A 56,630-nucleotide genomic window follows, 5' to 3' on the forward strand; every position below is an offset into this window, starting at 1 on the left:
CAGGGTGGTTGCGCAGGAGGCTTCCAACAGGGTCAGGAGGATGAGCGCGGTGGTGACGAGAGGCTTCATGGGTCCTCGGGGGACAGGGTGGAGACCATTGAACGGAGGGCTGACGCTGGCGTCGGCCCTGCTTGCGATTCGACGACGCGCGGCGCGATAACCGCAGGATGACGAACCCTTCCGCGGAAGCAGACTGGCGCGGGGTGACTGGCGGGTGCCAGTGCGGCGCCGTGCGCTACCGGCTCGACGCGAAGCCCCACGTCACCGTCTGCCATTGTCGCATGTGTCAGAAGGCGGTCGGCGGGCCCTTCGCCGTGCTCGCGGCGGTGGCCGGTTCCGCGGTGACCTGGACCCGTGGCACGCCGTCTCGCTTTCGCAGCTCCGACAGTGGCGAGCGCTGGTTCTGCTCCGACTGCGGAACCCCGCTCGCCTTCGCGGACCTGGAGGATGGCGGCCTTGAGCTGATGGTGGGGAGCCTGGATGCGCCCGCCCAGGCGGTGCCCGTCGAGGCGACCGGCATGGAGGCTCGGCTCTCCTGGGTCGCTCAGGTGCCCGCCCTCCCGAGCCGGAGCACCGAGGCCACCGTGGCCTCCGCCGGCCGACGCCCACCGACGTCGTATCAGCACCCGGATCACGACACGTCGGAGGGCTGGTCGGCCGGAGCCTCGTCCGCGAAGGGCTGAGCCGCGGCCACAGGGCGTCCTTCGCATGCCGGCCCCGGAGTGGCTGTCACCGGTGTCTGCCTTCAAAGGCAGCCAGCCGGGAAGCTCCGTCCAGGCGCCTGGGGATCCCCTCAACCCCTGGAGCCCCGCGACGCGGGCCGCAGCGCCGCCACCGCCAGCGCCGCCACGGTGTCCGCGTAGGCCTTCGTGAGGGGCGCGGTGCGCAGCAGCCAGCGGTGGAAGAGGGGACCCACGAGCAGCTCCACGGCGACGTCCAGGTCCACGCCCTTCGCGACCTGTCCGGCCCGCTGGCCTGCGCGCAGGCGCTCTTGAATCGCCGTCAGGTGGGGCCGCAGCACGGCCTCCACGAACTGCTGGGCCAGCACGGGGTCCGCCTGGGACTCGGCGGTGAGCGCGCGCGAGGGCAGCTCGAAGCGCGGATCCGTGAGCTCCTGCACCGTGGCCCGCAGCACCCCCTTCAGGTCCGCCTCCAGGTCTCCGGTGTCCGGCAGCGCCGCCGGCTCGCTTCCGCCGCTGAGCGCCACGAAGGCGTCCAGCACCACCGCCCCCTTGGACGGCCACCAACGGTAGATGGTCTGCTTGCCCACCCCGGCCCGCGCCGCGATGGCCTCGATGGTCAGCCGCGCGTACCCCACCTCGCCCACCAGCTCCACGGCGGCGGTGAGGATGGCCTGGCGTGAGCGCTCACTGCGGCGCGACGGCTCCGGTGTCTTTGTCTCTCCCATCCGGCACCACCCTAGCAGTCCACAAGACGGAACGTCTCGTCTTGACAGCAACCTCCGGCGCGCGTAGGTCTTGGTGAAACGAGACGTTCCGTCTCGTTTCGTCGCCCAGGAGCGTGCACATGTCCCGTCGTGCCCACATCGCCATGGTCAGCATCCCCGCCCACGGCCACGTGAACCCGAGCCTGGAGCTCATCCGGGAGCTGGTCTCCCGGGGCCACCGGGTGACGTACGCCAACGACGCGTCCTTCGCGGAGGTCGTCTCCAGCACGGGCGCGGAGCTGGTGCCCTACCGCTCCACCCTCCCGCGCCCCGGGGAGCCCTGGCCCGAGGACACGGCGGCGCAGCTGGACGTGTTCCTGGACGACGCCATCTCTATGCTTCCGCAGCTGCGCGCGGCCTACGAGCACGACCGGCCGGACCTCTTCCTGTACGACATCGGCTGTTCGACGGCGCGCATCCTCGCGGAGAACTGGGGCCTGCCCTGCGTCCAGCTCTCGCCCGCCTCCGTGGCCTGGGAGGGCTACGAGCAGGACATGGCGCCGCTGATGGAGTGGCTGCGCACCGACCCCGGCGCCGTGGCGCACCACCGGCGCTACACCGAATGGCTCGCCAGCTGCGGCGTGGCCCAGCCCGACTCCCTGGGCTTCGTCGGCCGGCCCCCGCGCGGCCTGGTGCTCATCCCGCGCGCATTGCAGCCCCACGAGGACCGGGTGGACCGCCAGCGCTTCACCTTCGTGGGGCCCTGCTTCGGGGACCGCTCCGGCCAGGGCTCATGGCAGCGTCCCCCGGGCGCGCAAAAGGTGGTGCTGGTGTCGCTCGGCTCGGCCTTCACCCAGCAGCCGGCGTTCTACCGGGCCTGTCTTGCCGCCTTCGGTGGGCTCCCCGGCTGGCACGTCGTGCTCCAGATTGGCAAGAACATGCGGCCCGACGAACTGGGAGCGATTCCGGCCAACGTGGAGGTGCACCCCTGGGTGCCGCAGCTGGCGGTGCTGGAGCAGGCGGATGCCTTCGTCACCCACGCGGGCATGGGCGGCTCCCAGGAGGGCCTGGCCTGCGGCGTGCCGATGATCGCCGTGCCCCAGGCCTCGGATCAGTTCGCCAACGCCGACCAGCTCGTCGCGCTCGGCGTGGCCCGACGCCTGGACACCGAGCAGGCCACGCCGGAGGCCCTGCGCTCGGCGCTGCTCCAGCTCACGGAGGATCCCCAGGTCGCCACCCGGCTCGCGGCCCTCCGGAAGCAATCGCGCGAGGAGGGGAGCGCCGCTCGCGCCGCCGACGTGCTGGAGGCCGAGTTCCTTTCAGAGACACGCGCCGCCGCGCGCTGAGCCGGCGCGTCGTGGACGGTGGACTGCCCTCGGGGGCCGGCGGACATCCCAGGATGGGAAGTTCGTCACCCCGCGCCATCGCCGTCCTTCCAGCCCCTCTCGCATTTTCCATGTCTGGGATGTGTCTGCCTTTGGCCCCGCGCATGCAATTGCGCCGCCCGGACATTCGTCCGGGAAGGTGAGCATGGACTTGAAGGGCTGGAGGAGGGGACTGGGCTTGTTGCCCGCCCTGGGATTGATGGTGGCGTGTGGTGGCGGGGATGGACTGGACGCTCCCGCGTTGCGGTCCACGAAGGCGGCGGCGGTGACGGAGCAATGCCAGCCCAGGACCGTCTACACGGAGGATCACCTCCCAGCGACCTACGACACTTACGTTGAACAGGCCTCGCCGGACGCGAGCCATGGCACGTCGGTGATGCTGGTCTCGGATGGCTCTCCCCGGCAGGAGACCTATCTGGACTTCCGCTTCAGCGGCTTCGACGGCTTCATCCAGGCGCGGCTGCGGCTGTTCGCCACGGATGGCTCCACCAACGGGCCCGCCCTCTACAAGACCCAATCCGGCTGGACGGACACGCTGACGTGGAACACGCGTCCGGCGCCCGTGGGGACGGCGCTGGGCAACGTGGGGGAGGTCGCCTCGGGGAGCTGGGTGGAGTACGACGTGTCGTCCGTCGTCAAGGGCAGCGGCGCCCACGCCTTCGTCCTGGTTCCCGAGGGCGGCAACGGCATGGACTTCGTCTCCAACGAGGACCCCCGCCGGGAGCTGCGGCCGGTGCTCGTGCTGACCCATGCCCAGACCGTCTGCACCTACCAGGGCAGCGGCGGCGGGCTCACCCAGGCAGTGCTCCGGGGCGGCGGGGGCGATGAGGTGGTGCAGGCGCTGGCCACGACCAGCAATGGCGGCCACGTCGTCGCGGGGGTCTATACGGGCGCGGGCTCCCTGGGCGGGGCCACGTTCCCCAGCCAGGGCGGGCTGATGCTTGGCCGGTTCCACCCGGATGGCACGCATGAGTGGTCTCGCGCGTTCCCGCAGGCCTCCGCGACGCTGACCGTCACCAGCGTGACGCTCACGCCGCTGGGCAACGTGCTGGTGGTGGGTGGCTACGCGGGGACACCGGACTTCGGTCAGGGGCCGCTGCCCACCAGCCCCTATCACGGCACCTTCATCGCCAAGTTCTCTCCCGTGGGGCAGCTCACCTGGGCGAAGGGCTTCACCGCCGGCCTCGTGACGGGGGATGGGTATGATCCCCTGCCCATCCGCGCCAACGCCGTGGCCACGGATGCCAATGGCAGCCTCATCTTCACCGGGTACTTCTTCGGCCGCGCCAACCTGGGCGGCGGGGAGCTGTACGCGGGCCCCGGAGGCGGCGCCTTCGATGATGCGGTGCCCGGCATGTTCATCGCGAAGTACTCCTGGGAGGGCGTGCACCTGTGGTCCAGGGCCTACGAGGGCGGCCTCTGGGGAGCCCAGGGGGAGGGGCTGGCCACGGACAGCGCGGGCAACGTGTTGCTCGCGGGGTATGCGAGCAGGAACGCCGACGGCAGCCCGGTGCTGGGCGCGACGCACCGGGAGAACCCCCTCGTCGCGAAGTTCTCCCCGGCGGGGACGCTGCTCTGGAGCCGGGCGCTGAACGGCGCCCAGGGCAGGATGGTGGGGGTGGCGGCCCTGCCCGGGGACGCGGTGGCCTTCGCCGGCAACTTCACCCGGCGCTTCACCTTCGCGGGGCAGACGCTGGAGAGCACCCAGGCGGATGAATGGGACGGCGGCAACGCGGACGTGATGCTGGGCGCGCTGGAGGCGTCAGGCACGGACCGCTGGGCGCGCAAGCACGGTGCCGACGCGGCCGAGTCCGTGTCCAAGGTGGCCGTGGACGCGCAAGGCCGCTTCAAGCTGGCGGGCATCTCCGGCGGTGCGGTGGACCTGGGCGGCGGCCTCATCGGTCCGACGCGCGGGAACGACCCCCAGTCGTTCGTGGCGAGCTACGGGCCGGATGGCGCCCACCAGTGGTCCCGGATCGTGGGCACGAACCACTCCGACCCCCTGGTCGCCGTCACCCCGGACGGCACCACGCTCTTCGGGGGCACGCTCAGGGGCATCACGCACGTGGGGCCGACGCCGTTCGGCCCCTCGCGGGGCGCGGACCTGCTCCTGTTGAAGCTGGCGCCCTGAGCGTCCGGGGGACCCCGTGAGGCCGGAGCCCCGCTCCAGCCTCACGGGCCGCCGCCAGCGGGCTTCGGGGGTTCCTTCCGCGTGGGCGCGGACTGCTAGGGTGGAGCGCCATGAACGCAACAGCCGCTTCGAAGTCGGGTGGGTCCAGGGTCCTCTTCATGCTCGGCGTCACGGTGGTGGCGATGGGGGGCGGCATCTTCGCGGCGGTGAAGCTGCTGGGCCGTGACGCGGGCAAGACCGACGTCGGTGACCTGGAGGCGCTCGCGTCGGTGCAGGCCCAGCTGCGCACGGTCAATGCGTGTCGCATCGAATACAATCAGTGGAGCAGGTCCAGTCAACGGGAGGCGTACCGGCGCAACGTCTTCATCACGCACTGCGATGCGGTGGGCCGCACTTCCTGGAACGCGAAGGTGGTGCTCCCCGAAGAGTGGTCGCATGACGCGCTCGCGTTCAAGGCGGAGCGCTCGTCGCTGAAGGACGACTGGTCCATCCTGGTGCACCCGGAGGCGGTGCCCTTCCCGGTCCTGGTCGCGGGGCTGAAGGAACTCGCGCCCATCCTCGTGCGGGATGCCCCCGCGGCCCTGGCGAAGAGCCAGGCCGAGGATGCGGCAGCCGCCGCGAGGTATGAGGAGCGCCAGCGCCAGCAGGAGGAGCAGCGGCGGCAGAACCAGGAAGGCTACCCCTCGCGGTGACGCGCCGGTCCCCGCCGGTGCCTGGGGAACGGGTCCGACTGTCGCACAGGTAGAGCAACCCACCCGGCCTCGCCCCTCCAGCGGAAGGGTCGAGGCCGAGGCTTTCTACGCGGTCGTGAACGTCGTGCGGCGGCGCGGCGTCACGGACACTGCGAGATGCAGTACGCGCGGTACGACGAGCAGTAGAACGGGTCGCCGCCGCCGTAGTAGCACTGGTAGTACTTCGCGTCGCAGGCGTCGGTGCAGGGGCCGGGCGTCGCCGTCGCGACGATGCGCTCCACCTCTCCCGGGCTCATCTCCTCCGGCGCCTCGACCCCGCCACAGCCGACCAGAAATCCAACCGCCATCAGCCCGGCAATGATTGTCGCTCGCATGGGGTGCTCCTGTTCTTGAAGGGTTGTGCTGCCTTGCCAGGATAGCGCTGTCATTGGCGGCGGGCCAAGGCCCTGTCCCGAGCACCCCAGGCGGTCCTCGTGGACCCGCCACCTCCAGGGGGCGTTCCATGTCAGACCCTCCACGTACTGTTCTTCTTGTCGCCGCCAAGAACGAACGAGGGGGAGCGCTCCATGAGCACGTCTGTGATTGATAACCGCGTCGAGGTCGTCTTCAGCTTTGACACCACCGGCAGCATGTATCCGTGCCTCGCGCAGGTCCGCAAGAAGCTGGGGGGCGCCGTGGCCCGGCTCACCAAGGAGATCCCGGGCATCCGCATCGGCATCATCGCGCACGGGGACTACTGTGACGCGCGCTCCACGTACGTGACGAAGGCGTTGGACCTCACCGACGACGCGAAGGCCATCACGCGCTTCGTGGAGAAGGTGGAGCAGACGGGGGGCGGAGACGCCCCGGAGTGCTATGAGCTGGTGTTGCACGAAGCGCGAAGCCTGTCGTGGACGGAGGGCTACAGGAAGGTGTTCGTCCTGATTGGGGATGACGTCCCGCACTCGCCCCACGACAACCCCCAGAAGCTGGACTGGCGCAAGGAGGTGGACGCCCTGGGGAAGATGGGCGTGCCTGTCTATGGCGTGCAGGCCCTGAACCGCCGTCACGCGACGCCGTTCTACAAGACGCTGGCGGAGAAGTCGGGCGGCTTCCACCTGAGCCTGGATCAGTTCGCGCACGTCACCGACATGGTGCTGGCCGTCTGCTACAAGCAGTCCTCGGACGCGCAGCTCCAAGCGTACGAAGCGGAGGTGTCCCGCGAAGGCCGCATGAGCCGTGGCCTGAACTCCATGTTCAACACGATGCTCAAGCGGGCCGCGTCCACCCTGTTCGGTGAGACGGACCTGCGGGCGGTGCCGCCGGGGCGCTTCCAGGTGCTGGAGGTGGAGGGGGACAGCGCCATCAAGGAGTTCGTGACGGAGAACGGCCTGGGCTTCAAGACGGGGCGCGGCTTCTACGAGTTCACCAAGACGGAGACCATCCAGGGCCGCAAGGAAGTGGTGCTGATGGACCGCAAGACGGGCGACTTCTACAGCGGCGAGCGGGCCCGGGAGATGCTTGGCCTGCCGCCGGGCGAGACGGTGCGCATCCGGCCCTCCAGCCTGGAGAAGTACGTCGTCTTCGTCCAGAGCACGTCCGCCAACCGGAAGCTCAAGGGCGGCACGAAGTTCCTCTACGAGGTGGAGGACTGGGACGGGGCGCGCGGCAGCGCCGCGGCCTGACGCGCGGGCCGCCGGGAGGCGCGGACGTCCCAGGGCGGAGGGGCCGGGTCGGGGTTAATCTTCGCCCATGACCTCCAGCCCATCCCACCGCTCGTCCGTCGTCGTGGCGGAGCTGGGGCCCACCAACACCGGGAAGACCCACCGCGCCATCGAGCGCATGCTCGAACACGACTCGGGCATCATGGGGCTGCCGCTGCGCCTGCTTGCCCGGGAGGTCTACGACCGGGTGACCGCCCGGGTGGGTGAGGGGCGGGTGGCCTTGATGACGGGGGAGGAGAAGCGGGTGCCCCCGCGCCCCGACTATTGGATCTGCACGGTCGAGGCGATGCCGACCGACCGGCCCGTCGACTTCCTCGCCGTGGATGAGATCCAACTCGCCGCCCACCGCGAGCGCGGACACGTCTTCACCGACCGGCTGCTCCACGCACGCGGGCTGAAGGAGACCTGGTTCCTGGGCGCGGAGACGATGCGCCCGATGGTGCAGTCGCTCATCCCACAGGCGTCACTGAAGCGCGCCACCCGCCTGTCCCAGCTGCGCTACGCCGGGCATCGCTCCCTGAAGAGCCTGCCGCCGCGCTCCGCCGTGGTCGCGTTCTCCGCGGACCGCGTGTACGAGCTCGCGGAGGCCCTGCGCCGCCTGCGGGGCGGGGTCGCGGTGGTGCTGGGCGCGCTCTCCCCCAGGACGCGCAACGCCCAGGTGGCCATGTATCAGGCCGGCGAGGTCCAATACCTGGTGGCCACGGATGCCATTGGGATGGGGTTGAACCTGGACCTCAACCACGTGGCCTTCGCCGCGCTCTCCAAGTTCGACGGCTCCGAGCCCCGGGACCTCTTCCCGGACGAGCTGGCGCAGATCGCCGGCCGGGCAGGGCGCCACCTGAACGACGGGAGCTTCGCGACGCTGAACACGCTGCCGGAGCTGTCGCCCCGGGTGGTGTCAGCCATTGAGACCCACCGGTTCCCGGCGATCCAGAGCCTCATCTGGCGCAATGCCTCACTGGATTTCACGAGCCCGGAGTCCCTGCTGGATTCCCTGTCACAGGCGCCGCGTCACCACGCCTTCGTCCGGGTGGAGCGCGCGGACGACTTCGACGCGCTCCGGCACCTCTCCAGCCTCCCGGCCATCCAGGACGTCGCCACCGACCGTGGCATGGTGGAGCTGCTGTGGCAGGTCTGCCAGGTGCCGGACTTCCGCAAGGGACTCTTCGGGCTGCATGTCTCGCTGCTGCGCGACACCTTCCTCCAGTTGTCCGCGGGCGATGGGAGGCTGGATGCGGGCTGGCTTGCCCGCCAGGTGTCACCGCTGGATGACGTGTCGGGAGACATCCACACGCTGATGGACCGGCTGGCCGCCATCCGCATCTGGACGTACATCAGTCATCGCCCGGGCTGGCTGGACGACGCGGAGGCCTGGCAGGAGCGCACCCGCCGCATCGAGGACGCGTTGGGGGATGCCCTGCACGAGCGGCTGGTGGAGCGCTTCGTGCAGCGCGCGGCGCGTCGCAGTCCCCGCCGCTTCGTGAGGAACCCCGCGCGGCCCCTGGCCGGTTCGGACAGCCCCTTCGCCAAGCTGGGGCTGCTGCTGGGCGAGGTGCCGGGCACGGACGGAACCGCGATGACGGAGGAGCAGTTCGTCCAGCGCGTGGTGGACGCGACCCATGACGCCTTCCAGGTGGACGCGGTGGGGACCATCGCCTTCGAAGGGGAGCCGCTGGCCCGGCTGGTGCGCGGGAAGGACCGGCGCTCCCCGCAGCTGGCCCTCACGGAGTCGGAGGTCTGGACGGGCGGCGCGCGGCGGCAGCTGGAGCGCCGGCTGATGGCCCTGGCGCGCGACCTCGTGACCGAGGCGATGGGAGGCTTTCCCTCGGAGTCCTTCGCTGGCGCGGGGCGCTCCGGGGCGGCGCGGGGACTCGCCTACCGTCTGGCCGAAGGGCTGGGGGTCATCTCCCAGGCGGAAGCGCACGAGCAGTGGCGGCTCCTGGACGAAGAGACCCGGGAGCGCTTCCGGGCGCTGGGCGTCCGCGAGGGACAGCGCTTCTTCTACGTCGCCAACGCGCTCGCGCCGCATGCGCTGGAGCGGCGCTGCATGCTGACCGCGCTGTTCCACCAGCGGCCGGCGCCCCCGGGCGCTCCACGAGAGCCGGTGCTGGAGGTCGCGGCGCTGGGGGGCCTGTCGGCGCGAGTCCTCGGGTATGAGGTGCTCGGCGGCGTGGCGTTGCGGATCGACATCGTTGAGCGGCTGGGCGAAGCGCTGCGCCACCCGCAGGGGGCCCGGCAGGTGCAGCCGCTGATGCAGGAGCTGCGCTTGGAGGGTGGGGTCCACCGGCGGGTCCTGCGTGAACTCGGTGGCCTCGCGGGGGGCACTCCGGCGAAGCGGCGGCGCCGCAGGCGGGGCGGCAAACCACCCGCGACGGCTCAGGAGAAGGGGGGCGCCCGGGGGCCTCCCGCTGGCGCCCAGCCACCTCCCCGGAGGAGCGGGACCGGGGAGGGGAGCGGCTGACGCACGCCCTCATCCACGAAGGGGGCCGGGACCTCCACGCGGGCTCCATCTCCGGGCGGGTGGTCCACGCGCAAGGCCGGGCCCTGCCAGCGCGACCGCGAGGCGCGCTGGCACGGCGGGTGACGCCGGAGACCTGGGCCCGGCTCAGGGGCAGCCGGAGCTGACCTGGAGCGCGTCGTACGCCATCCACCCGTTGCGGCGGGTGCCCGTCGCGGCGATGACGTAGCCGTAGATGAACTTCATGGTGCCCGACTGCTGGCGGTAGCGGCCCGCGCTGTCCTGGACCCAGAGCGGGATGTCGATGGACGGGGCGCCGGAGTTCGTCGGCACGTCCAGGCGCTGGAACTTCGTGCCCGCGGGGAAGTGGTCCACCGCCACGCCGCCCAGCCCGAAGCCCGGCACGTTGAAGGTGAAGTTCGCCGAACGCAGGCCATTGGCTCGCACCAGCGGCAGGTAGTCGCCCGCGCGCTCGTGGACCGCGTCGGAGTCGTAGACCACCTTCTTGAACTCCAGCGTCGTGTCGTGCGAGTTGCGCACGGCGTAGCACGCCATCTTCGCCAGGCCCGAGCTCAGCGCGGAGACGTGCCCGACCTTGTCCTCGAAGGACGTGCGGCCCTTGATGGCGGACATGGGCAGCCAGCCCGCGCTGGAGTTCGACGTCGACACCGCGAAGGCGTGCAGCTCCCCGGCGAAGGTGCGCGTCTGCCCGTGGTTGAACGTGGCGCTCGTCCGGGTGGAGGTGCCCACCACCGTGCCGTTGCCGTCGCGGACAGGACCGCCCGTGTTGAGCGCCCAGGAGTCGTCGTCGTCCGGGTCGTTGGTGAGGACGCGGTTGCCGCCGGAGGGCCGCAGCTTGCAGTTGTACGGGCTCTCCTCGCACACCGTCCCGTTCACCCCGGAGAAGGCCGCCTGCTGCGTGGAGCCCACCGCGTCGTCGTCCACCGACGCCTCACCGCCACACGCCACGGAGACCAGGGCCAACACACCGAGAGCTGGATTTTTCATGTTCATGTTAAAAATGGAAATCCAATTTTACCTGTTTTGTCAACGAGGTGGGTCCAGCGACCGTTCAGGGCTGGGAGGTTCGCGCACCGTGTTGGCTGGCGCCGTGGCGCCGCGGGCCGCTGGGCTCCGGTGAAGACGCAGCCGCGTCCCATGCGGACGCAACCCCACGCTCCTCCTTGGGGGGGAAGCCCGGTCCTCCGGGGACGCAGGCTGATCCGGAGGGCTGGTCTCCGGGTTGCAATGAAGCCGGGCCATGTCCGCCCAGGTCGCCACCGCCTTTGTTTCATCCACCTCCAGTGCGCTCTCCATCGCTCCGCCGGACGCCCTCACGCAGGGCGTGCTCGACACCAACGCCGCCGTGCCGCAGGTCGACGCGGCGGTGGCCGCGCTGCTCGCGCTGAGCGTGCCCACCAGCACGCAGGTCCCCAGCCTCTCCGCCGACGCGGAGAAGGCGCGCGCGGACGCGGCGCTCTGGACCACCACCTACCGTCCCCAGGTGCTGTCGACGCTCGCGGGCGTGGCCCGGTTCGGGCAGACGTTCGACGCGGCCTACGCGCAGCTCGCCCCCCTCTCCGTGCGGCTGGCCGCCGGTGACGCCACCGCCATCGCGCCCTTCCAGCAGGTGCTCGCCCAGCTCCAGGCGGACACCCAGGCCACCGCGACGGCGACCGCCAGCGTCCACACCCAACTGGTGACGTATGAGACGTTGATCGACGCGGACATCTCCCAGCTCAACGCGGACCAGAACGTCCTCATCCAGCTCCAGGCCCAGGACACGCAGGCCGCCCAGGCCGCGAGCCAGGCCGCGGACAAGGTGGAGGAGCAGATCCATGAGGACCAGCAGCAGATCGCGCTCGCGTACCTCCAGGGCCACTACTACGTCGCGGCGCTGGAGCAGACGATCAACATGCTCACGGGCAAGGACCGCGAGCTGCGCGAACAGCAATCCCAGCTCAATGCCCAGGCCAACGCCGCCGCGGCGGACGCGCGCGAGGCGGGCGGCACCAGCGCCCAGGTCTCCGAATACCAGACGTTCCTCACGGCGCTGGCGGGTGGCATCGGCACGCTCGACAACGGCTGGAACGTCCTGGACTCGAACTTCACCGTGCTGCTGCAGGGCGAAGACATCACCACGTATGGCCTCTTCACGCCGTCGCTGCTCGCGGCCGTGAAGGCGGATTGGGACAACCTTGCCCGGCAGGCCTCCCTCCTGCTGGGCATTGGATGAAAGGAACATCATGACCACCACAGCGACCGCCACGAACGCAGCGCAGACCAGCGACACGGACTCCGACACGCCAGACATTGGCGGCAGCGGGCTGTCCACCGGCATGACGGACACGCAGACCGCCGCGGCCGTCATGCAGATGTACACGAACGTCGTGCTCCAGACGCCCATCATGAACCTGCCGGCGGAGGTGGACACCCTGTCGGGCTCCACCGTCGTGGAGCAGCTCCCGGTGGACCAGGCCAACGCGCAGGCCCACGCGCGCTACTACCTGCAGACGCTCAACCCCCAGATGGTGGCGCTGCTGGCCACCATCATCGGGTACGGCAACCAGTGGAACGCGATGTACCGCCAGCTGCTCCACCTGGCCAATCACATCGATGAGGGAGACAACCAGCAGCAGTTCATTGACGGTATCAACCTGCTCATCCAGAAGTGCGGCGTGGGCAAGGACCAGGCGACCGCCACGTCCTCCGCGCTGTTGGCCTTCGCCACCGACTCGCTGGACGCGGACGTGGCGGCCTTCAACCAGGACTTCGTCAACGTCAACCTCGCGTACGGCGCGGACAGCACGGAGATCACCGCGCTCAATCAGCGCATCGCCGCCGACCAGAAGGCCATGGACACGGCGTGCTGGGTGATCGCGGGCTCGGCCGTCGCCCTGGGCGTGGGCAGCATCGCGGTCCTCGTGGGCATCTTCGCGGAGATCCCCTCCGGGGGAACGTCCACCGCCGTCGTGGTGGGCGGCTTCGCGCTGGCGGCGGGTGGCGCCGTCGTGGGCTCCCTGGCCCTGGTGGACTGGAACAACGCCAAGGACGACATGGTCAAGGCGACCAACGAGCTGGCCCGGGACCAGACGCTCCTGACGACCATGAACACGGCCATGCTCAACATCCAGAGCCTGAGCTCCGCGTGTGCCCAGGCCGCGAGCGCGGTGCAGGGGCTGGCGAACCAGTGGACCTCGCTGGCGGCCGACCTCCAGGCGACCATCGACCAGTTGGAGGTCGCGGAGAACGCCTCCTCGTGGATCGCCTCCCAGTTGATGGCCGCCAACGCGGATTGGGAGACCACGCTCGCGCTGGCGGTCTCCATCCAGCAGAACGGCACGTTGCCCGTGCAGCAGGAGAACTACGATGCGTGAGCCGTCCCCGGAGGTGTTTTCCCCCGTGCCCCTGACCACCGCGCTCGCTGGACTGGGCGCGGCGGGAACGACGCTCCAGATGTACGCGCAGGCCCTGGTGCAGCAGCCGGTGGTGAGCATGGCGTCGGTGCCGAGCCTCGCCACGGACCTGGGCCGCTCGCATGAGGTGGCCCGGGCCTGCCTGGGCACGGTGATGCCCCAGGCGCTGAAGCTCGACGCGGCGAGCCTCGGGTTCATCAACCAGTTGATGGCCATGTATCCCCGGCTGCAGCATCTGGCCCAGGTCGTGGACCAGGGGGGCTCCGCCGGAACCCAGGCGGCCCTCGAGCTCTCCCAGGGGCTGGACCTGCTCGCGCAGTTCCTCGCGCGGCAGAAGGACACCGTGGCCGTGTTCGTGGCGGAGGCGCACCGGCTCTCCACCGTGACGACCGGGGTGTCGGAGGCGCTGGCGGCGGACGCCGTCGCGGCGGCGGGGGATGAGGAGATCGCCAGCCTGGAGGCGCAGATCGCCCAGACGCTGGCGGCCATCGACCAGGATTGTCAGACCATCGCGAAGGGGCTGTCCGGCACGGACAAGGCGTTGGTCCAACTGGCCGTCAAGATGTTCAACTGCGAGGACTCCCCCCTGGCCGCGGCGAAGGCCTTCGTGGGCATCATCGTCAACACGGCGAACACCAGCGGTGACATCCTCGCGGCGCAGCGCGACGTGGAGCGGCAGATCCAGACGCTGACCACGCTCTACTCGGAGCTGAATCCGCTGCTCGCGGAGGCCGCGGTGGCGCAGACGGCGTCGCAGGAAGCGGCGCTGATGGCCCAGAGCACCACCCGCATGCAGCAGGCGGCGAACGACATGGGGCTCGCCTGGGCGGCGTTGATCCAGGGCTACGGCGCCCTCTCCCAGGCGCTCCAGCAGGGCAGCCCCCTGCCGCCGCTCGCGCCCGCGCTGGAGGAGAACAAGGCGGGCTGGCAGTTCCTGCTCGACGAGTGCACGGCCTGGCAGCAGGTGGGGCTGTTCCCCGTGGTGCTGCTCCAGCCGGCGGCGGACGTCGCGGCCTGAGGTCCGATGGCCCACCTCCTGCCCCGCGACGCCGGGGCAGGGGGCGGGGCCGGGGGACGAAGCGGTAGAGGGCGCTCCCGATGTCGGACGTCCGGTAGACGGTGCCCGAGCGCCCACGGCGACGCTCGCGGGCAGGTAGAATGCCGGCTCGCGAACACGCCAGGATTGAAGGAGGGCCGCGTGGCAGCAGCCGTCGAGGGCATCGACCCGAAGTCCCAGGCGCTGGTGCTCGAAGCCCCCGTGCCGGACGTGATGGATGCCCTGGGGGCGCTCCCGGGGATCCAGAAGTTCCGTCGCTTCCTGCCCCGCGTGAAGGCCCTACTGGTCACCCTGGCGAGGCTGGGGGGCGTCCTGCTGTGCCTGTGGATGATGGACGTCACCGACGGAGCCCTGTCCGTCGTGGCGGGAGTCCTGGCGTTCGTGATGGGGCTCTTCCTGGGGTTTCGCAACCTGCTCCCCAGTCGCTTCCACGCGGAAGGCCATCCGGGTGATGCGCTGAGCCGTCGGCCAGAGCTGGTCCTCCGGGTGCTCCAGCGCCTCAGGGCGGACCTCGCGCCCGGCACACCCGTGCGGCTGCGGTTGCGCCCCGACCCCCGTCCCGAGGGGCCGGGGTCGAGCTACTTCGACATGAAGCTCACCCGGTGGAGGGCGGTGCCGGACATCCTGGACCCGTGGCTCCTGCTGGAGACGCGGCTGGCGGATGGTGCGCACCTGCGGCTGAGCGCGGTGGAGCGCCGCAGGGGCAAGGTCAGCGACCGTGGCCCTGATGGAGCCCGGCGTCGCAAGCGGGTCAAGGAGTACGACACCCTGTTTCTGGACGCCCGGCTGCGCGTGAAGGCGAAGCGGCACCCCGACCTCGCGACGCTGTCACAGGACCGGGCCCAGAAGGCCGTGCGCCTTCCGCGCGGCGCGAAGCTCCAGCGGCTGCGCGTCAGCGGGGAGCGCCTCCACCTCCGGATCCGGCTGGAGGAGTCCTGGCTTCCCCATGTCCCGAAGGACGCGACGGGCGAGGTGGCCGCTGCCCCTGACGCGTCCCTCGCGGTGACGACGATGCTGCTGAGCCTCTACCAGATGCTCCACCTCGCCCGGACGCCCGCGGCCCCCAGGGCGCCGTCGCGCAAGAAGCTGCGGCGCCGCGCAGCGAAGGCACGGCGCCGCGGCGCCAGTTGACCCCAGGCGGACGGCTCGCGGTGGTTCGTGCCGCTCCTCTCGCCGTTGGCCCGCGTGCCATGGGCGTCGTCGGACGCGTGCACCAGCCCGTGGAACAGGGCCACGAGCACCGCCGTCTGGCGCGTCGTCCCTCCGCCCGAATGTCACATCCGTGTGACAAGAGTCGGGCCGTCCTGTGACACGGCGGAGGGCCCTGTAACGGTGTGGCAACAACCCGGGTGGGTGTGTTGTCGGACTCGAACCCGTCCGGTAACGGAAGCGCAACTCCGGGACTGGGAGCGCCTCCGCTCCCCCCGATCGGCCCGACGCCTTCATGACCGTCACCCATCGCTACCGCACCGTCCTCCAGGCCCTGCTCTCCGGCACGTCGCTGCTGCTGGCCCCCGTCGTCCACGCGCAGTCGGAGGCCGCGCCCGCGGCGCCCGTGTCCGAACCGGCGCAGGAAACCCCGCCCACGGCCGAGCCCGTCATCGAGCCCACCGCTGAGCCCACCAAGGCGCCCGTGCCCCCCGCCGCGGTCCCGGCGGCGCCGCCTCCCCCGGAGGTGAAGAAGGACAAGCCCTGGTACGAGCGCATCAGCCTGCGGGGCTACACGCAGGTCCGCTACAACCGCCTGCCCAGCTTCCGGGTGAACGACGCGCTCATCAACGACCAGGGGGACCGCTTCCTGGGCAAGGACAACGGCTTCGGCATCCGTCGCGCGCGGCTCATCTTCTTCGGCGACGTGCACGAGCATGTGTCCATCTACCTGCAGCCGGACTTCGCCTCCGTCATCGGCGACCAGTACCACGTCGCCATCATGCGGGACTGGTACGCGGACATCGCCGTGGACTCGAAGAAGGAGTTCCGCTTCCGCGTGGGCCAGTCGAAGGTGCCCTTCGGCTTCGAGAACCTCCAGTCCAGCCAGAACCGCCTCGCGTTGGATCGCAACGACGCCGTCAACAGCGCGCTGAAGGACGAGCGCGACCTGGGCGTGTTCTTCTACTGGGCGCCCGCGGAGATCCGCGCGCGCTTCAAATACCTGGTGGACAGCGGGCTCAAGGGCTCCGGCGACTACGGCGTGGTGGGCCTGGGCGTCTACAACGGCCAGACGGCCAACCGGGCCGAGCGCAACAACACCCCGCACGCCGTCGCGCGCGTCACCTATCCCTTCCTCTTCGGCAAGCAGTTCGTGGAGATGGGCGTGGGCGGCTACTACGGCCGCTTCAATCTCAGCGCCTCGCCGCGCGACGACGCGGCCTACGCGCTCGCGCGGGGCGGTGACATGGTGGATGCCCGCGCCATCGTCAGCCTGATGGTGTACCCGCAGCCCCTGGGCTTCATGGCCGAGTACAACGTGGGCCGTGGGCCGTCGCTCGGGACGGGGCCGGACGAGGGGCTGCTCATCGACAGCCGCGGCCTGCACGGCGGCTATGCGCAGCTCATGTACAAGCTGGATGGCGTGCTCGGCGTGTCGCTCATCCCCTACCTGCGGGGCACGCTGTACCAGGGCGGCAAGAAGTTCGAGACCAACGCCCCCCGCTACGACGTGCGCGAGCTGGAGCTGGGCGTGGAGTGGCAGATCTTCAAGGCGCTGGAGCTGACGGGCGCGTACCTCATCGCGGACCGCAACTCCTCACGCCATCCCTACACGCAGCAGCAGGGACACGTGACGCGCGTCCAACTCCAGTTCAACTACTGAGCCGGGAAGGGGCCCCGCCGCGCGCCAGGAACATGACGCGTGTGTCGCGCGCGGGGGCCAGGGATGGCGCGCCCGGACCCCTCCCGCCCTCTGGGAGGAACGTGGCACCTGCCTTGCTATGCTGGCTTCCCGCGCAAGTCGGGTATGACATCACCGTCGCAGGCATCCGGTTCGCGCGCTCGACCCCAGCACTCCCGGCGTGAACGCCCGGGAGTCGTCACCCTGGAGCTTCGGAACCATGCGCCGAACGAGTCCGTCCCCCCTTCCGGAAGCCTCCGCTTCGTCCTCGCCCCAGGGCTCCCGCGCCCGCTTCTGGGCGGCGCGCCTGGTGCTGCTCGTGGCCTGCGCCAGCGTGGTGGCCACGTCGCAGCCCACCTCCGATGACGTCTTCTCCAACGAGCACGTGGGGGAGACCCTGCGCATCACGACCGAAGCGCCCCGGGTGACCCGGCGCCTCGTCGTCCGGGCCACGGCCACCAAGCCCCCGTCCAAGCAGGCCGAGGGCGATCTGGTGGTCCGGGCCAAGGCGCGGTGGACCCCCGCCGACCCGAGCCAGACGGTGAACCCCTGGCTGAAGGTCGTCCTGACGCAGGGGACGAACAGCACCTCCGGTCCGAGCGCGTCCGCCGTCCTGGAGCCAGGGGGAACCGCGAGCGTGGAGGGGAGCACCATGCTGTTCTCGAGCTGCAACCTGCAATCCGACTGTGTGTGGACCGTGGACGTGACCTTTGAAGTGCAGGCCAACGCCGCCCCTGGCACGGTCGAACTGGACTGGACGGCGCAGGCCGGGGTCCGGGTGGTGGACACGGACGATGTGCCCAAGGGCTTCTCCGTGAGCGTCTCCGAGCCATGAGCCCCCACCTCCGCCAGGCATTCCAACGCCTCCTGCTGTTGGGGGGGCTCGTGCTGATGACTTCGGCCTGTGGGGGCCTGGACACGTTGGTGGAGATGCAGCCGCCCGACGAGTCCCTGGAGCTGAGCGCGAGCGAGCCCGTGGCCGTCCGCCGCGTCCGCATGGTGGCCGCCGGCAAGCCGGGCACGGGCGCGAAGGTGGCCTCGCGCGACCTGACGTTCGTGTTCTCCCGCTCCTGGGGGCGTCCCCCGGCGGACGGCTCGGAGGTCGTCTACCCGTGGTATCGCCTCAGGGTCGTGGATGAGCGCGATGGGCACGTCGAGGATGAAGACGTGATTGCGTTTGGCGCGGGGAGCTCCGAAGGCAACGTCTACCTGACCCCCCGCCCGGGGCGGGAAGACCCGGCGGACCGGCTCGACGTCACGTACCGGCTGGAGTTCGAGCGACAGGGGCCGCCGTCCGGCGGCACCGTCCGGGTCTCCTGGGAGACCCTCAGCAGCGTGATGACCGACGGCGACGTGGATGACGTCGAGATCACGGTGACGCAGTCCGTGCCGTGAACCCAGGGCCTGATGACTCCAGCCATCAGGCCCCTGACTCCAGACATCAGGGCCAGGCCCCGGGAAGGGCCTGGTCCTGGCGCAACCCCCTGGAATCAGGAGGTCCGTTGGACGGCGGGGGGCGCGAAAGGTTGGGCACGAGGGGTGCAGTAGGGGTGATTCGTCGCTGCACTCCACTCTCGAGGCCCTCCCATGAAGCTCCGCGCCCCTTCGTTCTCCAAGCCCTCCTCCTCTTCCTCCTCCTCGCCCCTCTCCCGCCCCCGCAGCAACAGCCTTCCTGCCCGGCCTGAGAACGCGACGCCGAAGGCGCCGGTGTCGCCCTCGGAGCTGAAGACGGGCAAGGACAACCTCAAGCCGACGGACTACGGCGTGGTGGATCCGAAGCTCCAGGGCATCCGGACCCGCCGTGACAGCGGCCAGTCCGGCGCGGACTTCGCGGACTTCACGCAGGACGTGCGCAACTCCACGAACCGGCTGACCAGCAAGCCCGTGGGCAACCAGATGCTGACGGAGCTCAACGGCCGCACCCAGGCCGTGAACCCGGGCGCCACGGGCACGCTGCAGAAGCCGCTGACGGTGGTGGACATCTCCTCCGGCCGCAACTCCGCGATGCCCATGGCGCACGCGCCCCGGAACGACGGCACCCTCTCCTCCGTCCGCCCGGCGTACCGCTTCGACGGTCAGCCCGGCGCGGGCACGGCCAGCAACATCAAGTACAACGAGAAGGACTCCGGCCAGCGCTTCAACAGCCTGGGCCACGAGTCGGTCCACGCCTGGCGCGCGGCCAACGGCGTCCAGGTGAGCCCCCTGGCGGCCAGCAAGCACAGCGACGCGGACGTCTTCAAGCAGCACCCGGCGTTCTCGAACAACATGAAGGACACGGTCGACAACCGCCTCCGTCTCACGGAGGAGTTCGAGACCGTGGGCCTGCGCCCCACGCCGCACACGAAGAACAACTGGGCCCCGTCGGAGAACGCCATCCGCGCCGAGCACGGCCTGCCGTCCCGCCAGGACTACTCGGGCCTGAAGCCCGACGGAAAGAACAGCAACGACGAGGCGTTCAAGAACTTCGACGAGGGCACGGACACCCGGAACTTCTTCCAGCGGCTCTCCGGCACGCCGTCCCCCTTCGGGAAGATCGTCGGCGACCTGGAGAAGTAGCAGCCCCCAGCGGAGTGGTGTTCATGGGCGGCCGCTACGGTCTGGAGGGCTCCAGCGTCGCGGTCGTCGTGCTGGGCCTGGCGACCGTGGCCCTGACGCGCTGGAAGGGGCTCCCACTGCCGGAGACCGCGTCCCCCGGTGCTCCGGCGCTCGGCGTCGCGGGCCTGCCTTCAGGCGGTGCGGCGGTGGGGTGAGCGCCCCCAGCGCCGCCAGCCCCCGGGGGCCCTGCGCGCCGTCCATCGCCAGCCGCCCCAGCACGTCGAGCTGCAGCAGCTCATGGAAGCGGAGCCCGCAGGCCTCGCACCCGGTCAGGTGCGAGAGGAAGCCTTCGTGCGCTTCGGGGGCCAGGTGGCCGTCCACGAAGGCGGTGAGGCTCACGCACTCGGCGATCATCCGCGCCCCCTCTCACGACGGTCCTCGGCCAGGCCGCGCAGCTTCGCCCGCAGGCGGTGGCGCGCATGGAACAGCCAGGTCCCCACCGTCCCCACCGGAGCGCCCAGCCGCTGGCCAATCTCCGCGTGCCGCAGTCCCTGGGCGTGCAGCTCGAAGGTGCGGCGCAGGTTGGGGGTGAGCGAGCAGACGGCGTCCCGCAGCTCCGCCTCCGTGACGCACTCCCATAGCTCCGGGTCCGGCGCTTCGGGGTCCTCGAAGAGCTTGTGCACGTTGCCCAGGTTCACGGCCTGCGCGGTCTCCGTCCCGCGACGGCGGCAGCGGTCCAGGAAGCGGTTGTGGAGGACCCGCACCAGCCAGGCGCGCCTCGCCGGCTCCGCCCAGTCCTGGAGCTTGTCCCACTTCAGCAGGGCCCGGAGCAGCACGTCCTGCACCAGGTCATCGCTGTCGCTGGCGCCCCGGCCACAGATGTTCCGGGCGACCGCCAGCAGGATGGGTTGGTGCCGGGTGGCGAAGGCGGCGTACTCCCGTTCGGAACAATCAAAGGCTTCTTGAACCATGGGGTCCTCTCCTCGGTTGAAAAGAAAACGTCCCAGGTCTGATTTCTTTAACTTGTCCGCCCTGCCCCGCAGGGCAGGTTGGGAGAAGGAGGTGTGGGCGCGCGCCAGTCTTTGTGCGCGAAGACAGACGCTGATTGTCGTTGGAGGTCCCAGGGAGGTGCGGGCGGCGGGCGTGGTCCTGGGTGGATTCGTGCCCATCTTCAGGCCGAACGCCCGAGGTCCCTCCCCATGCGCGCCCCCCTGACTGCCGCCCTCCTGCTGCCCCTGTTGCTCGCGCCCGGTCCTCATGTCGTGGCCCAGGCTGCCCCCTCGCAGGCGCCGCACGCCATGTCGACGCCGGGCTTGAGCCTGGGCTCGCTCGCGAAGGGCGCCGTCCTCTTTGACGACCTGGGCACGCATGAATACAAGGTGACGGCCACCCCGGAGGCCCAGGCGTTCTTCAACCAGGGGCTGCGTCTGGCCTATGGCTTCAACCACGACGAGGCCGCCCGCTCGTTCGCCCGGGCCACGCAGTTGGACCCTTCCTGTGCGATGTGTTTCTGGGGCGTGGCCCTGGTGCTGGGGCCCAACTACAACGTGCCCATGCTGCCGGACCGGGCCGCGGTCGCGTGGGAGGGCGTGCGGCGCGCGCAGGCGCTCGCTCCCGGCGCCACCCCGGTGGAGCGGGCCCTCATCGACGCGCTGTCCCATCGCTACGGGGGACCGGAGCCCCGGCCGCCTCCCGCGATGAAGCCTTTCAACGAAGCCTATGCCAATGCCATGCGCGACGTGGCCCGGCGCTTCCCGGGGGACATGGACGTCCAGGTGCTCTTCGCTGAGTCGTTGATGAACCTGAACCCCTGGAAGCTGTGGACGCTCGACGGCGAGCCGGCGCCGGGGACGGAGGAGATCGTCTCCCGGCTGGAGTGGGTGCTCGCGCGGGCGCCGCGACATCCAGGCGCCAATCACTACTACATCCACGCGGTGGAGGCCTCCAACCAGCCAGCGCGGGCGCTGCCGTCGGCCCGCCGGCTGCCGGGGCTGATGCCAGGGGCGGGGCACGTCGCGCACATGCCGGCGCACATCTACCAGCGCGTGGGGATGTACGCGGAGGCGTCGGAGAGCAACCGCCGCGCCGTCCAGGTGGACGAGGCCTACCTGCGTCGGGTGGAGCCCCTGGGCTACTACCCCATGTACCTGGCCCACAACTGGGGCTTCCTCTCCTTCTCCGCCTCCATGGAGGGGCGCGCCGAGGAGTCACTGCGGGCGGCGCGTGAATCCGCGCGCGTGCTGGGCCCGGAGATGCTGGAGCAGATGCCCGGCATGGACTTCTTCGTCGCGGAGCCCCTGCTCGCCATGGTCCGCTTCGGGCGCTACGACGCGCTGCTCGAGGAGCCCCGGCCGGAGGCGAAGTACCCGGTGCTCACGGGGCTGTGGCTGCACGCGCACGGGATGGCGCTCGCGGCGCATGGCAGATTCGAGGAGGCCCGCGCGGACCACGCGGAGCTGCTGAAGCTGCGCGCCTCCGTGCCCGCCGACCTCACCGCCAGCAACAACTCCGCGAAGGACGTGCTGGACGTGGCCGCCCAAGTGCTGGGTGCCTCCATCGCGGAGCGCCAGGGCTGCGCGGACGCGCTGACGCGCTGGGAGGCGGCGGTCCAGGCCGCGGATCGGCTGGCCTACTCCGAGCCCGCGGATTGGTTCTACCCCGTGCGCCACTTCCAGGGCGCGGCGCTCCTGGACGCGAAACAGTGGGAGGAGGCGGAGGCGGTCTACCGCGAGGACCTGCGCCGCAACCCCGACAACGGGTGGGCGCTGTACGGCCTCGCCCGGGCGCTGGAGGGACAGGGCCGCGAGCGCGAGGCCTCCGCCACGCGTCAACGGTTCGAGAAGGCGTGGGCCCGCGCCGACCTGCGTCTCAGCCGCACGGCGCTGTGACGGAAGCGGGCGCGGGCGGGAAGCTCAGAAGACGCAGACGCGGTTGACGCAGATGCCCGGCGAGCCCTTGCAGTGGCAGTCCGAGTCCGCGCCGCAGCGCGAGGCCGGGCACCACGGCCCGCCGCCACCGCCACCGCCAGAATGGGTGTAGCTGCAAGCATTGCGGGTGCACGCCACGGAGGACGCGGTGGGACACGCGTCCCAGCACTCCTGGACGGAGGAACACCGCACGCTCATGCAGACCAGCCCCGCGAGCTCCGCTTCGGTGGATGGCTCCTGACTGACCTGGGCTTCGGAGGTGTCGACGCTGGCGCACACCGGGGCCGCCATCACGGCGGGCGGCTCCGCGAACGCGGTGGCCGTCGTGAGCGTGAGGAGGAGGGCGAGGCCCCAGGGCAGGTTCCGGCGGGATGTCATGGCGGTGTTCCTCTCGGTCCCCGGCCAGGCCGCACGGCGGTGTACGGCGGTTGCCGGGAGGTCAAGGCTATCACGGCTCACCTGCCTGCCTCCGGCACCGGGTGAAGGCCCGGCCTGCCTGGCCGCACCTCCTGTCTCACGGGCGACGCTGGGGTGAATCAGAAGCGCGCCTGGAGCAGCAGGTTGAAGCCCAGCGCTCCCGGCGGCACGAAGACGGGCTGGGCCACGCCGGTGTCGTCGTCCTCGAAGGTGGTCCGGTTGGGATCCCTCACGTACGACACCTCCGCCAGGACGCCCGCGATGGCGCCCAGGTCCCAGCGGGCGGTGGCCTTCAGCGTCAGCACCGGGCGCCGCTCCTCGCCCTCCGGGAGGATGGAGATCTGGCTGGGCGCGTGAAGCACCACGATCCGGCCGGCCACGCCCACGAAGTCCGCCGGCAGGGTGACGCGCGCGAGCAGCCCCGGCGTCAGTCCCAGGGCCTGGAAGTGGTAGTCGCCGCTCAGCGTGCCGGACACCTCCGCGCGCGCAGCCGCGTCCCGGCTGAAGGCCACGTAGGGCGGAAACCCGGGCGCGTCCACCTGGAGGAAGGTCGCCGTGCGCAGCCAGGCCAGCGCGTGGAGCCGGAAGAAGCCCTGCTTCAGCCGCGCGTCCAGGGCCGCCGCCTGGCCCAGCTCCGAGCGCAGCCGGGTGAAGTCATCCGCGTCCTGGAGGCGCTGCGACACGAGGCTGCCCTCCAGCGACACCGACGCGGCGAAGTCCCCCGGGTAGGTGTCAGGCTGGAAGAACCGCTCGAAGAAGGTCGGGTCGCCCGCGTAGAGCGACAGGTCCACGTTGTTCCCGACGGGCGCCCCGCGGCGCCACGACGCCCCCAGGGAGGCCCCGTACACCGGGACGGACTCTCCGATGCCCTGGTTCGCGAGGTTCGGCACCACGCCCCGGTCCAGGTGGGTGGCCTTCAATGCCAGCCCCAGCCCGGGCGTCACTTCCAGGGAGCCGCCCGCGAGCAGGGCGTAGCGCCGCTCGTCGTTCAGCTCCAGGTCGTGGAGGACGGAGGCGGACTTCGCGGCCGCGAAGACGCTCCATTGCCGCCGCGAAAGGCTCAGCTCCAGCGCGGGCTCGCTCCCCGTGCGGCGGGGGAACGACTGCCGCTCCCAGGTCACGGGATAGGAGAAGCCCATGTACAGGCGCGTGGCGCTCAGGGGGAAGACGCTGAGCGCCAGCCCTTCGGAGGCGTCCCAGGTGGAGGGCCGGTAGCGCAGACGGAAGGCGCTGCCGTTGTCCCGGAAGGTGACGGCCTGGCCGTTGCTCCCCGTGGAGAGGAACAGGGACAGCGCCGCTTCTGCGCGCAGGCCGGAGGCCAGCTCGGGCGTGCGCACGTCCAGCGCCGCGTGGAAGGTGGTGAGGGAGCTTCCGGTGTCCACGTCCTCGTCCGCCGCGAGGAAGGACAGACGTGCCTGGACGGGCGTCTCAGCCGGGGTGGGCTCCGGAGCCTGTCCCAGACAGAGCAGCAGCGGGAGTGTCAGCAAGGGATGCGGCATGAGTGCCGGCGCATCTAGCACGTCTGGCTTCAGGCGCGCCTTCCCCTTCAGGAGGGCCGCTTCATGGGCACGGTCTCCGAGACCTCCGGCGGTGGCGCGAGCACTTCCGTGGGCGCGGCGAGCTCCGGGGACGCGGGGCGCGCGGTGGACCTGGGACGCGGCTCGCGCTTGAGCAGGGCCTCGACCTCCGTGGGGGAGGGGTCACTGAGTTCGACCAGGGCCTGTTCGCGCGCCCAGCGCTCCGCGAAGTTCTCGCGCAGCCAGTCCGCCAGGTCGACGGCGGGGAGCACCTGGCGCGCGGGTTCGAGGGCGAGGAGGAAGGCCTTCGCGTCCGCGAAGCGCAGCTCCGGCCGGGGCTGGAGCGCGGTTTCGAGCACGCCGCGCAGCACGCGCGACGCGATGGGGGACTCGGGGCGCTCCAGGGCCGGGAGCTGGCTGGAGGTGGGGGCGGCGTGGAGCACCGTGCGCGCGAGCAGCTCGTAGAGGATGCAGCCGAGCGCGAAGAGGTCACCGGACGGGGTCGCCTCCGCGCCCTCGATGCGCTCGGGGGGCATGTACGGCAGCTTCCCGATGATGCCGCCCTCCTGCGTGAGGCGGCTGCCGGCGGGCAGCGGGGTCGTCTGGGTGAAGGCCTCCGGGAGGGCGTCCGCGCCCTGCGCGATGCCGAAGTCGACGACCTTCACCACGCCGTCGAAGGAGACGACCAGGTTGTCCGGGCTGATGTCCCGGTGCGTGACGCCCCGCTCGTGGGCGTAGGCGAGCCCGCGCAGCGCCTGCTGGCAGACCGCCACGATGACCTCCAGCGGCAGCGGGCCGCCCTTGCGGGCGCGCTTGATGAACTCGAACACGTTCACGCCGCTCAGGTACTCCATGACGATGAACCACGCGCCGTCCAGTTGCCCCAGGTCATGCACGGAGACGATGTTCGGATGGTGGAGGCGCGCGGCGGTGCGCGCCTCGCCGATGAAGCGGTGCATGCGGACCTCTGCCTCCTCCGCGGCGCCGTCCAGCATCCGCTTGAGGACCACCAGCCGGTGGAAGCCCGCGCGGCCGGTCCGCACCGCCAGCCACACCTCGCCCATGCCCCCGCGCCCCAGCCGCGCGAGCCGGCGATAGCGGTGGATGCCCGTGCCCAGGTCCGCGCCCCGCAGGGAGCGCGCCGTGAGGATGGCGAGCGCGGTGGAGGACAGCAGCAGGAAGGGCAGGCCGATGAGCGCGAACAGGTGCAGGCCGTCACTCCACCCCAGGTCCACGGCGAGCTCGCGCCCCAGCAGCCCCAGGGCGCACAGCGACGCGACGAGCACCGCCACCGCCATGGCGCCCCGGCGCTTGAGCAGCCGGGTGGCCTCCACCGCCCACGTCCCGCCCACGACGACCGCGAGCACCCAGAACAGCGGCAGGCCCAGGCCCGCGGTCGCCCGTGAGAGCTGTTCGGAGGTCAGCGCGGTCGCGTCGGGCACGCGCAGGGACAGGGCGACGTCGGCCACCCGCACCGCGCCGAGCGCGACCGTCACCCCCAGCATCACGCGCCGCCAGCGCGTGAGCGGCAGATCCAGCAGCGACCACAGGACCCGCAGGAGCGTGTAGGGCAGGGGGATGGACGTGAGCACGCCCAGCAGCAGCCACGGGCGCGTGTCGCGCACCATCGCGCTCGCCTCGCTGCTGGCGACGCCCACGGAGAAGCTGATGGCCGCGAAGCCCAGGAAGCTGGACGCCAGCCACAGCTGCACGCGCTGGCTCCTCACCGCGGCCCAGGTCGCGAAATGCACCAGCGCGAGCACCACGAAGGCGCCCGTCAGGGCCAGGTGCAACATCGTGTAGGAGGTCACGGGTGGAGGAGCTTAGTAAAACCGTAAGTCCGGAGGGAACCACCCTCCCTGTAGTCGAGGGATTCGCAAGCCCCGGCCGTCCTCACGCCTCGTCCATGGCCGGTTCGATGCGGCTGTGCCGCTGGGTGTCCGGCATGAGGGCGTACACGAGCAGCGAGCAGAGGATGGCGCCCGTCACGTACCAGAAGAACCAGGGCTCATGGCCGGCCAGCTTCAGTCGCGTGCCCACGTACTCGGCCGTGCCGCCGAAGAGCGACACCGTCACGGCATAGGGCAGGCCCACGCCCAGGGCCCGGATGCGCGCGGGAAACAGCTCCGCCTTCACCACGGCGTTGATGGACGTGTAGCCGGAGAGGATGACCAGCGCCGCCAGCACCAGCAGGAAGGCGGTGAAGGCATCCCGGGTCTGCGTCAGCGCGGTCAGGAGCGGCACCGTGCACAGCGTCCCCAGCACGCCGAACCACAGCAGCACGGGCCTGCGCCCCACCTTGTCGGAGATGAACCCGAACGCCGGCTGCAACAGCATGTAGAGGAACAGCGAACCGGCGGAGATGAGCGTCGCTTCGTCCCGCGTCAGCCCCACCGAGTTCACCAGGAACTTCTGCATGTAGACGGTGTATGTGTAGAAGGCCAGCGTCCCGCCCATCGTGAGCCCCACCACGATGGCCAGCTCCTTCGGGTGGCGCAGCAGCTCCCGCATGGGGCGGTGCTCCGTCCCCTTCGCCGCCTGCGCGGTGAAGGCCTCCGTCTCCACCATGTCGCGCCGCATGTAGAAGCCCAGGATGGCCAGCGCTCCGCCCACCAGGAACGGGATGCGCCAGCCCCAGGCCTCCAGCTGCGGGCCCGTCAGCACCAGCCGCTGCAACACCAGCAGCGTCAGGGTCGCCAGCAGCTGCCCCAGGATGAGCGTGACGTACTGGAAGGAGCTGTAGAAGCCCCGGTGCCGGGACGTCGCCACCTCGCTCAGGTAGGTGGCGCTGGTGCCGTACTCCCCGCCCAGCGACAGGCCCTGGAGCAGCCTCGCCAGCATCAGCACGACGGGCGCCGCCACGCCGATGCTCGCGTACGTGGGACACACCGCGATGACGAAGGACCCCAGGCACATCAGCGACACCGACACCGTCAGCGCCGCCCGCCGTCCGTGCTGATCCGCGTAGAGCCCCATCAGCCAGCCCCCGATGGGGCGGATGAGGAACCCGAGCGCGAACACACCCGCGGTGTTGAGCTGCCGCACGACCGGGTCGGCGTCCGGGAAGAACGCCTGCGCGAAGTAGAGCGAGAAGGCCGAGTAGACGTAGAAGTCGTACCACTCGATGAGGTTTCCGACCGAGCCGCCGAAGATGGAACGCAAGCGTTGGCGCATCGCCATGGGACGAACGTAGCCCACCGAATGTGTTTCGCGCGGGTAGGATGCGTGGCGAATGCTTCTTGCTCCCCATGAGTTCCTGCCGCGCGCGGAAGCCACGCGCGCCCGCCTCGAAGGTGCCGTCCTCGAAGCGCTCTCCCATCACGGCAAGCCCTCGGTGGAGTCCCTCGCCGAGGCGTTCCCCAAGGACGCGCCGCTGTCGCCCGAGGGGCTCGCCCAGGCGCTGTGCCCAGGGCCGCTGTCGCCCATCGGCTTCGCGGCCGTGGTGATGCGCGAAGTCCTGCCGCCCGTGGACGCGCTGCTCGACGGGCCCGTCTCCGAAGCCCGCGTCGTGACGGGCAACGCCCGGGCGCCCGGCGCGTTGAGCGTCACCTGTCCCCTCGTCGTGCTGGGGGACCTGGAGGTGGAGGGCGTGCTGGAGGACTGCGGGCCGGATTCGACCATCGTCGTCGTGGGCCGCTGCACGGCGTGGGGGCTCAAGACGTCGGGGAACTTCCTGGTCCTCGGCGACCTCGTGGTCCGGGACGCCATCCAGGGCATCTACAACGACGACAGCCTCGTCGTGGCGGGGGACCTCTCCACGCGCTTCCTCGACGAGTACGACCACGACGTCACCTGCTACGGCGAGGTCCACGCCGAACATCACTTCGAGAACGGCCGCTCCGGTGAGGAGGCCGCATCCCTCGCCTCCACCTTCCTCGTGCCCGAGCTCTGGAACCTGGACCTGGGGGCGCTCCACCACGACGAGCTCTTCGAGCGCATCCAGCAGGGGGAACCCGTCTTCACGGCCACGCCCCAGCCCCGACAGGTCCGCGAGCCGGACGAGCCCACCGCCGAGGAACTGGAGGGACTCGACATCGAGGGGATCGCGGCCCGGGCACCGGTGAGCGCGCGGGCGAAGGACGTCGTCTACGCACAGCGAAAGACGGGCGAGGTGTGGCTGCTGCGTCCAGGCGGCTTCCCGGTCCAGCTCTTCGACGGGCAGCGGTTCCTGGAGGAGGGGGCGACGTTGGCCCTCGACGTGAAGCAGCGGGCCTCGGAGCGCGTCACCTTCTGGCGCAGGCGGGGCGACCTCTTCCTGGAGATGGAGCGCTTCGGCGCCGTCGTCCAGCTCCACGCGGGCTACAACAACGGGTCGAAGCGGACGTTCCGCCTCGCCTTCGAGACGCCCGACGCCGCCGTGCGCGAGCTGCGGCGGCTGGAGGCCCGCTATGCAGGCGACTTCCTGCGCGTCACCGCCCTGGTTCCCGGCCGCGGGCCGCTCGAACGGGAGTTCGCGAACTACGGCGGCCCGAAGGCGGAGTACACGTCGGCCATCGTGAAGGGCACGACGCTGATCACCCGCGGTGGCGAGCCTCAGCACTTCGATGACGAGGCCGCCGCGCTGAGCGCCCTCGAGGATTGGATCGCCGGGAAGCGTCAGGCCGGCTTCGACCTGAAGATATTGGAGTGGAGGCCCTTTGGCCTCCTGGGAGCCTAGCCCTCCGTCACCGCGTGGGGGACGCCTCCCCCGCGGGCGGCGGTGACTCCCGGACGTAGCGCCAGAACGCATAGCCCGGCGACCGGAGGTACGGCTCGGGGTCCCGGCGGAACGCCACGTCGTGCAGCTCCTGCTCCAGGGGCACTTCATCGGGCTCCGCGCCGGCCTCCAGGCGCTGGATCCAGCTCAGCTCCCGCGCGGCCTTCATCGCGCGGATGTGGAAGGGCGTGCGTTGGTAGTCCTCTGGAATCGGCAGGGGCTTCGCCTGGGCTGACAGGGGTTGCAGCCCCGCCAGCCGGTAGACGTCCCAGTAGCCGCCCATCAGCAGCGTCCCCGGTGCCACCCGCCCCAGCGCCTCAGCCGCGTCCCGCGCCTGCGCGTGCACCTCCCGTGCTTCCGGAGGCCCCGGCCAGCGCAGCACGGCCCCGGCCAGCGCCACCGTTGCCAGCGCCCCGGCCGCCCGGAGCACGCGCTCCGAAATCCGCGACGCCAGCCAGCCCAGCACCAGCGCCGCCACGCCCAGCAGCGCCAGCGCGTGCGCCAGGGCGAGGTAGCGCGGGGAATAGGCATTGAGGCGGACGTGGGACACCGCGACCAGCAGGGGAAGCTGCGCCAGCGACGCCAGGCCTCCTCCCAGCGCCAGCCACGCCGCCCCGGACAGCTCCGCCCACGCGGCCAGGCCCCGCCGCCCGTGCCGCGGCCACCACGCCGCGCCCGCGCCCAGGAGCACGAGCAGGGCCCCGCCCAGGGGCACCGGCCCCGCGCCCATCAATGACAGCACCTGGCGGGTGTTCTCCAGGAGGTGTCCCCAGTCCACGCTCACCGTGGTGCGGAACTCGTGGCCCTGGGTTCGCCCCGCGAAGCGGTGATACAGCCGCCGCAGCTGCCGCTCGAACACGCCGGCCACCACCAGCGGCACCGCCGCGCCCGCGAACCGGCGCCAGCCCGCGAGCCCCCGCGCCCGCGCCCGAAGACACTCGACGCCCAGCAGCGCCACCAGCGAGGGCAGGCTGGAGACGGAGATCCAGAAGGCCAGCCCGCAGAACGCCGTCGCGGCCAGGCCCCAGCCCCACGCGCCCCGCGACGTGCGCGCCTCCAGCACTCCGCGCATCCCCAGCCACGACCACGCCATCACCGCGAACTGCCAGCCGTAGGGCTGGGAGATGTCCAGCAGGTGCGCGCGCACCTCCCGCGGCAGCCCCACCAGGAGCGGCACGCACAGGCAGAGGCCCACCGCCACCACGCCCGTGCGCGCCAGCCTCGCCAGCGGGAACGCCGCCGTCCACGTCACCACGATGAGCAACGCCTGGAGCCCCTCGGCGGACCAGTCCCTGCCGCCGAAGTACCGCGCGAGCAGGAACGGCCAGGCGCCGAAGCGATCCTGCCCCCAGTAGTAGGCGGCGAAGAGGTCGACGTGGGGCGCGCGGGCCATCAGCAGCGGGATGGCGCTGTCGGAAGAGAACTCCGCTCCCCAGGCGGTGCCGGGCCGCACCCACGTCAGCGCGAGCCACAGGGACAGCGCCCAGCACCCGAGCGCCACGCACACCGCGAGCCCCCGCCTCACGGCGCCCCGCCCTGGAGCTGACGGGGAGGGGCAGGGGAGGACGGCGGCGCGGTCGGCGGAGTCATGCGCGCGGGAGGATGCGCCAGGAGCCGCTCCCAGGGCCAGCACTCCGCGCGGGAAGCAGGAGGCTGGAAGCGGCGAGGGCAGGGCCAGCACTCCGCGCGGGACGCGTGGAGGCGGCGGGGCGCAGGGCGCTGTCGGGGTGTCTCCTACGCGGCGACCGCCTCCGTGATGCTGAGCGCGGCCGGCGTGGGGATGACGCGCGTGAGCCGCAGGCCCGCCTGGGCGAAGAGCTTGCGGAAGTCCTCCTCGGTGCGCTCGCGGCCCGGGAGCGACGCCAGCATCATCACGTCCAGCACCTTGCCTCCGTGCGGCGCGTTCCCGGGAGGAATGACGGTGTCCACCACCAGCACCCGGCCGCCCTCGGCCATCGCGCGGCGGCAGTGGCGCAGGATGTCCACGCACACCGCATCGCTCCAGTCGTGGAGGATGCGCTTGAGGACGTACGTGTCCGCGCCCGACGGCACCGTCTGGAAGAAGTCCCCCTCCACCAATTCGCAGCGTCCGGAGAGCCCCGCCGCGCCGATGCGCGCCTCGTCCAGGACGTGGCGGTGGTCGAAGAGCACGCCCCGGAGCGACGGTGAGGCCTGGAGCGCTTCAATGAGGAAGCCGCCATGGCCCCCGCCCACGTCCACCACCTGCCGGCAGGCGCTGAAGTCATAGCTGCGCGCGATGGGGCCGTTCTCCAGGTCCGACAGGCTGGACATGCCCCGGTGGAAGGTGGCGCCCGCCGCCGCGTTGCTCGCGAGGTGGTCGAAGAAGGGCTTGCCGAAGATGCGGTCGAAGGCGTTCTTCCCCGTCCGCACCGTCTCCGTGAGCGCGCCGGTGGGGGCCCAGAAGATGTCCTGCGTGAGCATCAACACCGCGCTGCGCAGGGAGCCCGGGACGTCGCCGCGCAGGTACTCGGAGGCGGGGGTGAGCCCGAAGTTCCCCTGGGCGTCCTCGGAGAACACGCCCACGCTCGCGAGCAGCCGGAGCACCCGGTACAGCGACGACGCGTCCGCGCCCACCTCCTCGGCCAGCTGGGCGGCGCTCCGGGGGCCCTGGGTCAGGCGGTCCGCCACGCCCAGCTCCGCCGCCGTGGCCAGCGCGCCGGAGAGGATGAAACCAAAACCAAGGTCGACGATGTGCTGCGCGGGGTGGACAGGCGGTGGGCTCATGTCCCCAGGTCGTACTCCCGGTCAATTCCAGACGTCAATCCACCGCGGGGGACGCGGCGCGCAGCGTGCGTCGGGTGGAGATGAAGACGATGAGGCCCACGGACAGCTCGATGAAGATGGCCGCGACGTAGAACGGGCGCGGCATCCCATCCAGCACCACGGAGAGCGCCCGCTCCGCGGCCCCCAGGAAGATGATGCCCAGGAAGAAGCGGTTGAACCGGCGGTCGGTGTAGATGAAGTCCCGAAAGCACACGGAGAAGACACCAAAGCCAAACTCCATGCTCTTCATGTACCGGTACTGATTGAGCGCGCTCGCGAGCACCTGCTCCGGCAGGTCCGCGTCGAAGACGCCTCGCGCATAGACCTCGAAGGGGAGGGGCCCCCAGCGGGGGATGAGCAGCCCCAGCAGCCCTCCCGGCAGGATGAGGAACCACGCGTACCCATGGAAGGCCAGCGCGTCGATCCACCGCCAGGGCCCGGTGAGGCGAGGCCCTTCCCTGCGAGCTCCAGGTGCCTGCATGCCGCGGCCTCCTGGCGACGTCGCGTCGCCACGAATGCTCCCGCCCTCGCGCCGCACCATGCCCGGCTTCCCGCCGCGACGCATGCCGCCGCGCCAGGGCTCCTGACGCGTGTGGGGAACTGAACCGCGACGCGCCCCCGGGTCGGGGACGCCGGGTGTCCCCGCTCAGGCCCGTAGCGTCCGACCGAACAAATCGAAGAGGCGGCGCCAGTGCGTCTCCGCGGTCTGCTCGTGGTGCGCGGGCCAGTTCGGCACCGCGTAGCCGTGCTGCGCGCCAGGGTAGGTCTCCGACAGGTACGTGACGCCAGAGGCCTTCAGGGCCGCCTCCAGGGTCTGGATGGCTTCCGCGGGCATGTATTTGTCATTGTCCGCGTGGCCGAAGTACAGCTCCGCCTTCACGTCACCCAACCGCCGGTGGGGGCTGTCGGGCGAGTCCGTCGCCAGCTGCCCGCCATGGGACGAGGCCGCCGCGCCGACGCGGTCCGGGAAGTTCGCGGCCATGCGCACCGCGACGCCGCCGCCGAAGCAGTAGCCCGTCACGCCCACCCTGGACCCGGGCTGCACCGACGGTTGCCGGGCGAGGAAGTCCAGCTCCGCGGCGCCATCCACCTTCTGCCGCTCGGGCGTCAGGCTCCCGATGATGCCGTAGATGCGCTCGCGGAAGACGGGGTCCTCGAACGAGCCCTTGAGCTCCAGCTTCGAGGCATGTCCGGTCCGGTAGAAGACGTTGGGCAGCAGCACGACGTAGCCCCCATCCGCGAGCCGCCGCGCCATGCTTTCCAGGGAGGGCCGGACGCCCATCGCGTCCATGAACAGGATGACCGCGGGCCAGGGGCCTGGACCCTCCGGCTGGAACAGCTTCGCGTCCATCACTCCGTCAGCGGTCTTGATGTCGACGTCTTGCATGGGGACTCGGTGACCTCCAGGTCGGGCGGCTCGCCCGGCGCGCGATGGTCTCACCGAACGGGATGCCAGGAGAAGCACGACCCGGACTTCGGGGACAGCGGATGCCGGGCCTCCCCCTCCAGGGCCCGGCATCCGTGTCTGGGATTCAGGGCCCTACTTGACGCAGTTGGCGTAGCCGCGCTTGCCGTTCATGACGGTCATTTCCCAGTAGCGGGTCCCGCTGTTGTAGTCGATGGACACGCCGTCCGTGTAGCTGTTGGTCGTGAAGCGGCCGCCCACGCCGGACAGCAGGCACGCGACGCCGCCCGCGTTGTAGGCCAGGTTCTCCGTGAAGCCGCCGCCCTCACCCGAGCCCCAGAGCCAGCCGCCCATGCCCGTGGGCACGTCCACGCACAGGGCCCGTCCGCCACCCGGCCCGGTGAGGTCGCCGCCCAGGTACCAGTTGAGGCCGTCGTTCCAGACCTTCACCTCGTTGTCGCCGTTGATGAAGGCATTGGTGGAGGCCTCCACCCGCGTGAGGAAGCAGCGCCGGTCCGCGGTGACCGCGCCCAGCAGCTTCGCCGCGCTGCCCTGCCGCCAGAGCATCTCCGGGGTGCGGTTGGTGGCCGTGTTGAGACACTGGACGCCCGTGGCCAGCGCCTTGCTGTTGCTGTGATTGACGAAGGCGATCCAGTTGCCGGCGTACATGTACGTGCCCGCGCTGCTCCAGCTCCCCGCGTTCGTCGGCTTCAGGTTGCCGAAGAGGGACGTCATGAAGCACGTCCGGTTCGTGGAGGTCCCGATGGTGGTGGTGGTGTCGCCGTTGCTCGCGGTGCCCCACCAGTAGGTGCCGCCCAGCGTGACGGCCTGCTCCGTCTGCGCAATCGCCTCGGCGGCGGCCTCCGGGCCGGTGTCCTCCACCGGGCTGCCCTGCGCGTCCAGCTCACCGCCGCAACCTGCCGCGAGGAGGGCGAAGGGAACCGCGAGGAACAGCTGCTGCACGGACTGCTTCGTGAATGGACCCATGTTCAAGTTCCGTCCTTGGTGTGTCGCGTGGGGTGGTGCTCCCGCTCGCGCCGGACGCCGCTCCAGGCGGGCCTTCGCGTCGGGGAACGGGAGGACACAAAGCAACGGGAATGCCAGCCATGGGCCCCACGGAGCGGCCCGGCAGGTGTGCAAACGTTGCACGGTTCCGAGCGCGGGGAGGGTGCAGGGTCTGCATCCTCGTGCAACTGTTGCTCGACGCGGCGGGGATGCTCCGTGCGGGAGGAGGCGGTGGCCTTCGCGAGACGACAGGGGGAGCAAGCGGGCTCCTGGCGCGCGGACAGCGCCGGGTGGCCCGGCTTCTGGCAGGATCCTCCGCGCGTGTCCCCTACGAGGAGGCCGACGTGACGATGCACCGGAGTGCCGCGACCGCTGTCCAGGGCCTCTTGCTGCTGGGCCTGTTGCTGGCGGGCCGCGCGGGAGCGGAGGTGGAGCGCGGGGAGTTCCTCGTGCCGTCGGATCCAGGCATCGAGGTGTCCGTGCGCGAGGTGAAGGACACGGGGATGCAGGTGTCGGGACTTCCGCCCCTCATCTTGTTGCACGGCGCGCGTGTTCCGGGACGGGCGTCGTTCGACCTGCCGGTGGAGGGGGGCTCGCTCGCGGCCGACCTGGCGCGCGCGGGGCACGCCGTCTACGTGATGGACGTGCGGGGCTATGGCGGCTCCACGCGGTTCCAGTCCATGAGCCTGCCCCCGGCGGGACGTCCCCTGGTGGGCTCACATGAGGCCGTCCGGGACGTGCACGCGGTGGTGAACTGGATACAGGCGCGCACCGGCCAGCGCCGCGTCGGGCTGCTCGGCTGGGCCACCGGGGGGCATTGGGCGGGGATGTACGCCAGCCTCTACCCGGAAGTGGTCAGCCACCTCGTCATGCTCAACGCGCTGTACGCGGGGAGCGCGGAGCACGCGATGCTGGGGCGGGGCACGGACTTCGAGGATCCGAAGCGGCCGGGACACTTCAACGCCGCAAGGGTGGGGGCGTATCAGTGGAACACGGGGGCGTCGGTGCTCGCCGTCTGGGACCGGAGCCTGCCGGAGGACAAGGCGCAGGCGCGCGACCCGGCGGTGGCGGAGTCCTTCCAGCGCGAGGCGCTCGCGAGTGATCCGATGGCGCCCTCCCGGAGGCCCGCGGCGTTCCGGGCACCCTCCGGAGCGCTGGAGGACAGCTTCCGCCTGGCCCTTGGCCGGCAGCTCTGGGATGCGGGGTCCATCACCGGCCGCGTCCTCATCCTCCGCGCGGAGAAGGACTTCTGGAGCCGGCCCGAGGACGTCACCCGCCTCCAGGAGCACCTGGGGCGCGCGGCCCTCGTGAAGACCGTGGTGCTGCCGGGCGCGACGCACTTCGTCCACCTGGAGCGCCCGGAGCGGGGCCGCAGCGTGCTGCTGGATGAAGTCACCCGCTTCACCGGCGCGCGGACGGGCCCCGCTCGCAAGCCACCCGCGCCCCGGGTTGTCCCGCCCGCGCCGGCTGCCCCGCCGGCACCTGCCGCGACGCCTACGCCGCCTGACCCTGCCACCCCGCCCGCGCCGGTGGGCCCTGCTGGCCCTGCTACCCCGCCCGCGCCGGCTCGCTAGGATGCACGGATGCTTTCCATCCGGAGACTGGAGCAGGCGACCCCCGCCGAGCAGGCGGAACTCAACGAGCTGCTCCTCACCACGGTGAATGGAGGCGCATCCATCGGCTTCCTGGCGCCGCTCGCGCCGGAGGTCGCGCAGGAGTACTGGCGGGGTGTGCTCGCGGCGCTGGGACCGGGGCTGGTGCTGTGGGTCGCGGAGCAGGACGGGCACATCGTCGGCTCCGTGCAACTGGCCCCCAGCCTGCGCCAGAACGGCCTGCACCGCGCGGACCTCCAGAAGCTCATCGTGCACCCGCGCGCCCGGGGGCAGGGCGTGTCCTCGCGGCTGCTGCACGAAGTGGAGCAGTTCGCCCGAAGCGCGGGCTGCACCCTGCTGGTGCTGGACTCGGAGGCGGGCTCGAAGGCGGAGTCCGTGTACCAGCACCACCAATGGCAGCGGGTGGGGGAGATTCCCGGCTACGCCAGGGACACGGGCGGCGTTCTTCGCTCCACCGTGGTCTATTACAAGACCCTCACCCCATAGCGCGCCCTTGTCGCCTCGCGGGCAAGGCCTTGCAGGGGCGTCCACCTTTCACGGTCATCAATCACAGACGTGAAGGAATGAGTGTCCTTCGCGTGCACGCCCAGGTCCATGACGGCGTGACCCGCCGCGCCTTCCACGCGCTCCAGCACCTGCGCCACCCAAGGTCACCAGGGCCGCGCTCCACGGTCCCCGGAAGCACCTCTGTGCACACCGCTCCCCCAATGACGCAGTGCGAGTGGGACGAGATGGCGGAGCGGTAGATTTCCCGGGTGGACGCGTCACCTCCACGGCGCGTTGCCCCCCGACGCGGATGCGTCCTCCGGGAACGCAGGCACACCTCCCCGGAACGCGCGGAAGGCACGCGCCCCGAGGGTGGCCCCGGAGGGTCAGCGATTGGCACATCCAGTGCTTTGGGCCTTCACGCCGCGTGGGTGAAGTCCACGCGCCTTCGGAAGGCCCCAAACATGAGTCCTCACGAGAGCACCATGCGGCGACGCCGCGTGGCGTTGTGCGCTGTCCTTGGCGTCCTGGGTGTCACCGCCGGAGGACTGGCGGGCTGCAAGCAGAAGGAGCCCATTCCCACGAAGCCTGACGTCCCCGCGTCGGCGGTGAGCGCGCCGGACGCGGGAACCCCGGGCGTGAAGATCGTCCTGGACCCCACCATCCCTCCGGACGCGACGTTCGGTCCGAACGCCTCGACGCTGGCGCAGCTCCAGCACGACTTCGACACCTACTCCTGGAACACGTTCATCGCCGCGAACTGGCCGGTGGGCGCCGACGGCGGAGTGGACCCCACCCAGCCCCCCGGCAAGAACGGTGACAACCCCACCGTGTGGCAGGGCTGGATGCCGGCCACCAGCATCTTCCTGACGGGCGGCGCGACGCCTCCGGCCTGGGGCGCGCCTCCCGTGCTCCCCGCCATCTGTCAGGGAAAGCTCCCGGCGGGCGGGCGGTTCCTCACGCAGGTCGGCAAGACGCCGGGGCTGCTCAACGAATCCGTCCAGCCCTTCGACACGGGGCCGCTCCTCGACCAGCAGGGCAACTACGCCCGCTTCGAGATCCTCGTGAACCAGGTGATGTTCAACCAGATCGTCAGCCAGCAGCTCTACTCCAAGGCGGGGCAGCAGCAGTTCAACGCCCCGGCCAACTTCACCTGCGGCAGCACGAAGACGGGTGAGCAGGGCGCCATCATGGTGAAGGCGGCGTGGAAGCCGCTGGAGGATCCGGCCGACGTGGCCCGCTTCCACTCCACGCAGGCGCTCGTCTACACGCCCGCGTCGGTGAACCCGAAGATCCAGGAGACCTGCACCGTGCAGCTCATGGGGCTGGTGGGCCTGCACATCGGACACAAGACGAGCAGCGCGGCGCAGTGGATCTGGTCCACGTTCGAGCACGTCGACAACGTGCCCACCCAGGAGCAGGTGAAGGCGGGCAAGCTCGCCGCGCGCTACAACTTCTTCAACCCGGCCTGCACGGACTGCGTCGCCAACCAGACGCCGCCCCGGCCGTGGGACCCCAACAAGAAGATCGTCGTCAACGGCAAGGTCTTCGCCAGCCAGATTGTCCGCGTGGACGTGCGCCCGCCCCTGATGGTGGACAGCGCGCGCCTCCTCAACGCGGAGGCGAAGGCGCTGCTCGGCGGAGTGAATCCCAAGTCGGTGTGGACGAACTACGAGCTCATCAGCACGCAGTGGCCCACGAACCCCGGAAGCTGCGCCGTCGCGGAGCTGGAGGATGGCTCCCCTGCGCCGCAGTTCCTCGCCAACTCCACCCTGGAGACCTACATCCAGGGCAAGGTGCCCGGCGTCTCATCCAGCTGCATCCGCTGCCACAACAACGCCGCGATGACGACGGGCAAGAGCTCCGACTTCACCTTCCTCCTGGAGCGGGCGCAGTGAACCGCCCCGCTGCCTGTCCTTCCTTCGCAAGGAGCCTGGAATGAGCAACACCCCTCTGCCCTCCACCCGGATGGAACAATTCGTCGCCCTCTCCTCGGTGTTGACGGGCTTCACGACGGACACCCTGGCCCCGTCGCTGGACCCCACGGATCCGCCGCTCAAGAAGCTCTACCTGGACGCCGCGGACGCGAGCAGCTCGCAGACGGTGGACGCGCTGCTCGCCGCGTTCGCGAAGCTCGCGGGACAGCCTTCGCAGTCCATCGCGAACACGCTGCTGGAGACCGCCAGCGCGCAGCCCACCGCGACCGCGCAGATGGCCCGGAGCATCCTGAAGCTCTGGTACCTCGGCTCCTGGTATCCCCCCACCTCCATCCTCGCCACGGACGGCACCGTCGTGGCGATGAATGCCTATATCGGTGGGCTGGCCTGGTCCGCGATGCAGGCCCACCCCATGGGCTACAGCGAGCTCAAGTTCGGTTACTGGAATTCCCCCCCGCCCCCGCTGTCCGGCGTCCTCCCTCCCGACGAGGCGAACCATGGCTGAGACCAAGACCTATGACGTGGTGATTGTCGGCGCGGGCATCGCGGGCGGCATCATCGCCCTGGAGATGGGCCGGCTGGGCAAACGCGTGCTCATCCTGGAGGCGGGGGCGCCCATCCCCGCCAGCCGCGAGCAGTACATGGAGAACTTCTTCCTGTCCGCGGCCAAGACGCCGGAGTCGCCCTATCCGCCGAAGACGCTGGCCCCCGCCGAGGAGGCCACGCCCCGGCCCACCATCCTGGGGCTCAGCAACTGGAAGAACGCGCAGAGGAGCTACCTGGTCCAGCCCACGCCGGACCCCACGTTCCAGCCGAAGCAGCTGCCCTTCGCCAGCACCTACGAGCGCATTGGCGGCGGGACGACCTGGCACTGGCTGGGGACCTCCCTGCGGCTGGTGCCCGACGACCTGGTGATGCACTCCCTCTACAAGGCCCCGGGCTTCGGCCCCGCCACCGACTGGCCCATCGAGTACTCGGAGCTGGAGACGCTCTACGGCCGGGCGGAGGATGAGATTGGCGTGTCCGCCAGCGTGGCGGAGCAGGCCCCGCTCGAACAGGCGATCGGGCTCGCGTATCCAGCCGGCTACCAGTACCCCATGCAAGCCATTCCGGAGAGCCTGGTGGATCAGGCCATGTCCCAGGGCGTGGCGGGCATGAGCCTGTTCGGCCAGCCCGTCTTCGTCACCCCGACGCCGGCCGGCCGCAACTCGCAGCCTCGCGCCAACCGGCCCGTGTGCGCGGGCAACACCAACTGCATCCCCATCTGCCCCATCCAGGCGAAGTACGACGCCACGGTGACGCTGAATGCCGCGCTCAACACGGGCAGCGTGGACATCCAGTACCGGTCGGTCGTGTCGCGGCTGCTGACGGACACGCAGGGGCGCATCTCCAGCGTGGAATACCTCACCTACAACCGGGAGCTGAAGCCGGGGCCGGTGACGACGTCCCAGGTGAGCGCGACGACCTACGTGCTGGCGGCGCACGCCATCGAGAACCCGAAGATCCTCCTCAACTCCGCGTCCACGGCCTTCCCCAAGGGCCTGGCCAATCGCAGCGACCAGGTGGGCCGCAACCTGATGGACCACGTGCTGTACCTGTCGTGGGCGCTGATGCCGGAGGGCAAGCCCGTGTTTCCGTACCGGGGCCCGCTCTCCACGTCGGGCATCGAGAGCCTGCGCAACGGGCCGTTCCGCAGCCAGCGCGCCGCCTTCCGCATGGAGATCGGCAACGAGGGGTGGAACTTCCCCATCGGGGACCCGTACACGACGGTCAACGACTTCATCAACGGCACCAACGTCTCCGCGCTCAACCCCGTCACCCCGCCGGGCACGCAGCCGACGTCACCCAGCCTGAAGCTGGGGGGCCGGGCGCTGGTGATGGCGCTCAATGACAGGCTGACCCGTCAGTTCCGCATGGCGTGCCTCATCGAGCAGAGCCCCCAGGCGGAGAACCGCATCACCCTGGACCCCGTCCTCAAGGACGGCCTGGGCCTGCCGCGTCCGAAGATCGCCTACGGCTTCGACAAGTACACGCTGGATGGGTTCATGGCGGCGAAGCAGGCCAGCTCCGCCATCTACCAGGCGATGGGGGCGACGGAGTTCACCAACTTCAGCCAGTCCCAATCCCAGCCCGGCTACTTCGAGTACGAGGGCCAGTCGTTCGTCTTCTTCGGCGCGGGCCACGTGATGGGCACCCACCGGATGGGGACGGACCCACTCCAGTCCGTGGTGGATGCCAACCAGCGCTCGCATGACCATGAGAACCTCTGGATCGTCGGCAGCGGGAGCTTCCCCACGGTCGCCACGCCGAACCCGACCCTCACGCTCGCGGCGCTCGCCTTCAAGACCGCGGCGAGCCTGGGCAAGGCGCTGACGCTCTAGGTGTCGGTCCAGCGCCACGCGGGATGGCCGCGTGGCGCCGTGAGCCTCCAGTCCGTGCCGCTACCGCGCGCCCGGGCTGGTCGCCCGGGCCCCGGTCCCGGCCCAGGACGCCGGCACCGCGAGCCGTGTATCAGTGCCCGGCAGGTGCCTTGTGGCATGGCCAAACACATCCGGCCGGGCGAGGAACGTCTCCACCGCCGGGTCGTTCGCGAAGCGCGGCTCCTGGCGCAGGCGGTCATCCAGGAAGACGATCTGGATGCGTTCACGGCGCAGGTACTCCGGGAAGGACTCACCCGCCCGCTTCGTCCAGACAGGGACGCGCTGGAAGGGCGCCCCCAGGTACACCGGAAGTCCCCCCTGCGTGTCCAGCACGCCCAGGACCTGTCCTGGGGCGATGGGGGCTTGTCTGGCGAGCGCCTGGAGCGCCCGCACCCGCTGGAGCTGTTCCCGCTTCGGTGGGGACGCTGGACCCTGGCGGTGCACGAGGTCGGGGACCGCCAACACCACGGCTGTCGCCAGCAGCGCGGACAGCAGCGGCTCCAGCGGGCCCGTCCTGCGCGACGGAGCCGCGTCCCGAAACCCGGGGCCCTCCACCGCGCGGGCCAGCGCGGTCAGGACGGCCACCCCCATCACCCCCTGGAACACGAGGTAGTGATGCCGGGGCTGGAGCAGGACCGAGGAGAGCAGCGGGGGCAGGAGCACGACTCCCACCACCACCAGCGTCTCCACCACGCGCGGCTGTCGAGGAAGCGTGGCGAGCTTCCTCCAACGCAGGAGCAGCGCCGCCAGCGGAAGCCCCAGGGCGATGAGGACGAGCAGCAGGTGCCCCGCGTGCTCGCGCGTCCAGGGGCCATCTCCTGGCAGCAGGGGCCAGCCTCCGAAGCCCGACGTGAGGACGCGGAGCGACTCGCGGGGATGTCTCTCCATGTTCCAGCGCAGGTGCGCGAGGAACGACTGGGGATTGGCGCGCAGCGCGGCGCCGAGCGTGTCCGCGTCACCAAACACCGGCTGGAGCACCTGCTTGCATTGGTCCCAGGGGTCCACCTTCACGGTGCCCGTGCGCTTGCTGTGGCCATCCGCGAAGTGCTGGCAGAACGCGTAGAAGCGCCGGTTGCTGGTGTTGCCGAACGGGTTGCCCAGGAGGGCCACCAGCACCAGGACGCCTGCCGCATAGACGCCCACCGTGCCCCAGGCGCGGGGCTCGCGTGCGTGCTCCCGGCCCCTGCGCGCGCGCAGGACGAGCAGCACGCCCAGCACTGCGGACATCAGCAGGAAGGAGAGGAAGAACTCGGGCCGCGCGAAGGAGGCGATGAGCAAGCCCATTCCCACGCAGGCACCCGCGCGCTCGCGGCCGCGGGCCCGGCACGCGATGCACAGCGCGATCAGGATGACGAAGAGCGCGAAGAGGGTGGGGCGCGGCTGGACGTGCGGCGCCATGGACAGCAGGTGCACGGCGGCTCCCGCCAGGGCGAACCCCGGCCGCGCCCCCAACTGTCGCAGCAGGACATAGCCCGCCACGGACGTCAGCAGCAGGAGCAGTCTGCCGTTGGCGTAGTAGAGCGCCACCGGCTCCGGCCACAGGAACGACAGCGCGAAGTACCAGAGCGAATACAGCGGCCCCCACTCCGGATCCGGCGGCCCGTTCACCGGCAGCATCACCGCGCGGTGCAGGTAGTCGGCTTCGTCCCAGAGCGCCAGGTCGAGCACCGCCTCGACACCCTGGCCGAGCTTCAGGCACGCCACGCCGAGCGCCGCGAGGCACAGGGCTTCGGTGAGCCACGCGGGGAGGCCTCGGGAGGGCGGGTGGGAGGGATTGGACACGCGGGTGGGCGGGTGGGGAGCGTCCCTGGCTAGCAGCGCGATGAAGGACCGGTCCAATGCGCCGCGGGCCCATGCCGACCAGATGACAACGGTATGGGACGCAGGTCCGGTAGCCTTCAATCGCGTGGGCGACGTGCTCTTGGAGCCGCTGGAACGAGTCGGTGAGCGGGCTCGTGCTCGCGAAGCTGGGCAGGCCCCCTCGCCTGGGCGATAAGGCCGAACACGCGGAGGCCCTCTTCGAGGTGACGGACGTGGAGGGACACCGCGTGAAGGAGTGCCGCATCCAACGCAGGCCGTTATCGCAAGACCCCGCGCCCGACGCCGCCGTCGCCCCGCCCGCCTGAGGACCCAGCAGCCATGCCCCAGTTCACGTCCTACTTCGTTGACTCCACCCCGGGAGACCCGCTCACGGACACGCGGTCGCGCCAGGTGCAGGGGGCGCTCTGGTCCCGCGTCCAGCCCACGCCCGTCTCCGCGCCCCGGCTGGTCGCCCTCTCCCCGGAGGTGGCGCGCCTGCTGGGCCTGGAGGAGCAGGCGCTGCGCTCCGAAGCCTGGGTGCGGGTGCTGGCAGGCAATGCCGTGGAGCCGGGCATGGCGCCCTACGCGGCCAACTACGGTGGCCACCAGTTCGGCCAGTGGGCAGGGCAGCTGGGGGATGGGCGGGCCATCGGGCTGGGGGAGGTGCGGGCTCCCGATGGGACGCTCTACGAGCTGCAGCTCAAGGGGGCGGGCCGGACGCCGTATTCACGCAGAGGGGATGGACGCGCGGTGCTGCGCTCCTCCATCCGCGAGTTCCTGTGCAGCGAGGCCATGCACCACCTGGGCGTGCCCACGACCCGCGCGCTGTCGCTCGTCGCCACGGGGGACGCGGTCGTCCGGGACATGTTCTACGACGGGCACCCCCAGGAGGAGCCCGGCGCCATCGTCTGCCGCGTCGCCCCCAGCTTCCTGCGCTTCGGCAACTTCGAGCTGTGCACGAGCCGGGGGGACGTGGCGCTGCTCAAGCAGCTGGCGGACTACACACTGAGGCAGTTCTTCCCGGAGCTGGGCGCGCCGTCGAAGGACACCTACGCCGCCTTCTTCCACGAGGTGGCGCGCCGCACCGCGAAGCTCATCGCGCAATGGCAGACGGTGGGCTTCGTGCACGGCGTGATGAACACCGACAACATGTCCATCCTGGGGCTCACCATCGATTACGGCCCCTATGGCTGGGTGGATGACTTCAGCCCTGACTGGACACCGAACACCACCGACGCCGAACAGGGCCGCTACCGCTTCGGCAACCAGCCCGCCATCGGGATGTGGAACGTCGAAAGGCTGGGCGTCGCGCTGATGCCCCTCTTCGAAGGCGACGAGGGCCTGGTCCAGGCGGGGCTGCTCGAATACCAGCGCGCGCTGAACGCGGAGATGCTGGGGCGGTACGCGGCGAAGCTGGGCCTGGCCTCCCTGGAGGACGAAGCGGACGTGCAGCGGGTGAACGCGTGTCTGGCCTGGCTGGGGGCGGAGGAGACGGACATGACGCTGTTCTTCCGGGGCCTGTCGCGCGTGGTGGTCGCCCCCACGGCGCCCACCGTGTTTCCGGACGTGCTGCGCGAGGCCTTCTACAGGCCGGTGTCGGAGCCCCACCTCGCCCGGGGCCTGGAGTGGCTTGCGTCCTGGTGGCAGCGCACGCGGCGGGAGGGCGCGGACCCCGTGGACCTGGCGCGCCGGATGGACGCGGCGAATCCGAAGTACGTGCTGCGCAACTACCTGGCCCAGGAGGCCATCGACGCGGCCCACGCGGGTGATGACTCGAAGGTGCTGGAGCTGCTCGACGTGATGCGGCGCCCCCATGACGAGCAGCCGGGCCGCGAAGCCTACGCGGCCCGGCGGCCTGAGTGGGCCCGGTCAAAGCCCGGCTGCTCCGCGCTCTCGTGCAGCTCCTGACGCGCCCCAGGGCTGCTGGGAGCGCGGGGGCTGTGGCTGCCGAACGTGCTGACGCGTTGCCCACTCACGGATGGTATGGGTAGCGCGCCAGGACTTTTCCCTCAGGCGATACGGCGTAAAGCTCAAACCAATGGGGTGAGGGATTGAAGCCCGGTGCCGCCCACCCGCATTTCTCCACGCGCCGGTTGATTTCAACGAAATACAGCCCGCCCTGTTGCCCCACGACGACTTCCATGGCTTTGGCGGAGTAGGAACAGTCTTTCGCATACTCCTTTGGAAGGCTGGCCAGTAGCTTCTGCAGGGCGGCGTGCGCGGCGATGATGGCCGGGCCATCCAGCGTGGCCAGGGGGCGCACGTCATCGGGCCACTCGATCCCCTCCGCGATGATGGGTGCGCGCGGGTGGGTGCCCCCATCCGTCCTGGTGGTTCCAGGCCCAGGGACGACGGTGCCGCCATCCGCTCCCGAGGTTGCTGGGGGGAGGGTACGCGCTCCGCCATCCATCAGGAGGGTCACGAGGAGAAGGGCGTGTGACGGCTTCAGCATGGGGCGTGCTCCAAGGCACTTCTACCACTTCAGTTCAGGTGAGCAGCGAGGCAGCAGCATTCTGGGGCTGCGCATGCCGGAGGCTTCCTGCGGATGACAGGTCGCTTGGAATTCCCAGTGACCTTGCTCCTGGTCCCACTGGAAGACTTCACCCGCCGGGTTCCATTTGTAGAATCGGGGCTCGTCCTTGTGGCCGGTGGCCAACCAGGCCCACGCGGGAATCAGCTGGTTCCGTGCGTCACGTGCCCCGATCTCCCTCCATGGGGCGCCCGGGTTGCCGCGGCAGGCACCCACACAAAAGAAACCGGCGCGGCCGCCAGGGCATGGCGACCGCGCCGGTGGGTCGGGGCCGCAACCCTCTGGGACTACTGTCCGGAGCTGACCTGGAAGGTGGCGCCGGAGAAGGCCGTGTAGCCGCGAATCAGGACGTAGTACGTGCCCTGCTTCGCCGGGTTCAGGGTGCACGTCTCATTGTTGCTGGCGCCCGCCGAGCGGCAGTCGTAGCTGCTGGTCGTGGGCGCGCTGCCGAACTTCACATACATGTCCGCGTCACCCGTGCCGCCGGAGAGCGCGAAGCGCATCGCGGTCGCGCCCGTCGGCGTGACGGCGCTGAAGCTGGTGCTGCTGTTGCGGCTGCCGCCGACGTTGTTGACCGTGGTGACCGTCGTCCAGACCGGAGGCGCGGCCACGCCCACGGCGCTCCACGCTTCGTTGACGGACGCGACGGCGCTGGCGCCGTACAGGTCGGAGGCCGCCTGCGCGGTGGCGCCCCGCGCGTCCGCGAAGGTGCTGCCCGGCGTCAGGTAGACGGTGTTCGCGCGGTAGAAGATGGCCGCGCCCTTCAGGATGCTCGTGTAGGCATCGGCGTCGAGCGCGGGCACGACGTTGCCCGTCTTGCCGCGCGGGTGCGTTCCTCCGGACACCATCAGGTGGAAGGCCAGGTTCGCGATGCCGGAGTTCCAGTGCACGCCCCCGCTGTCGGAGGTGCCCGTGTAGCGCGTGGGGTAGTAGTCGTAGTCCCCCGCGATGGCCGGGTCGTTCATGTAGCGCAAGGCGTCGCCGGCCGTGGCCGGGGTCCAGCACTCCTCGCCAATCTTCCAGGTGTTGGCGCTGACGACGCCATCCCGGTACGCCTCGATGGCGGCGCCGAAGACGTCCGACATGGCCTCGTTCAGCGCGCCCGACTCATTGGCGTAGATGAGCTCCGAGGACGTGTCCGTGACGGCGTGGGTGAGCTCGTGGCCCACGACGTCCAGCACCGTCAGCGCGGACGACTGCACGCCGTCGCCGTCGCCGTAGACCATCTGCGTCCCGTTCCAGAACGCGTTCACGTAGTTCTTGCTGTAGTGGACGGTGGAGATGAGGTTCGTGCCCAGCCCGTCGTAGCTGTCCCGGCCGAAGACGTTCGCGTAGAAGTCGTAGGTGAAGCCCGCGTTGTCGTGGGCCTGGTCCAGCAGGGCATCCCCCGTGGGGCCCTGGCCTTCCGAGCGCACCAGCGTCCCCGGCAGCGACGTGCGGTTCTTGGCCGTGTACGTCTTGCGGTTGCGGCTCGTCTGGAGGTTGTCGAAGCTCCGGACGGCCTCGCCCGTGTGCGCGTCGATGAAGACGTTCGGCATCGACGGCTCACCGTCCGCCTTCACCGTCTCCAGCTGCACCCGCCACGTCAGCCGGGTGTCCTGGCTGTCCGCGAGGATCTGCAGGTCCACCTTCGGCGCACCCACCACCGTGCTCCCGTCCTCCAGCGAAGCGATGGCGCGCTCGACGGCCGCCTCCAGCTTGAGCCGGGGCGTGGTGTCCACCTTGAGGTCGCGCGTCAGCCGGTCCGTCACGCTGGCGACCGCGCCGTCCCGCCCCAGATGGACGATGGCCGCGGCGCCGAACACGGGGACGCCCTTGAAGCGCTGCTCCAGCCGCTCATGCGTCCGGCCCTGCGGGTCCACCAGGACGCGGCGGGCGGACAGCTCCCCCGCGCCACGGAAGAACCCGGGGCGCTCGGCCTGGAGCCGGCGCAGGCCCTCGCCACGAACCGGCTTCGCCGCCAACCCGCTGTCCTGCGTGGAGGGCTGGGCGTCTTCAACGGTGCTGGGACCGCAAGCACTTCCCAGGAACAGGATGGGGACGAGCGTGACGAAACGGCGGATGCGCATGGGATGCTCCGAGTCGGGGCTGTCACCCGACGGGACGTTGCCGGGCTCGTCTGAAGACCCGGTGCCCCCTGGAACGGCCACATGGATTTTTGAACATGGGGCATACCCGCGCGGCTGCGTCCCCGGTCAACGCAAGTGCTTGCCGGCGCGACGCGGCGCCAGGGCCCCACGTCCCCGGCACAGGGAATTCCCAAGGGGATGGCCTCCGCGAGGGGCGGTGGCATCCGGCTTGCGTAGGGCACCGGACAGTTCCCGCGCTCCGGAGAGTGTCCTTGCACCCATTCACGCCCCGCCCCACCGTCAGACGTCTCGCGAAGTCCTCCCTGGTGTTGATGGCCCTGGGAGGCCTGTCCCTGGGCTGCACGGATGACCCGAAGGTGGAGCCTCCACCTCCGAATCCGCAGACGCTCTGTTCCGGCACCTTCAGCGACGGCACGAGCATCGACGTGGCGAACCCGCAGCCGCTGGGGGACGTGCCGCTGCCGGAGCAGTCGTTCTGCGACTTCCACACCTTCGCGTGGAACCAGTTCCTGTACCTGACCCAGACGGTGCAGGACCCCAACGACCCGGTGTTCCCCACCAAGCCGCGGTTCCTCTCCTACGCGCCCTGGTACAACATGCTCCAGCCGAACGGCGCGGCCGCTCCCGGAGCGTTCCCGGGTGGCGCCACGACGCTCCAGGTGGGCAAGCTGGACAACAAGCAGGCGGGTGGCGGCCAGGACGAGCTCATCGACGTCTCCGGCAACACCGTGCTGTATGACATCCGCTTCAACGCGCCGATGTATGACTTCATCGTCGGCCAGAACTACTTCACGCAGGCGGACTACTACGCGTTCTGCCAGCCGACGGACCCGGGCCAGCCCTTCACCGCCTGCGGCAACACGGAGCAGCTCTGGCTGCCCTGGGGCAGTGGCACGCCCACGTCGATGGGTTCAATGGGCTCCGTGGAGGTGAAGACGGCCTGGCGGCAGTTCCCCGCCAATGACTGTCCCGCGTCGCAGATGTACTGCGCCGGTTCGGGCCTGGGCCTCATCGCGCTGCACATCGCGCAGAAGACGCCGACGCATGGTGAGTGGGTCTGGGCCTCCTTCGAACACCTGGGCAACACGCCGGACTGCGCGGCGGGCTCCAGCACGCCCATCGCGCCCCAGTCTCCGCTCGGGACGCCCTGGGCGCTCTTCGACCCCGCGAAGGTGCCCGCCAGCGTGATGGAGACGAAGACGTGCGGCGTCACGGCCGCCAATCCCCAGTGCAACCTGGATCCGCACGTCGGCACGAGCGGCTTCCAGCAGGTCAACGTCTGCCGCACCGACGCGCTGCCCGCCGGGGGCGCGAGCGCCGCCAACTGCGCGGTGGTGGGCTCCTCCACGCAGGACCCCAACGCGAACAGCGGCGGCAACGTGTCATGCCTGAACGCCACGCTGCGCCCGAAGCTCGCGGGCGTCTGGCAGAACTACCAGCTCATCGGCACGCTGTGGACCAAGGGCACGCAGCCGCCGGATCAGGACTTCTGGATCTCCCTCTTCCAGTCGGCCAAGCCGGGCCTGCCGGAGAAGACGGCGGTGGGCTTCCCGAACCTGGCCAACAGCGCGCTGGAGACGTACCTGCAGATTGGCTCGACGGCGTATGATCCGAACGCGCCGGGCCTGTCCAACGCGAACAAGGCCGGCTGCTTCGGCTGCCACAACCCGGCGGCCCAGGACAGCGACACGGACCTCAGCCACTTCCCGTCGAAGTTCAACGACTTCCAGAGCCCCCGCGTGCCCGCGGAGCCGTAGCGCGAAGGGCCCCTCCAGACGCCCACGGGGCTGGACGGTCGACCCGTCCAGCCCCGTGTTTCACGTGTCCTGACGGGATGCGTTCCCGTGGAGGCGCGGACCTGCTGTCAGTGGACGCTCAAGGTGGCGTCCGCCGGCTGGGTATTGCTTCCCAGGTGGGTTTCAAGGGCGCCCACGGGGATCTGGTTGTGGAACTGGCCCTTGCAGTTGGTGGTGACCTCCACCTGCACCGTGCACGAGCCGTTGGCTGGGATGGATATTCCCCACATCTCCACCCCCGTGCTGCCCTGGTAGGACAGGAGCTCCCCGCCGCATGTGGTGCTGGCGCCGCCGGTCGCCATCATCCCGTCGGGGAAGAAGTCGGCGAGCGACGAGGTCAGGTAGGCCGCCCTGTTGTACGGGTTGCTCAACGTGATGGTGAGCAGGGAGGCATTGCCCAGCCTGATGGAGGAGGGGTGGAAGTCCTTGCTGACGTTGGGAGAGACCTGCGTGCCCTGCTTGACGGTCAGGATCGCCGTGGCCGGTGCCGGGTTGCTGCCCTTGTCGGTCCGCAGGGCGCCCGCGGGCAGCGTGTTGACGAAGCTGCCGGCGACATGCGCGGTCACGGGCACCGTCACCGTGCAGGAGCCATTGGCCGGGATGTAACCGCCGGTCAGCGTCACCGTGGTCTGTCCGACCATGACGACTCCGCCGCCGCACATGGTGCTGCCCATGCCAACGGTCGTCACACCGGCAGGCAACGTGTCGGTGAGCGGCGCCGACAAGGTCGCGGGCGTCGGGCAGGGATTGCTCAGCGTGAGCGGCGCGACGCCCCCGGCGCCGTCGTGGGCTTCGGCGGCTTGCGCTACAAGGTGCTCGAAGGTCAGCAGGTGCTGAACCTGGCCTACCGCCTCGCGCCCCATGCGTGGGGGGCCGGGTATGCGACGGAGCTGGCCCGCGCAGCCCTGGCACTGGCCCGCGAGCTCCTGCCCGCGATACCCGTCGTGGCTGTCATCCACCCAGAGAACGGGCCCTCCCTCCGCGTCGCGACCCGGCTTGGGATGCGGCTCGACCGGCGCATCAACTACGAGGGCGTCCAGAACTGCCTGTACGTGGCCGACTGAGCCCCGCACCAGGGCCGGGGCTGCGAAGGACGTGCACCCCACGGTCAGGGGCCCCGCGATCGCGGTCGAGGGATGGCTGGTGGACCTTTCCGGGGGCACACCGCGCTGAAGCGCACATCGGAGGCAAGGCCTTCCGCGCCCTCGGGAGGGCGCGGCTCCGCGCTACTGGGAGGAGGTTCTGGGCGCGACCTTCCGGTTCGAGCTGTTCGTGGCGTGGAACGACGACGAGGGGTATCCCGAGGACGGGGAGTACGAAGACAAGCCGGACCCCCATCCGAAGGAAGAAGCCCGGCGACCCGCGAGGGGCCACCGGGCTTCAGGCCCATCCCAGGGCGTGCCGCCCTGAGCTACTGCGTGCGCGCCCGCTTGCGCCGGGCCGCCAGCGCCGCGAGCGCCAGCCATGCGAGCGGCGCCACCGGGGCCGCGCCGCAGCCGCAGCCGGAGTCGTCTTCCTGCTCCGGAGGCGGCGGGCTCGTGCCCCCGTCCGAGCCGCCCAGGCCCGCGTCCGGCTGCGCCGTGTCACACGGCGCGTCGCCGACGCACACCGTCACCTGGGCCTCGCCCTGCGCTCCGGCGGTGTCCACCACGACGAACCGCACGGTGTGCAGGCCCGGAGAGAGCCCGGTGGTGTCCCAGCGGTTGTGCTCGCCACCGAAGTGGAAGTGGGTGTCGTTGCGCACGTCCGAATAGAGCACCGTGCCGTCCACGTAGAATTCGGCGCGCGTGCAGCCCACGTCGTCCACGCAGTCGCCAAAGAACTCCGCCGTGGCGCCGGACACGCGCTCGCCCTCGGTGGGGCGCGTGAGGACGGCGCGCGGGGCTTCATCCGCCTTCGTGGTGAGGAGGAAGGTCTGCTCCGCCTCCGGCGCCACGCCGTTGCTCGCGCGCACGGTCACCTCCACGCTGCCCGCGGAGGCCGGCGTCCAGGTGATGAGGCCGGTGGCCGCGTCCAGGGTCAGGCCTGCCGGCACCGTGCCCACCAGGGCGTAGGTCGGCGTCGGCCGGCCCGTGGACTCCACGTCATACCGGTAGGGGGCGCCCACCACGGCGGTGAGGCCCGGCGTGGACGTGATGGCGGGAGCGAGCGGTTCGTCATCCGCCTCCACGGCCTCGATTGCGCGCGCATCCAGGCCCGGCATGGCCAGGGTGATGGTGGCGACGCCATCCAGGTTGTCCGCGTCCGGCGCGGCCCGCAGCGTGACGGGCCTGGGCGTGCTCCAGTTGGAGGGGGTGAAGCTCAGCGTGGCCCCGGTGTCCACGGTGATGTCCTCGTCGCCCTGGGTGCGCGCCACGGTGACGGTGACGTTCGACGTGGGGCGCAGGGAGAGCGACACGTCGAACGTCGCGGTGGCGTTCTCGGGGACCGTCAGCCGCGTGGTGGACAGCACCAGCCGGGGAGAATTGGTGTCGATGGTGGTGGCCACCACGGACTCGTCCGCGAGGCCCTCCGTGCTCACCACGAAGGTGGCGGTGTCCGCGGTCGCGTCCTCGTCCTCCGCCGCCGCGAGCGTGACGACCTGGGGCACGCTCCAGTCCGTCGGGGAGAAGGTGAGGGTGGTGCTGCCCGCGATGCTCAGGTCCTCGGAGCCGCCCATGGCGCGCGCCACCTGCACCGTCACGGGGGCGGTGGGGGCCTGGGCGAGCCGCACGGTGAAGGCCGCGCGTCCGCCCTCCACGATGCGCAGGTTGAGGGAGGTCACCACCAGCTTCTGCCCGGCCGCCGCCGGGGTGACACGGCGCACGGTGCCGTTGGTGAACCCCAGGGCGTAGAGCGCTCCGTCCGGGCCCACCGCCATGTCCACGTTGGAGGAGAAGGCCGTCCCCCACTCGTCCACCGTCGCCACCGAGTTGTCCCCGGCGAGCGTGGCGCGGGTCACCTGGCCGGTGTTGAAGTCTCCGAAGAAGTAGTTGCCGCGGTACTCCGGCGGGAAGAGGGTGGCGTCATAGAACGTGCCGCCCGTGATGGAGCCGCCCAGCGCCTGCGTCTGCGCGGTGCCCCCGCCGCTGCTCGCATCGGGCAGCCCCGGCTGGGCCACGGTGAAGGTGGTGGTGCCGGGGGCGGAGGCCGCGCTGGCGACGTAGAACTCGCCGTTGAAGCTCGCGTCGGCCACGCCTTCAAAGGTGATGCGCTCGCCCTTGCGGAAGCCATGTCCCCCCGTCGTGGTGAAGGTGGTGACGCCCCCCGCGCGCACGGCGCCCCCCGTGGCGAGGAGGTTGCGCGTGTCCGAGCCGTTGGTGCGGTACTTGATGACGGGCGGGATGTAGCCGTTGGTGGGCTGGTTGTTCTCGTAGTCGTTGTAGCCGGCGTGGTCGCCACGGCGCACGACGAAGACCTGCTCGTAGCCCGTGCCCACGCCGTTGACCCACAGCAGGCCGGTGGTGGGCTGGAACGTGAAGGTGAACGGATTGCGGAAGCCGCGCGCCCAGATGTATTCGTTGTTGGGGCCCACGCCGTCGTTGAACGGGTTGTCATTCGCGGGCGTGCCGTCCAGGTTGGCGCGGCCCACCTTGGACGCGAGCGACGTCAGGTCGGCGTCCACGCCCGTGCCGTTGCCCAGGTCGCCAATGGCCCAGTAGAGCTTGCCGTCCGGGCCAAAGCCGATGCCGCCGCCATCATGGTTGTTGCCCGTGGTGGGCAGGCTCCGGACGACCTCCGTGCGCGCGGTGCCGGTGCCGTTGGCGTCCGTGTAGCGCACGATGCGCTGCTCGCTGGGGGAGACGGTGACGAAGACGTAGACGTAGCGGTTGACCACGTAGTTCGGGTCGAACGCGATGCCGATGAGGCCACACTCGCTGTTGGTGTGGACGGTGGGCTCGGTGGCGAACACGCGCGTCACCAGCGTCTGGGTATTGGGCTGCGTCTCCAGGGCGCCGTTCTTCATCGCCACGGTGCGGATGGCGCCGTTCTTGAGGGTGACGAACAGGCGGCCAGAGCCATCCGGCGCCCACGCCATGCCGGTGGCGGGCGTCAGGGTGTTGGACGTGTAGGAGGTTTCAGTGAAGCCAGCGGGCACCGTGGCCAGCGCTGGCGAGCACAGCAGCAGGGAGAACAGGGATGCGACGAGGGGGGTGCGCATGGCCGCGAAGCTACCGCACGCGCAGGGGGATTCAGTCCCTCATCGCAGGCTTTTCCAACATGGCCGCGGGCCCGCTCGGGCGAGCAGGCCCACGTCGCCGTGGGCGGCCTGCCGTGCGCGTTGGCGCACACACTCACCTCCGGCACTACCGGGAGGCCATGACCTGGCCAAGCTTCTGGGTGCTCTTCGAGAAGGGACCCCGGGCGAGCTCCTGGCCGGAGGTGTTCAGCACCTGGGCGAAGACCTGGCCGAAGCCCTTCTTCAATCCCATGGACTGGTGGGGTTCACCCTTGGCGTCCGCGACCATGTAGAGCGACGACTCCAGCTCCGGCGGAGGCGCTTCGCCCTTCTTGCGGAACAGGTCGCGCATCTCCGCGAGCGATTCATCATGGCCCTTGCGGATCTTCTTCTGGGCCATGCCCTTGAAGAGGCCGGGAACGTCGCGCAGGTCCACGCGGACGACGACGATGGGCTTCTCCGCGCGCATCTCGTAGATGAACTGGTAGGCGTGCTCACGGAGCTCTTCCTGGGTGCCCCGGTTGGTGTACAGCACCAGCGTGGGCCGGCCCTGCCCGATGGGGACCTCCTGACCGAAGACATCCTTCGATTCAGCGGCGCTGGCGGGGAGGGCAGCCAGCAATCCCAGGAGGCACGAGAGCAGGGCGGTCGTCTTCTTCATTCAGGGGATCCTTTGAGTGAGGGACGTCAATGGCTCCCATCAACCGCGACCCTCCCTCCACGAGTCCCGGCCCCTTTGGGCGACCCGCGCCGCACTCCCTCTAAGCGAGCCCTGGGGCGCGGCGCGTGCCCGCCCGCCCGCCCATGTCGCCGCTTGCACGTCCATCCATGCTTCGTCCCCCTTCCCTGGAGGACGGGTTGGAGCTGACCAGCAGGAGCCCTCGTGGTGCCCCACCGCGTCTTCGCGCTCCTGGCCACCCGGCCCTGGAAGAATGCACGGGAGCGGGTGACAGGAAGCGAGGCCCTGCGTGTTCAACCCGCCAGCACCCGATTGCTGGAGGTCGCAGACCATGGGCAGTTCACTGGACCGTCGCACCCTCATCCAGGCCAGCCTGGGACTGACGGGGGGCCTCGCGCTGCTGCGAGGCACCCCCGCGCTCGCGGCGCGGCCTCCCGTCGTTCCCTCAGCGGCTCCATCCGAAGAGGCACCGCGTCCCTGGTACGAGCTGGGGCTGATGGCCGACCCCATCATGGACAGCCAGCTGCTCCACTTCCTGGCCGCGACCTACAGCGCCCAGGCGGACATTGGCGAGGTGCTGGACACCGCGCACCGCATCGTCCCGGGGGATGACTGGAGCTGGCCCAACGAGTGGGTCCGCACCGCCGACCGCATCCGCGCCATGGGCGACGTGAGCCTGTCCCGCCGCCATGCCATCAGCGCCGGCAATGCCTACCTGCGGGCCGCCAACTACTACCGCGCCGCGCTCATCCACCACCCGGAGCCGGGCGACCCGAGCGTGCTCGCCACCGGGCGCAAGGCGGTGGCGGCGTACGACAAGGCCCTCACGCTGCTGAAGATTCCGGGCACCCCCGTGCGCATCCCCTACGAAGGCACGACGCTGCCCGGCTACTTCTTCCGTGCCCCGAACTCCCGGAGCATCGCGCCCCTGCTCATCTTCCAGCAGGGCCGCGACGCCTGGCCGGAGGAGTCCAAGTATGTGATGGATGCCGCGCTGGCGCGGGGCTACCACTGCCTCATCGTGCACGCGCCCGGGCAGGGCATGGCCATCCGCGAGCAGGGGCTGCCGTTCCGGCCGGACTGGGAGCAGGTCATCCGGCCCGTGGTGGACTTCGCCCTGTGCATCGCGGGGGTGGACTCACGGCGGATCGCGCTCCTGGGCTGGAGCATGGGCGGAGCGCTGGTGCCGCGCGCGGCCGCGTTCGAGCGGCGCATCAAGTTGCTCATCCCCAACCCCGGCGTCCTGAACTGGGGCCAGTCCTCCTTCGAGCAGTTCAACATGTACTTCCCGGAGCTGATGCCGCTGCTGGACAGCGACCCCCAGGCCTTCGATGCGGGCATGGCCCAGCTCATGGCGCAGGTGTTCCTGTTCCGCTGGTACATGAAGGACTCCATGAACAAGCACGGGGCCAGCTCCCCGTCGGACCTGCTCTTCAAGCTGCGGGAGTTCAACAACGAGCCCGTCGTCCACCGCATCCGCTGCCGCACGCTGGTGATGGACGGCACCGCGGAGGCCTTCTCCCAGGGGCAGGCCCGGCTGCTCTTCGACGCCTTGAGCTGCCCGAAGGACTACCTGCTCTTCACCCAGGAGGACACCGGCCTCCTGCACTGCCAGGAAGCAGCGCAGGCCGTGGCCAACCACCGGATGTTCGACTGGCTGGACGAATACATCTGAGGCCAGCTACCCGACGCCCGGCGCCTCGACGATGACCCGGAAGAGGGCCTCCACCTCCTCCGGATCCACGCCCAGCTCCGCGGCCCAGGCCCGGCGCGTCGCGAGCAGCGCCGCCGTCGCGGAGGGCTCATCGGGCGCCTGGGCGCGGCTCTGCCGCCGGGCCAGCTCGTTCCGGCGGGCCAGCAACTCCACCAGCTCGCGGTCCAACTGCTCGATGTGTTCGCGCGTCTCCCGGGGCTCCGGCGGTCCGGACGCGAGCCCGGGCAGCGCCATGCCCTCTGTCTCCCGGGCGGTGGCCACGGCGGGCAGGGCCGCCAGGTCGCGGTGGATGGCCTGGAGCGCTTCGAGCAGGCGCTGCCGCGCCTCCGTCGCGAAGCGGTTCTCCTGCTGGATGGCGGTGAACAGGTGGCCCGCGTCCGAGCGGACCGTCTCGATGGTGCGCGAGAGCGCCTTGAAGCTGGCCGGCGCGAAGGGCACGTCCACCGCCGCCCCTGAATCCACCATCCCCTTCGCCACGAAGAACGTGAGCGCGTGGGTCTCCGCCATCACCCGGTCGTGCCCTTCCGGCGTCTGTTCAATGACCTCACAGCCCAGCGCCTCGTAGAAGCGCCGCGCGCGCGGGGCCGCGTCCGGGTGCAGCGGGTTGGGGCAGAGCACGACGCGCATGGGGCGCTCCGCCATCGCCAGGCTCAACGGACCGAAGAGCGGATGCGTGCCCACCCACGGCACCCGCGCGCCCAGCACGTCCTTCATCGCCTCCACCGGCTTCACCTTCACGCTGCCCACGTCCAACACCAGGTGCTCCGGCCGCAGGTGGGGCTTGAGCGCCAGCAGCACCTCCCGCATCTGGGGCACCGGCACCGCCACCACCACCAGCTCCGCCCCCGCCAGCAGCTCCGGCACCGAACGGGCCCGAAGCGCGTCCGGAAGCACCGCCCCCGGGTCCAGCGCCTGGTAGTCCAGCGCCGCCGCCTCCAGCAGCGCCCCCAGCGCACGTCCAAACCGTCCGTATCCCACGAGGGCGATTTTCGGCATTTTGTAAGTTTACGCCAATGGCGGCAAAGGGCGGTACTGCCTTGAGGTGTGGGCAGGCCGGAAAA

Annotated in this window: 48 protein-coding genes and 1 pseudogene (1 of these 49 cut by a window edge); 27 read left to right on the top strand and 22 right to left on the bottom strand. The window is 70.6% G+C overall.

Annotated features, from left to right (window positions below; genetic code table 11):
* Positions 1-69 carry the 5' end (the start) of an alpha/beta hydrolase gene (locus OV207_RS30935; RefSeq protein ID WP_267558600.1) on the bottom strand. The gene continues 657 nt to the left of window position 1, outside the view, so the window shows 69 of its 726 coding nt (coding positions 1-69); the start codon lies at positions 67-69; its stop codon lies beyond the left edge, outside the window.
* Positions 70-167: 98 nt separating this feature from the next.
* Between OV207_RS30935 and OV207_RS30940 the strand changes: the two genes are divergently transcribed.
* The gene (locus tag OV207_RS30940; protein ID WP_267558601.1) at positions 168-683 is read left to right on the top strand and encodes a GFA family protein; all 516 of its coding nucleotides are present in this window, start codon (positions 168-170) and stop codon (positions 681-683) included.
* 110 nt (positions 684-793) lie between these two features.
* On the opposite strand, the gene OV207_RS30945 is transcribed toward OV207_RS30940, so the two are convergent.
* Positions 794-1,408 (bottom strand): TetR/AcrR family transcriptional regulator, encoded by a 615-nt coding sequence (locus OV207_RS30945; protein WP_267558602.1) that lies wholly within the window; start codon positions 1,406-1,408, stop codon positions 794-796.
* 119 nt (positions 1,409-1,527) lie between these two features.
* Between OV207_RS30945 and OV207_RS30950 the strand changes: the two genes are divergently transcribed.
* The 3 genes from OV207_RS30950 (at position 1,528) to OV207_RS30960 (ending at position 5,595) form a co-directional block, all read left to right on the top strand.
* Positions 1,528-2,733, top strand: coding sequence for a macrolide family glycosyltransferase (locus OV207_RS30950; protein ID WP_267558603.1), 1,206 nt, complete (start codon positions 1,528-1,530; stop codon positions 2,731-2,733).
* Between the two features lie 217 nt (positions 2,734-2,950).
* Complete coding sequence (locus tag OV207_RS30955) at positions 2,951-4,903, top strand: DUF7594 domain-containing protein (protein WP_267558604.1); 1,953 nt, start codon at positions 2,951-2,953, stop codon at positions 4,901-4,903.
* Positions 4,904-5,013: 110 nt separating this feature from the next.
* Positions 5,014-5,595, top strand: a complete 582-nt coding sequence (locus tag OV207_RS30960; protein ID WP_267558605.1) for a hypothetical protein — start codon at positions 5,014-5,016, stop codon at positions 5,593-5,595.
* Between the two features lie 140 nt (positions 5,596-5,735).
* Here OV207_RS30960 and OV207_RS30965 read toward each other — a convergent pair whose 3' ends face one another.
* Positions 5,736-5,969, bottom strand: a complete 234-nt coding sequence (locus OV207_RS30965; RefSeq protein WP_267558606.1) for a hypothetical protein — start codon at positions 5,967-5,969, stop codon at positions 5,736-5,738.
* Positions 5,970-6,161: 192 nt separating this feature from the next.
* Between OV207_RS30965 and OV207_RS30970 the strand changes: the two genes are divergently transcribed.
* Positions 6,162-7,259 (top strand): vWA domain-containing protein, encoded by a 1,098-nt coding sequence (locus OV207_RS30970; protein WP_267558607.1) that lies wholly within the window; start codon positions 6,162-6,164, stop codon positions 7,257-7,259.
* A gap of 67 nt (positions 7,260-7,326) precedes the next feature.
* A complete protein-coding gene (locus OV207_RS30975) occupies positions 7,327-9,759 on the top strand; it encodes a helicase-related protein (RefSeq protein WP_267558608.1) in 2,433 nt (810 codons plus the stop codon).
* A 144-nt stretch (positions 9,760-9,903) separates the two neighbouring features.
* Here the strand turns inward: OV207_RS30975 and OV207_RS30980 are convergent, their stop codons facing one another.
* Positions 9,904-10,764: a hypothetical protein gene (locus OV207_RS30980; RefSeq protein ID WP_267558739.1), complete on the bottom strand. Its 861-nt coding sequence runs from the start codon at positions 10,762-10,764 to the stop codon at positions 9,904-9,906.
* 253 nt (positions 10,765-11,017) lie between these two features.
* Between OV207_RS30980 and OV207_RS30985 the strand changes: the two genes are divergently transcribed.
* The 9 genes from OV207_RS30985 (at position 11,018) to OV207_RS31025 (ending at position 19,809) form a co-directional block, all read left to right on the top strand.
* On the top strand, positions 11,018-11,992 hold the full coding sequence (locus OV207_RS30985; protein ID WP_267558609.1) for an HBL/NHE enterotoxin family protein: 975 nt from the start codon (positions 11,018-11,020) through the stop codon (positions 11,990-11,992).
* Between the two features lie 10 nt (positions 11,993-12,002).
* Positions 12,003-13,133: an HBL/NHE enterotoxin family protein gene (locus tag OV207_RS30990; protein ID WP_267558610.1), complete on the top strand. Its 1,131-nt coding sequence runs from the start codon at positions 12,003-12,005 to the stop codon at positions 13,131-13,133.
* The gene (locus OV207_RS30995) at positions 13,126-14,190 is read left to right on the top strand and encodes an HBL/NHE enterotoxin family protein (protein ID WP_267558611.1); all 1,065 of its coding nucleotides are present in this window, start codon (positions 13,126-13,128) and stop codon (positions 14,188-14,190) included. The genes OV207_RS30990 and OV207_RS30995 overlap by 8 nt, the downstream gene beginning before the upstream one ends.
* A gap of 180 nt (positions 14,191-14,370) precedes the next feature.
* Positions 14,371-15,360 (top strand): hypothetical protein, encoded by a 990-nt coding sequence (locus OV207_RS31000; RefSeq protein ID WP_267558612.1) that lies wholly within the window; start codon positions 14,371-14,373, stop codon positions 15,358-15,360.
* Between the two features lie 313 nt (positions 15,361-15,673).
* Positions 15,674-17,041, top strand: coding sequence for a porin (locus OV207_RS31005; protein WP_267558613.1), 1,368 nt, complete (start codon positions 15,674-15,676; stop codon positions 17,039-17,041).
* 238 nt (positions 17,042-17,279) lie between these two features.
* Positions 17,280-17,894 carry a hypothetical protein gene (locus OV207_RS31010; RefSeq protein WP_267558614.1) on the top strand — a complete coding sequence of 205 codons (615 nt, stop codon included), beginning with the start codon at positions 17,280-17,282 and terminating at the stop codon, positions 17,892-17,894.
* Positions 17,891-18,454: a hypothetical protein gene (locus OV207_RS31015; RefSeq protein ID WP_267558615.1), complete on the top strand. Its 564-nt coding sequence runs from the start codon at positions 17,891-17,893 to the stop codon at positions 18,452-18,454. Before OV207_RS31010 ends, OV207_RS31015 begins: the two co-directional genes overlap by 4 nt.
* A gap of 192 nt (positions 18,455-18,646) precedes the next feature.
* Complete coding sequence (locus OV207_RS31020; RefSeq protein ID WP_267558616.1) at positions 18,647-19,615, top strand: M91 family zinc metallopeptidase; 969 nt, start codon at positions 18,647-18,649, stop codon at positions 19,613-19,615.
* A gap of 23 nt (positions 19,616-19,638) precedes the next feature.
* Positions 19,639-19,809: a hypothetical protein gene (locus tag OV207_RS31025; protein ID WP_267558617.1), complete on the top strand. Its 171-nt coding sequence runs from the start codon at positions 19,639-19,641 to the stop codon at positions 19,807-19,809.
* Between the two features lie 109 nt (positions 19,810-19,918).
* Here the strand turns inward: OV207_RS31025 and OV207_RS37835 are convergent.
* Positions 19,919-20,008, bottom strand: a pseudogene (locus tag OV207_RS37835) (hypothetical protein); the annotation flags it as partial.
* Positions 20,005-20,565 carry an RNA polymerase sigma factor gene (locus tag OV207_RS31030; RefSeq protein WP_267558618.1) on the bottom strand — a complete coding sequence of 187 codons (561 nt, stop codon included), beginning with the start codon at positions 20,563-20,565 and terminating at the stop codon, positions 20,005-20,007. The gene OV207_RS31030 and the pseudogene OV207_RS37835, both read right to left, overlap by 4 nt.
* A 228-nt stretch (positions 20,566-20,793) precedes the next feature.
* Here OV207_RS31030 and OV207_RS31035 point away from each other — a divergent pair, with 228 nt between their 5' ends.
* On the top strand, positions 20,794-22,482 hold the full coding sequence (locus OV207_RS31035; protein WP_267558619.1) for a tetratricopeptide repeat protein: 1,689 nt from the start codon (positions 20,794-20,796) through the stop codon (positions 22,480-22,482).
* Positions 22,483-22,506: 24 nt separating this feature from the next.
* Here OV207_RS31035 and OV207_RS31040 read toward each other — a convergent pair whose 3' ends face one another.
* From OV207_RS31040 to OV207_RS31055, 4 genes are all read right to left on the bottom strand, one after another.
* The gene (locus OV207_RS31040; protein WP_267558620.1) at positions 22,507-22,899 is read right to left on the bottom strand and encodes a hypothetical protein; all 393 of its coding nucleotides are present in this window, start codon (positions 22,897-22,899) and stop codon (positions 22,507-22,509) included.
* 158 nt (positions 22,900-23,057) lie between these two features.
* Positions 23,058-24,437: a hypothetical protein gene (locus OV207_RS31045; RefSeq protein ID WP_267558621.1), complete on the bottom strand. Its 1,380-nt coding sequence runs from the start codon at positions 24,435-24,437 to the stop codon at positions 23,058-23,060.
* 47 nt (positions 24,438-24,484) lie between these two features.
* A complete protein-coding gene (locus OV207_RS31050; protein WP_267558622.1) occupies positions 24,485-26,266 on the bottom strand; it encodes a serine/threonine-protein kinase in 1,782 nt (593 codons plus the stop codon).
* Positions 26,267-26,348: 82 nt separating this feature from the next.
* Positions 26,349-27,617, bottom strand: coding sequence for an MFS transporter (locus OV207_RS31055; protein WP_267558623.1), 1,269 nt, complete (start codon positions 27,615-27,617; stop codon positions 26,349-26,351).
* 70 nt (positions 27,618-27,687) lie between these two features.
* On the opposite strand from OV207_RS31055, the gene OV207_RS31060 reads away from it, so the two are divergent.
* Positions 27,688-29,112 carry a hypothetical protein gene (locus OV207_RS31060; protein ID WP_267558624.1) on the top strand — a complete coding sequence of 475 codons (1,425 nt, stop codon included), beginning with the start codon at positions 27,688-27,690 and terminating at the stop codon, positions 29,110-29,112.
* Positions 29,113-29,119: 7 nt separating this feature from the next.
* Here OV207_RS31060 and OV207_RS31065 read toward each other — a convergent pair whose 3' ends face one another.
* The 5 genes from OV207_RS31065 to OV207_RS31085 all read right to left on the bottom strand — a co-directional run bounded on the left by OV207_RS31065 (position 29,120) and on the right by OV207_RS31085 (position 34,327).
* The gene (locus OV207_RS31065) at positions 29,120-30,676 is read right to left on the bottom strand and encodes a hypothetical protein (RefSeq protein WP_267558625.1); all 1,557 of its coding nucleotides are present in this window, start codon (positions 30,674-30,676) and stop codon (positions 29,120-29,122) included.
* 209 nt (positions 30,677-30,885) lie between these two features.
* Positions 30,886-31,896 (bottom strand): methyltransferase, encoded by a 1,011-nt coding sequence (locus OV207_RS31070; protein ID WP_267558626.1) that lies wholly within the window; start codon positions 31,894-31,896, stop codon positions 30,886-30,888.
* A gap of 34 nt (positions 31,897-31,930) precedes the next feature.
* Positions 31,931-32,416, bottom strand: a complete 486-nt coding sequence (locus OV207_RS31075; protein WP_267558627.1) for a DUF4345 domain-containing protein — start codon at positions 32,414-32,416, stop codon at positions 31,931-31,933.
* Between the two features lie 165 nt (positions 32,417-32,581).
* A complete protein-coding gene (locus OV207_RS31080; protein ID WP_267558629.1) occupies positions 32,582-33,322 on the bottom strand; it encodes a dienelactone hydrolase family protein in 741 nt (246 codons plus the stop codon).
* A gap of 153 nt (positions 33,323-33,475) precedes the next feature.
* On the bottom strand, positions 33,476-34,327 hold the full coding sequence (locus OV207_RS31085; RefSeq protein ID WP_267558630.1) for a hypothetical protein: 852 nt from the start codon (positions 34,325-34,327) through the stop codon (positions 33,476-33,478).
* A gap of 368 nt (positions 34,328-34,695) precedes the next feature.
* Here OV207_RS31085 and OV207_RS31090 point away from each other — a divergent pair, with 368 nt between their 5' ends.
* The 5 genes from OV207_RS31090 (at position 34,696) to OV207_RS31110 (ending at position 40,762) form a co-directional block, all read left to right on the top strand.
* Complete coding sequence (locus OV207_RS31090; protein WP_267558740.1) at positions 34,696-35,919, top strand: alpha/beta fold hydrolase; 1,224 nt, start codon at positions 34,696-34,698, stop codon at positions 35,917-35,919.
* A 9-nt stretch (positions 35,920-35,928) separates the two neighbouring features.
* Positions 35,929-36,444: a GNAT family N-acetyltransferase gene (locus OV207_RS31095; protein WP_267558631.1), complete on the top strand. Its 516-nt coding sequence runs from the start codon at positions 35,929-35,931 to the stop codon at positions 36,442-36,444.
* A gap of 485 nt (positions 36,445-36,929) precedes the next feature.
* Positions 36,930-38,342 (top strand): hypothetical protein, encoded by a 1,413-nt coding sequence (locus OV207_RS31100; protein WP_267558632.1) that lies wholly within the window; start codon positions 36,930-36,932, stop codon positions 38,340-38,342.
* Between the two features lie 40 nt (positions 38,343-38,382).
* Positions 38,383-38,886, top strand: a complete 504-nt coding sequence (locus OV207_RS31105) for a hypothetical protein (RefSeq protein ID WP_267558633.1) — start codon at positions 38,383-38,385, stop codon at positions 38,884-38,886.
* The gene (locus tag OV207_RS31110; RefSeq protein WP_267558634.1) at positions 38,879-40,762 is read left to right on the top strand and encodes a GMC oxidoreductase; all 1,884 of its coding nucleotides are present in this window, start codon (positions 38,879-38,881) and stop codon (positions 40,760-40,762) included. Before OV207_RS31105 ends, OV207_RS31110 begins: the two co-directional genes overlap by 8 nt.
* Before the next feature lie 60 nt (positions 40,763-40,822).
* On the opposite strand, the gene OV207_RS31115 is transcribed toward OV207_RS31110, so the two are convergent.
* On the bottom strand, positions 40,823-42,583 hold the full coding sequence (locus OV207_RS31115) for a hypothetical protein (RefSeq protein WP_267558636.1): 1,761 nt from the start codon (positions 42,581-42,583) through the stop codon (positions 40,823-40,825).
* A gap of 161 nt (positions 42,584-42,744) precedes the next feature.
* On the opposite strand from OV207_RS31115, the gene OV207_RS31120 reads away from it, so the two are divergent.
* Together OV207_RS31120 and OV207_RS31125 are read left to right on the top strand one after the other, a co-directional pair.
* Positions 42,745-42,927: a transporter associated domain-containing protein gene (locus tag OV207_RS31120; protein ID WP_267558637.1), complete on the top strand. Its 183-nt coding sequence runs from the start codon at positions 42,745-42,747 to the stop codon at positions 42,925-42,927.
* A gap of 13 nt (positions 42,928-42,940) precedes the next feature.
* Positions 42,941-44,509: a protein adenylyltransferase SelO gene (locus tag OV207_RS31125; protein ID WP_267558638.1), complete on the top strand. Its 1,569-nt coding sequence runs from the start codon at positions 42,941-42,943 to the stop codon at positions 44,507-44,509.
* 64 nt (positions 44,510-44,573) lie between these two features.
* Here the strand turns inward: OV207_RS31125 and OV207_RS31130 are convergent, their stop codons facing one another.
* Together OV207_RS31130 and OV207_RS31135 are read right to left on the bottom strand one after the other, a co-directional pair.
* Entirely contained in the window at positions 44,574-45,053 is a 480-nt protein-coding gene (locus OV207_RS31130; RefSeq protein ID WP_267558639.1) for a hypothetical protein, read from the bottom strand.
* Positions 45,054-45,418: 365 nt separating this feature from the next.
* Positions 45,419-47,200, bottom strand: coding sequence for a M4 family metallopeptidase (locus tag OV207_RS31135; protein ID WP_267558640.1), 1,782 nt, complete (start codon positions 47,198-47,200; stop codon positions 45,419-45,421).
* Positions 47,201-47,472: 272 nt separating this feature from the next.
* Here OV207_RS31135 and OV207_RS31140 point away from each other — a divergent pair, with 272 nt between their 5' ends.
* On the top strand, positions 47,473-48,978 hold the full coding sequence (locus OV207_RS31140; protein ID WP_267558641.1) for a hypothetical protein: 1,506 nt from the start codon (positions 47,473-47,475) through the stop codon (positions 48,976-48,978).
* 107 nt (positions 48,979-49,085) lie between these two features.
* On the opposite strand, the gene OV207_RS31145 is transcribed toward OV207_RS31140, so the two are convergent.
* A complete protein-coding gene (locus OV207_RS31145; protein WP_267558742.1) occupies positions 49,086-49,658 on the bottom strand; it encodes a hypothetical protein in 573 nt (190 codons plus the stop codon).
* On the opposite strand from OV207_RS31145, the gene OV207_RS31150 reads away from it, so the two are divergent.
* Positions 49,572-50,081, top strand: coding sequence for a GNAT family N-acetyltransferase (locus OV207_RS31150; protein ID WP_267558643.1), 510 nt, complete (start codon positions 49,572-49,574; stop codon positions 50,079-50,081). The genes OV207_RS31145 and OV207_RS31150 overlap by 87 nt on opposite strands.
* A gap of 347 nt (positions 50,082-50,428) precedes the next feature.
* Here OV207_RS31150 and OV207_RS31155 read toward each other — a convergent pair whose 3' ends face one another.
* Entirely contained in the window at positions 50,429-53,158 is a 2,730-nt protein-coding gene (locus OV207_RS31155) for a PQQ-dependent sugar dehydrogenase (protein WP_267558645.1), read from the bottom strand.
* Between the two features lie 145 nt (positions 53,159-53,303).
* Positions 53,304-53,837, bottom strand: coding sequence for a hypothetical protein (locus OV207_RS31160; RefSeq protein WP_193430420.1), 534 nt, complete (start codon positions 53,835-53,837; stop codon positions 53,304-53,306).
* Between the two features lie 349 nt (positions 53,838-54,186).
* On the opposite strand from OV207_RS31160, the gene OV207_RS31165 reads away from it, so the two are divergent.
* Positions 54,187-55,530, top strand: coding sequence for an alpha/beta hydrolase family protein (locus tag OV207_RS31165; RefSeq protein WP_267558646.1), 1,344 nt, complete (start codon positions 54,187-54,189; stop codon positions 55,528-55,530).
* A gap of 6 nt (positions 55,531-55,536) precedes the next feature.
* Here OV207_RS31165 and OV207_RS31170 read toward each other — a convergent pair whose 3' ends face one another.
* Positions 55,537-56,565: a prephenate dehydrogenase/arogenate dehydrogenase family protein gene (locus OV207_RS31170; RefSeq protein ID WP_267558647.1), complete on the bottom strand. Its 1,029-nt coding sequence runs from the start codon at positions 56,563-56,565 to the stop codon at positions 55,537-55,539.
* Positions 56,566-56,630: the final 65 nt, after the last annotated feature.

This window comes from Corallococcus sp. BB11-1 (genome assembly GCF_026626625.1).
Taxonomy (GTDB): domain Bacteria; phylum Myxococcota; class Myxococcia; order Myxococcales; family Myxococcaceae; genus Corallococcus; species Corallococcus soli.

Excerpts from the sequence above, each read along its gene's own strand:
- OV207_RS31015 (WP_267558615.1), top strand. The coding sequence starts at position 17,891 with ATGAGCCCCCACCTCCGCCAGGCATTCCAACGCCTCCTGCTGTTGGGG.
- OV207_RS31020 (WP_267558616.1), top strand. The coding sequence starts at position 18,647 with ATGAAGCTCCGCGCCCCTTCGTTCTCCAAGCCCTCCTCCTCTTCCTCC.
- OV207_RS31045 (WP_267558621.1), bottom strand. The coding sequence starts at position 24,437 with ATGCCGCATCCCTTGCTGACACTCCCGCTGCTGCTCTGTCTGGGACAG.
- OV207_RS31090 (WP_267558740.1), top strand. The coding sequence starts at position 34,696 with ATGCACCGGAGTGCCGCGACCGCTGTCCAGGGCCTCTTGCTGCTGGGC.
- OV207_RS31130 (WP_267558639.1), bottom strand. The coding sequence starts at position 45,053 with ATGCTGAAGCCGTCACACGCCCTTCTCCTCGTGACCCTCCTGATGGAT.
- OV207_RS31070 (WP_267558626.1), bottom strand. The coding sequence starts at position 31,896 with ATGAGCCCACCGCCTGTCCACCCCGCGCAGCACATCGTCGACCTTGGT.
- OV207_RS30965 (WP_267558606.1), bottom strand. The coding sequence starts at position 5,969 with ATGCGAGCGACAATCATTGCCGGGCTGATGGCGGTTGGATTTCTGGTC.
- OV207_RS31040 (WP_267558620.1), bottom strand. The coding sequence starts at position 22,899 with ATGACATCCCGCCGGAACCTGCCCTGGGGCCTCGCCCTCCTCCTCACG.
- OV207_RS31085 (WP_267558630.1), bottom strand. The coding sequence starts at position 34,327 with ATGGGTCCATTCACGAAGCAGTCCGTGCAGCAGCTGTTCCTCGCGGTT.
- OV207_RS31060 (WP_267558624.1), top strand. The coding sequence starts at position 27,688 with ATGCTTCTTGCTCCCCATGAGTTCCTGCCGCGCGCGGAAGCCACGCGC.
- OV207_RS30960 (WP_267558605.1), top strand. The coding sequence starts at position 5,014 with ATGAACGCAACAGCCGCTTCGAAGTCGGGTGGGTCCAGGGTCCTCTTC.
- OV207_RS31025 (WP_267558617.1), top strand. The coding sequence starts at position 19,639 with ATGGGCGGCCGCTACGGTCTGGAGGGCTCCAGCGTCGCGGTCGTCGTG.
- OV207_RS30980 (WP_267558739.1), bottom strand. The coding sequence starts at position 10,764 with ATGAAAAATCCAGCTCTCGGTGTGTTGGCCCTGGTCTCCGTGGCGTGT.
- OV207_RS31125 (WP_267558638.1), top strand. The coding sequence starts at position 42,941 with ATGCCCCAGTTCACGTCCTACTTCGTTGACTCCACCCCGGGAGACCCG.
- OV207_RS30975 (WP_267558608.1), top strand. The coding sequence starts at position 7,327 with ATGACCTCCAGCCCATCCCACCGCTCGTCCGTCGTCGTGGCGGAGCTG.
- OV207_RS31035 (WP_267558619.1), top strand. The coding sequence starts at position 20,794 with ATGCGCGCCCCCCTGACTGCCGCCCTCCTGCTGCCCCTGTTGCTCGCG.
- OV207_RS31110 (WP_267558634.1), top strand. The coding sequence starts at position 38,879 with ATGGCTGAGACCAAGACCTATGACGTGGTGATTGTCGGCGCGGGCATC.
- OV207_RS31145 (WP_267558742.1), bottom strand. The coding sequence starts at position 49,658 with ATGGTCGGACAGACCACGGTGACGCTGACCGGCGGTTACATCCCGGCC.
- OV207_RS31030 (WP_267558618.1), bottom strand. The coding sequence starts at position 20,565 with ATGGTTCAAGAAGCCTTTGATTGTTCCGAACGGGAGTACGCCGCCTTC.
- OV207_RS31155 (WP_267558645.1), bottom strand. The coding sequence starts at position 53,158 with ATGCGCACCCCCCTCGTCGCATCCCTGTTCTCCCTGCTGCTGTGCTCG.
- OV207_RS30985 (WP_267558609.1), top strand. The coding sequence starts at position 11,018 with ATGTCCGCCCAGGTCGCCACCGCCTTTGTTTCATCCACCTCCAGTGCG.
- OV207_RS30995 (WP_267558611.1), top strand. The coding sequence starts at position 13,126 with ATGCGTGAGCCGTCCCCGGAGGTGTTTTCCCCCGTGCCCCTGACCACC.
- OV207_RS30990 (WP_267558610.1), top strand. The coding sequence starts at position 12,003 with ATGACCACCACAGCGACCGCCACGAACGCAGCGCAGACCAGCGACACG.
- OV207_RS30970 (WP_267558607.1), top strand. The coding sequence starts at position 6,162 with ATGAGCACGTCTGTGATTGATAACCGCGTCGAGGTCGTCTTCAGCTTT.
- OV207_RS31010 (WP_267558614.1), top strand. The coding sequence starts at position 17,280 with ATGCGCCGAACGAGTCCGTCCCCCCTTCCGGAAGCCTCCGCTTCGTCC.
- OV207_RS31075 (WP_267558627.1), bottom strand. The coding sequence starts at position 32,416 with ATGCAGGCACCTGGAGCTCGCAGGGAAGGGCCTCGCCTCACCGGGCCC.
- OV207_RS31005 (WP_267558613.1), top strand. The coding sequence starts at position 15,674 with ATGACCGTCACCCATCGCTACCGCACCGTCCTCCAGGCCCTGCTCTCC.
- OV207_RS30945 (WP_267558602.1), bottom strand. The coding sequence starts at position 1,408 with ATGGGAGAGACAAAGACACCGGAGCCGTCGCGCCGCAGTGAGCGCTCA.
- OV207_RS31160 (WP_193430420.1), bottom strand. The coding sequence starts at position 53,837 with ATGAAGAAGACGACCGCCCTGCTCTCGTGCCTCCTGGGATTGCTGGCT.
- OV207_RS31170 (WP_267558647.1), bottom strand. The coding sequence starts at position 56,565 with ATGCCGAAAATCGCCCTCGTGGGATACGGACGGTTTGGACGTGCGCTG.
- OV207_RS31095 (WP_267558631.1), top strand. The coding sequence starts at position 35,929 with ATGCTTTCCATCCGGAGACTGGAGCAGGCGACCCCCGCCGAGCAGGCG.
- OV207_RS31135 (WP_267558640.1), bottom strand. The coding sequence starts at position 47,200 with ATGCGCATCCGCCGTTTCGTCACGCTCGTCCCCATCCTGTTCCTGGGA.
- OV207_RS30940 (WP_267558601.1), top strand. The coding sequence starts at position 168 with ATGACGAACCCTTCCGCGGAAGCAGACTGGCGCGGGGTGACTGGCGGG.
- OV207_RS31080 (WP_267558629.1), bottom strand. The coding sequence starts at position 33,322 with ATGCAAGACGTCGACATCAAGACCGCTGACGGAGTGATGGACGCGAAG.
- OV207_RS30950 (WP_267558603.1), top strand. The coding sequence starts at position 1,528 with ATGTCCCGTCGTGCCCACATCGCCATGGTCAGCATCCCCGCCCACGGC.
- OV207_RS31165 (WP_267558646.1), top strand. The coding sequence starts at position 54,187 with ATGGGCAGTTCACTGGACCGTCGCACCCTCATCCAGGCCAGCCTGGGA.
- OV207_RS31100 (WP_267558632.1), top strand. The coding sequence starts at position 36,930 with ATGCGGCGACGCCGCGTGGCGTTGTGCGCTGTCCTTGGCGTCCTGGGT.
- OV207_RS31105 (WP_267558633.1), top strand. The coding sequence starts at position 38,383 with ATGAGCAACACCCCTCTGCCCTCCACCCGGATGGAACAATTCGTCGCC.
- OV207_RS31150 (WP_267558643.1), top strand. The coding sequence starts at position 49,572 with ATGCGCGGTCACGGGCACCGTCACCGTGCAGGAGCCATTGGCCGGGAT.